This is a genomic window from Streptomyces sp. NPDC001816 (assembly GCF_042892235.1).
Taxonomy (GTDB): domain Bacteria; phylum Actinomycetota; class Actinomycetes; order Streptomycetales; family Streptomycetaceae; genus Streptomyces.
On record NZ_JBIATY010000002.1, the window covers coordinates 169,953 to 227,623 of the forward strand.

At 69.9% G+C, this 57,671-nt stretch carries 46 protein-coding genes and 3 pseudogenes (2 of these 49 cut by a window edge); 36 read left to right on the forward strand and 13 right to left on the reverse strand.

The annotated features are described in order from the left end of the window. The 3 genes from pflB to ACFYZZ_RS06455 all read left to right on the forward strand — a co-directional run. A protein-coding gene (gene pflB / locus ACFYZZ_RS06445; protein WP_389172313.1) for a formate C-acetyltransferase crosses the window boundary here: on the forward strand, window positions 1-1,476 show its 3' portion. Its footprint begins 786 nt before the window's first position; the window shows 1,476 of its 2,262 coding nt (coding positions 787-2,262); the start codon falls outside the window, past its left edge; it ends in the stop codon at window positions 1,474-1,476. 8 nt (window positions 1,477-1,484) lie between these two features. Further along, window positions 1,485-2,222: a pyruvate formate-lyase-activating protein gene (pflA, locus tag ACFYZZ_RS06450; protein WP_389172315.1), complete on the forward strand. Its 738-nt coding sequence runs from the start codon at window positions 1,485-1,487 to the stop codon at window positions 2,220-2,222. Between the two features lie 64 nt (window positions 2,223-2,286). Next, complete coding sequence (locus ACFYZZ_RS06455; RefSeq protein ID WP_389172317.1) at window positions 2,287-3,138, forward strand: universal stress protein; 852 nt, start codon at window positions 2,287-2,289, stop codon at window positions 3,136-3,138. Window positions 3,139-3,223: 85 nt separating this feature from the next. Here the strand turns inward: ACFYZZ_RS06455 and ACFYZZ_RS06460 are convergent, their stop codons facing one another. The 3 genes from ACFYZZ_RS06460 to ACFYZZ_RS06470 all read right to left on the reverse strand — a co-directional run bounded on the left by ACFYZZ_RS06460 (window position 3,224) and on the right by ACFYZZ_RS06470 (window position 7,189). Beyond that, a complete protein-coding gene (locus ACFYZZ_RS06460; RefSeq protein ID WP_389173644.1) occupies window positions 3,224-3,709 on the reverse strand; it encodes a pyridoxamine 5'-phosphate oxidase family protein in 486 nt (161 codons plus the stop codon). 190 nt (window positions 3,710-3,899) lie between these two features. Next, a complete protein-coding gene (adhE, locus tag ACFYZZ_RS06465) occupies window positions 3,900-6,545 on the reverse strand; it encodes a bifunctional acetaldehyde-CoA/alcohol dehydrogenase (protein WP_389172319.1) in 2,646 nt (881 codons plus the stop codon). A gap of 245 nt (window positions 6,546-6,790) precedes the next feature. Continuing rightward, on the reverse strand, window positions 6,791-7,189 hold the full coding sequence (locus ACFYZZ_RS06470) for a hypothetical protein (RefSeq protein WP_389172321.1): 399 nt from the start codon (window positions 7,187-7,189) through the stop codon (window positions 6,791-6,793). 285 nt (window positions 7,190-7,474) lie between these two features. Between ACFYZZ_RS06470 and ACFYZZ_RS06475 the strand changes: the two genes are divergently transcribed. The 21 genes from ACFYZZ_RS06475 to ACFYZZ_RS06575 all read left to right on the forward strand — a co-directional run bounded on the left by ACFYZZ_RS06475 (window position 7,475) and on the right by ACFYZZ_RS06575 (window position 33,877). Continuing rightward, window positions 7,475-8,167 carry a response regulator gene (locus tag ACFYZZ_RS06475; RefSeq protein ID WP_389172323.1) on the forward strand — a complete coding sequence of 231 codons (693 nt, stop codon included), beginning with the start codon at window positions 7,475-7,477 and terminating at the stop codon, window positions 8,165-8,167. Window positions 8,168-8,420: 253 nt separating this feature from the next. Then, on the forward strand, window positions 8,421-9,911 hold the full coding sequence (locus ACFYZZ_RS06480) for an APC family permease (protein WP_389172325.1): 1,491 nt from the start codon (window positions 8,421-8,423) through the stop codon (window positions 9,909-9,911). A gap of 29 nt (window positions 9,912-9,940) precedes the next feature. Continuing rightward, window positions 9,941-11,155 carry an arginine deiminase gene (locus ACFYZZ_RS06485; RefSeq protein ID WP_389172327.1) on the forward strand — a complete coding sequence of 405 codons (1,215 nt, stop codon included), beginning with the start codon at window positions 9,941-9,943 and terminating at the stop codon, window positions 11,153-11,155. Between the two features lie 18 nt (window positions 11,156-11,173). Next, window positions 11,174-12,175, forward strand: a complete 1,002-nt coding sequence (gene argF, locus ACFYZZ_RS06490; protein WP_389172329.1) for an ornithine carbamoyltransferase — start codon at window positions 11,174-11,176, stop codon at window positions 12,173-12,175. Between the two features lie 3 nt (window positions 12,176-12,178). Then, window positions 12,179-13,102 carry a carbamate kinase gene (locus ACFYZZ_RS06495; RefSeq protein ID WP_389172331.1) on the forward strand — a complete coding sequence of 308 codons (924 nt, stop codon included), beginning with the start codon at window positions 12,179-12,181 and terminating at the stop codon, window positions 13,100-13,102. 181 nt (window positions 13,103-13,283) lie between these two features. After that, window positions 13,284-13,904: a hypothetical protein gene (locus tag ACFYZZ_RS06500; protein WP_389172333.1), complete on the forward strand. Its 621-nt coding sequence runs from the start codon at window positions 13,284-13,286 to the stop codon at window positions 13,902-13,904. Window positions 13,905-13,984: 80 nt separating this feature from the next. Next, on the forward strand, window positions 13,985-14,890 hold the full coding sequence (locus ACFYZZ_RS06505) for a universal stress protein (protein ID WP_389172335.1): 906 nt from the start codon (window positions 13,985-13,987) through the stop codon (window positions 14,888-14,890). A 30-nt stretch (window positions 14,891-14,920) separates the two neighbouring features. Further along, on the forward strand, window positions 14,921-15,943 hold the full coding sequence (locus ACFYZZ_RS06510; protein ID WP_389172336.1) for a zinc-dependent alcohol dehydrogenase: 1,023 nt from the start codon (window positions 14,921-14,923) through the stop codon (window positions 15,941-15,943). 5 nt (window positions 15,944-15,948) lie between these two features. Beyond that, window positions 15,949-16,821, forward strand: a complete 873-nt coding sequence (locus tag ACFYZZ_RS06515; protein ID WP_389172338.1) for a universal stress protein — start codon at window positions 15,949-15,951, stop codon at window positions 16,819-16,821. Between the two features lie 69 nt (window positions 16,822-16,890). Further along, window positions 16,891-17,904 (forward strand): type I glyceraldehyde-3-phosphate dehydrogenase, encoded by a 1,014-nt coding sequence (gene gap / locus ACFYZZ_RS06520; protein ID WP_389172340.1) that lies wholly within the window; start codon window positions 16,891-16,893, stop codon window positions 17,902-17,904. Window positions 17,905-17,939: 35 nt separating this feature from the next. After that, window positions 17,940-20,645 carry a GNAT family N-acetyltransferase gene (locus tag ACFYZZ_RS06525; protein ID WP_389172342.1) on the forward strand — a complete coding sequence of 902 codons (2,706 nt, stop codon included), beginning with the start codon at window positions 17,940-17,942 and terminating at the stop codon, window positions 20,643-20,645. A 14-nt stretch (window positions 20,646-20,659) separates the two neighbouring features. Then, window positions 20,660-21,391, forward strand: coding sequence for a CBS domain-containing protein (locus ACFYZZ_RS06530; protein WP_389172344.1), 732 nt, complete (start codon window positions 20,660-20,662; stop codon window positions 21,389-21,391). Between the two features lie 16 nt (window positions 21,392-21,407). Continuing rightward, window positions 21,408-21,905, forward strand: coding sequence for a flavodoxin domain-containing protein (locus ACFYZZ_RS06535; RefSeq protein ID WP_389172346.1), 498 nt, complete (start codon window positions 21,408-21,410; stop codon window positions 21,903-21,905). A 182-nt stretch (window positions 21,906-22,087) separates the two neighbouring features. Continuing rightward, on the forward strand, window positions 22,088-22,990 hold the full coding sequence (locus tag ACFYZZ_RS06540; RefSeq protein WP_389172348.1) for a universal stress protein: 903 nt from the start codon (window positions 22,088-22,090) through the stop codon (window positions 22,988-22,990). A gap of 15 nt (window positions 22,991-23,005) precedes the next feature. Next, a complete protein-coding gene (gene ppdK / locus ACFYZZ_RS06545; protein ID WP_389172350.1) occupies window positions 23,006-25,690 on the forward strand; it encodes a pyruvate, phosphate dikinase in 2,685 nt (894 codons plus the stop codon). Window positions 25,691-25,994: 304 nt separating this feature from the next. Beyond that, window positions 25,995-27,584, forward strand: a complete 1,590-nt coding sequence (locus ACFYZZ_RS06550) for an oleate hydratase (protein ID WP_389172352.1) — start codon at window positions 25,995-25,997, stop codon at window positions 27,582-27,584. 263 nt (window positions 27,585-27,847) lie between these two features. Next, window positions 27,848-28,621: a polyphosphate--glucose phosphotransferase gene (gene ppgK, locus ACFYZZ_RS06555; RefSeq protein WP_389172354.1), complete on the forward strand. Its 774-nt coding sequence runs from the start codon at window positions 27,848-27,850 to the stop codon at window positions 28,619-28,621. Window positions 28,622-28,671: 50 nt separating this feature from the next. Continuing rightward, a complete protein-coding gene (tkt, locus tag ACFYZZ_RS06560) occupies window positions 28,672-30,738 on the forward strand; it encodes a transketolase (protein ID WP_389172356.1) in 2,067 nt (688 codons plus the stop codon). A gap of 15 nt (window positions 30,739-30,753) precedes the next feature. Next, window positions 30,754-31,785, forward strand: a complete 1,032-nt coding sequence (gnd, locus tag ACFYZZ_RS06565; RefSeq protein ID WP_389172358.1) for a phosphogluconate dehydrogenase (NAD(+)-dependent, decarboxylating) — start codon at window positions 30,754-30,756, stop codon at window positions 31,783-31,785. A gap of 69 nt (window positions 31,786-31,854) precedes the next feature. After that, entirely contained in the window at window positions 31,855-33,264 is a 1,410-nt protein-coding gene (zwf, locus tag ACFYZZ_RS06570; protein ID WP_389172360.1) for a glucose-6-phosphate dehydrogenase, read from the forward strand. Window positions 33,265-33,457: 193 nt separating this feature from the next. Continuing rightward, a complete protein-coding gene (locus ACFYZZ_RS06575; RefSeq protein WP_389172361.1) occupies window positions 33,458-33,877 on the forward strand; it encodes a hypothetical protein in 420 nt (139 codons plus the stop codon). A 335-nt stretch (window positions 33,878-34,212) separates the two neighbouring features. Here ACFYZZ_RS06575 and grpE read toward each other — a convergent pair whose 3' ends face one another. From grpE to ACFYZZ_RS06590, 3 genes are read right to left on the reverse strand one after another with little or no spacing between them, the layout of a single operon-like run. Next, window positions 34,213-34,806 (reverse strand): nucleotide exchange factor GrpE, encoded by a 594-nt coding sequence (gene grpE, locus ACFYZZ_RS06580; RefSeq protein WP_389172363.1) that lies wholly within the window; start codon window positions 34,804-34,806, stop codon window positions 34,213-34,215. A gap of 2 nt (window positions 34,807-34,808) precedes the next feature. Beyond that, complete coding sequence (dnaK, locus tag ACFYZZ_RS06585; protein ID WP_389172365.1) at window positions 34,809-36,674, reverse strand: molecular chaperone DnaK; 1,866 nt, start codon at window positions 36,672-36,674, stop codon at window positions 34,809-34,811. A gap of 52 nt (window positions 36,675-36,726) precedes the next feature. Then, window positions 36,727-37,083 (reverse strand): J domain-containing protein, encoded by a 357-nt coding sequence (locus tag ACFYZZ_RS06590; RefSeq protein WP_389172367.1) that lies wholly within the window; start codon window positions 37,081-37,083, stop codon window positions 36,727-36,729. A 195-nt stretch (window positions 37,084-37,278) separates the two neighbouring features. Here ACFYZZ_RS06590 and ACFYZZ_RS06595 point away from each other — a divergent pair, with 195 nt between their 5' ends. From ACFYZZ_RS06595 to ACFYZZ_RS06615, 5 genes are all read left to right on the forward strand, one after another. Further along, window positions 37,279-37,707: an Hsp20/alpha crystallin family protein gene (locus ACFYZZ_RS06595; protein WP_389172369.1), complete on the forward strand. Its 429-nt coding sequence runs from the start codon at window positions 37,279-37,281 to the stop codon at window positions 37,705-37,707. A gap of 140 nt (window positions 37,708-37,847) precedes the next feature. Continuing rightward, window positions 37,848-38,228: an STAS domain-containing protein gene (locus ACFYZZ_RS06600; protein WP_389172371.1), complete on the forward strand. Its 381-nt coding sequence runs from the start codon at window positions 37,848-37,850 to the stop codon at window positions 38,226-38,228. Next, on the forward strand, window positions 38,225-38,605 hold the full coding sequence (locus tag ACFYZZ_RS06605) for a hypothetical protein (RefSeq protein WP_389172373.1): 381 nt from the start codon (window positions 38,225-38,227) through the stop codon (window positions 38,603-38,605). Before ACFYZZ_RS06600 ends, ACFYZZ_RS06605 begins: the two co-directional genes overlap by 4 nt. Before the next feature lie 483 nt (window positions 38,606-39,088). Further along, the gene (locus tag ACFYZZ_RS06610; RefSeq protein WP_389172374.1) at window positions 39,089-39,358 is read left to right on the forward strand and encodes a DUF1876 domain-containing protein; all 270 of its coding nucleotides are present in this window, start codon (window positions 39,089-39,091) and stop codon (window positions 39,356-39,358) included. A gap of 211 nt (window positions 39,359-39,569) precedes the next feature. Continuing rightward, on the forward strand, window positions 39,570-40,982 hold the full coding sequence (locus tag ACFYZZ_RS06615) for an RtcB family protein (RefSeq protein WP_389172376.1): 1,413 nt from the start codon (window positions 39,570-39,572) through the stop codon (window positions 40,980-40,982). 39 nt (window positions 40,983-41,021) lie between these two features. Here ACFYZZ_RS06615 and ACFYZZ_RS06620 read toward each other — a convergent pair whose 3' ends face one another. Together ACFYZZ_RS06620 and ACFYZZ_RS06625 are read right to left on the reverse strand one after the other, a co-directional pair. Beyond that, the gene (locus ACFYZZ_RS06620; RefSeq protein ID WP_389172377.1) at window positions 41,022-41,477 is read right to left on the reverse strand and encodes an archease; all 456 of its coding nucleotides are present in this window, start codon (window positions 41,475-41,477) and stop codon (window positions 41,022-41,024) included. A gap of 634 nt (window positions 41,478-42,111) precedes the next feature. Next, window positions 42,112-42,270, reverse strand: a pseudogene (locus ACFYZZ_RS06625) (pirin family protein); the annotation flags it as partial. A gap of 150 nt (window positions 42,271-42,420) precedes the next feature. Between ACFYZZ_RS06625 and ACFYZZ_RS06630 the strand changes: the two are divergent. Next, window positions 42,421-42,621, forward strand: a pseudogene (locus ACFYZZ_RS06630) (hypothetical protein); the annotation flags it as partial. A 65-nt stretch (window positions 42,622-42,686) separates the two neighbouring features. Here the strand turns inward: ACFYZZ_RS06630 and ACFYZZ_RS06635 are convergent. Then, a complete protein-coding gene (locus ACFYZZ_RS06635; protein ID WP_389172379.1) occupies window positions 42,687-44,708 on the reverse strand; it encodes a non-reducing end alpha-L-arabinofuranosidase family hydrolase in 2,022 nt (673 codons plus the stop codon). Window positions 44,709-45,337: 629 nt separating this feature from the next. Here ACFYZZ_RS06635 and ACFYZZ_RS06640 point away from each other — a divergent pair. Then, window positions 45,338-46,984, forward strand: coding sequence for a glycoside hydrolase family 27 protein (locus ACFYZZ_RS06640; protein ID WP_389172380.1), 1,647 nt, complete (start codon window positions 45,338-45,340; stop codon window positions 46,982-46,984). Window positions 46,985-47,035: 51 nt separating this feature from the next. Beyond that, window positions 47,036-47,245: a hypothetical protein gene (locus ACFYZZ_RS06645; protein WP_389172382.1), complete on the forward strand. Its 210-nt coding sequence runs from the start codon at window positions 47,036-47,038 to the stop codon at window positions 47,243-47,245. A 162-nt stretch (window positions 47,246-47,407) separates the two neighbouring features. On the opposite strand, the pseudogene ACFYZZ_RS06650 reads toward ACFYZZ_RS06645, so the two are convergent. From ACFYZZ_RS06650 to ACFYZZ_RS06665, 4 genes and pseudogenes are all read right to left on the reverse strand, one after another. Next, a pseudogene (locus ACFYZZ_RS06650) lies at window positions 47,408-48,130 on the reverse strand (X2-like carbohydrate binding domain-containing protein); the annotation flags it as partial. A gap of 114 nt (window positions 48,131-48,244) precedes the next feature. Further along, window positions 48,245-49,210 carry an expansin EXLX1 family cellulose-binding protein gene (locus ACFYZZ_RS06655; protein ID WP_389172384.1) on the reverse strand — a complete coding sequence of 322 codons (966 nt, stop codon included), beginning with the start codon at window positions 49,208-49,210 and terminating at the stop codon, window positions 48,245-48,247. A 100-nt stretch (window positions 49,211-49,310) separates the two neighbouring features. Then, complete coding sequence (locus ACFYZZ_RS06660; protein WP_389173646.1) at window positions 49,311-49,748, reverse strand: RICIN domain-containing protein; 438 nt, start codon at window positions 49,746-49,748, stop codon at window positions 49,311-49,313. Window positions 49,749-49,935: 187 nt separating this feature from the next. Then, window positions 49,936-52,170 carry an alpha-L-fucosidase gene (locus ACFYZZ_RS06665; protein ID WP_389172385.1) on the reverse strand — a complete coding sequence of 745 codons (2,235 nt, stop codon included), beginning with the start codon at window positions 52,168-52,170 and terminating at the stop codon, window positions 49,936-49,938. A 379-nt stretch (window positions 52,171-52,549) separates the two neighbouring features. On the opposite strand from ACFYZZ_RS06665, the gene ACFYZZ_RS06670 reads away from it, so the two are divergent. The 4 genes from ACFYZZ_RS06670 to ACFYZZ_RS06685 all read left to right on the forward strand — a co-directional run. Further along, a complete protein-coding gene (locus ACFYZZ_RS06670) occupies window positions 52,550-53,614 on the forward strand; it encodes a sugar ABC transporter substrate-binding protein (RefSeq protein ID WP_389172387.1) in 1,065 nt (354 codons plus the stop codon). 43 nt (window positions 53,615-53,657) lie between these two features. Then, window positions 53,658-55,220: a sugar ABC transporter ATP-binding protein gene (locus ACFYZZ_RS06675; RefSeq protein ID WP_389172388.1), complete on the forward strand. Its 1,563-nt coding sequence runs from the start codon at window positions 53,658-53,660 to the stop codon at window positions 55,218-55,220. 4 nt (window positions 55,221-55,224) lie between these two features. Further along, a complete protein-coding gene (locus ACFYZZ_RS06680; RefSeq protein ID WP_389173648.1) occupies window positions 55,225-56,268 on the forward strand; it encodes an ABC transporter permease in 1,044 nt (347 codons plus the stop codon). A gap of 95 nt (window positions 56,269-56,363) precedes the next feature. Continuing rightward, window positions 56,364-57,671: the 5' portion of an L-fuconate dehydratase gene (locus tag ACFYZZ_RS06685; RefSeq protein WP_389172390.1), read on the forward strand. It continues 27 nt past the right edge of the window; only the first 1,308 of its 1,335 coding nucleotides appear in the window; it begins with the start codon at window positions 56,364-56,366; its stop codon lies beyond the right edge, outside the window.

The window sequence follows — 57,671 nt, forward strand, 5'->3', positions numbered from 1 at the left end:
CTGGCCGCCGTGAAGGAGCAGAACGGCGCCGCGATGTCGCTGGGCCGCACCTCGACCTTCCTGGACGTCTACCTCCAGCGGGACCTGGACGAGGGCCGCATCGACGAGGTCCGGGCCCAGGAGCTGATCGACGACTTCGTGATCAAGCTGCGGATCGTCAGGTTCCTGCGCACCCCCGAGTACGACGCCCTCTTCTCCGGCGACCCCACCTGGGTGACGGAGTCCATCGGCGGCATCGGCGCCGACGGCCGACCGCTGGTGACCCGCACCTCCTTCCGCTTCCTGCAGACCCTCTACAACCTCGGGCCCGCACCGGAGCCGAACCTGACCGTGCTGTGGTCGCCGCGACTGCCCGAAGGGTTCAAGCGGTTCTGCGCCCAGGTCTCCACCGACACCAGCTCCATCCAGTACGAGTCCGACGACCTGATGCGCCCCCGCACCGGCGACGACACCGCCATCGCCTGCTGCGTGTCCGCCATGGCGGTGGGCAGGCAGATGCAGTTCTTCGGCGCCCGGGTCAACCTCGCCAAGGCCCTGCTGTACGCCGTCAACGGCGGCCGGGACGAGCTGACCGGCGAGCAGATCGCATCCGAGATGTCCCCGCTCACCGGCGAGTACCTCGACTACGACGAGCTGTCGGCGGCGTACGACCGGATGCTGGACTGGCTGGCCGAGACGTATGTCGACGCGCTCAACGTCATCCACTACATGCACGACAAGTACGCCTACGAGCGCATCGAGATGGCGCTGCACGACCACCCGGTCCACCGCTTCATGGCCTGCGGCATCGCCGGCCTGTCGGTCGCCGTGGACAGCCTGTCCGCCGTCAAGTACGGCCGGGTGAAGGTGATCCGGGACGAGACCGGGCTCGCCGTGGACTACGAGACCGAGGGCGAGTTCCCCGCGTACGGCAACAACGACGACCGCGTCGACGCGCTCGCCGTCGACCTGGTCGAGTCGTTCATGGCGAAGGTGCGCAAGCACCCCACCTACCGGGGCGCCGAACACACCCAGTCCGTGCTGACCATCACCTCCAACGTGGTCTACGGCAAGCACACCGGCAACACCCCCGACGGCCGGCGCGCCGGTCAGCCCTTCGCGCCCGGCGCCAACCCGATGAACGGCCGGGACCGTCACGGCGTCGTCGCCTCGGCGCTGTCGGTGGCGAAACTGCCGTACGAGCAGGCCCGGGACGGGATCTCCCTGACCACGACGATCACGCCCGAGGGGCTCGGCCACGACCCCGCGGAACGCGCGGGCAATCTGGCCGGCATCCTCGACGGCTACATGGCCGCGGGCGGCTTCCACATGAACGTCAACGTGCTGGACCGGGCCACCCTGGAAGACGCCATGGAACACCCGGAGAAGTACCGGGATCTGACCATCCGGGTCTCCGGATACGCCGTCAACTTCGTCCGCCTGACCCGTGAGCAGCAGCTCGACGTGATCAGCCGCACCTTCCACGGGTCGCTGTGAAGGGTACGATGGCGCCGGCGGTGACCGGTCGGATCCACTCCTGGGACCTGTCCACCGGCGTGGACGGTCCCGGGACCCGGTTCGTGCTGTTCGTCAGCGGCTGCCCGTTGCGCTGCCTGTACTGCGCCAACCCCGACACCTGGCACATGCGGGACGGCCGGGAGACGTCAGTCGACCAGGTCATGGCCGAGATCGAGAAGTACCGGAGCTTCGTGACCACCGCCGGGGGAGGGGTGACGATCACCGGCGGGGAGCCGCTGCTCCAGCCCGCGTTCACCGGCTCCGTCCTGCACCGCTGCAAGAAGGCCGGACTGCACACCGCGCTGGACACCTCCGGCTTCCTGGGCGAGCGGGCCTCCGACCGACTCCTCGCCGACACGGACCTGGTGCTGCTGGACATCAAGTCGTTCGACGTCCCCACCTACCGCAAGCTCACCGGTGGCCGGCTGGCCCCGACGCTCACCTTCGCCACCCGCCTGGACCGGCTCGGCGTCCCCGTGCACATCCGCTACGTCCTCGTCCCCGGCTGGACCGACGACCCGTCCGCGGTGGACGGCCTCGGTGCCTTCCTGGCCGGGCTCGGCAACGTGGACCGGGTGGACGTCCTGCCGTTCCACAAACTCGGTGCCCACAAGTACGACGCCCTCGGCATCGACTTCCCGTTGCGCGACGCGCCTGTGCCCGACCTGAATCTGGTGGAACGGGTGCGGGAGCAGTTCAGGGATCACGGCCTGCGGGCGCTGTGAGCCGAGCGGTGGGTGACACCGATGCCGTTCACCCAGTGAGTTCACATTCGAGAAGGAGATCAGCATGCCCCGCACCATCATCGTCGGCGTGGACGGTTCGCCCGGCTCCCTCGCCGCCGCCGACTGGGCCGCCCGGGAGGCCCGGCGCCGCGACGTTCCGCTGCGTCTGGTCCATGCCGTACGGCAGTCTCCCGACGCGGACCGGTCGCTGAGGGAAGCCGAGGCGAAGATCGCGCGCCGCCACCCGGACCTGCGGATCGAAGGTGACCGCGTTGCCGCCGAGCCGGCCTCCGCGCTGCTCACGGCGGCTGAGGGTGCCGACCTGGTGGTACTCGGCTCACCCGGTCCGGCGGGCGGGGTCGCAGGTCTTCTGGCCGGGTCCGTCGCCCTCGCCGTCGTCGCGCGCAGCCAGCGGCCCGTCGTCCTGGTACCGGGCGGACCCCGCCAGGACGAGCACCGGACCGGCGCCCACGACACCGTGCCGCAGGCCACCGCCGTCCCCGACGTGGTCCTCGGCCTCGATCTGTCGGCTCCGCACGACGCGGTGCTCGAGTTCTCGTTCGACGCGGCCTCGCGGCGCGCGGCGAGGCTGCGCGTCGTCCACGGCTGGAGCGCGGAGCCGTACGCCCACGACGAGGTCGGTGCCGCCGAGGCCGGACAGCCCGGGGCGGCAAGCGGGCGCACCCTGTCCGACGTGCTGGAAGCCTGGCGGGAGAAGTTCCCGGGCGTCGAGGTGACCGAGCAGGCCGTGATCGGCACGGCCGGGACGCACCTGGCCGAGGCCTCCGGCGACGCATCCCTGGTCGTGGTCGGCCGCGCCGAGCGCCGGATGCCTGTCGGTCCCGCGATCGGGCCGGTCACCCAGGCTGTGCTGCAGCACGCTTCGGCACCGGTGGCGGTGGTCCCGCACGCCTGATCCCGTCAGCGAACCGCCCGTCGGCCGGTGGGCCGGCGGGCGGTTGCACGCATGGCCGACGCTGCCGGTGGCAGGTGAACTGCGGTCAGGAGTCGCCAGTGGGGCTGTCTGCTTCGGCCACGCGCTCGGCGGCCGTCAGGCGGATACCGGTGATCAGTTCGGGGCGGATGCGTACCGCGTAGTCCATGGTCTGCTGCATCCAGGGCACCAGCAGACCCTGGTAGCGAACCAGTTCATCCGGGTCGGTCACCAGATGCGCGTAACCGGTGACCACCACACTCCAGCCGAGGTGGGTGTCCGGGTCGATGACGTCGGCCTCATAGGCGACGACGACGCCGGATCCGTCGGCCTCCTGTGCATGTGAGGTGAGGGCCGCGGTTTCGTGGGTGCGGATGACGATGCAGCCGTCGTCCAGGACGTGGTTCACCGGGCGCACGGTCGGCAGTGCGTGCCGGGTGAAGACGATCCGGCCCAAGGAGACGCTGCCCAGCAGCCGCAGCGCCTCGTCGCGGGCCAGCTCGATGCTCTGGCGCGGCTCGGCGGGAAGGGCCTGGGTGCGGTCGACGGTCATGGCGGACTTCCGTGCGGTCTCGTTGCTCACTGCCGTGTGTCTCTGCTCGACGTGCCGGGAGGTGAACGCACGCGCGTCCGCGGCGCAACGCCGAAGCGCACGCCGCGGACAGACGCATCAGATCATTGAAACCGCGCCGGGACTCGCCACACCAGGGCCGTTCGGCCCTGGTGTGCGTCCGCTCGGCCCTTTACACCGCCCAGTAGTAGGCGGTGCGCATGATCTTCTGCATGTCGTCGAGCATGGGCATCCGCGGGTTGGCGGGCGCGCACTGGTCCTCGTAGGCGTTCAGCGCCTGCTGGGGCAGTGCGTCGAGGAAGGACCGCTCGTCGACGCCCAGTTCCCGGAACGACCGCTCGATGCCGACGGTGTCGCGCAGCTGCTCGACCGCACGGGCGAGGGACTCCACGCCCTCGTCCGCGGTGGCGGCCGGCAGGCCGAGGGCGCGGGCTATCTCCTGGAAGCGTTCCGGCGCCCGGTAGTTCTCGTACTTCGGCCAGCCGGTCAGCTTCGTCGGCACGGTGCCGTTGTAGCGGATGACGTGCGGCAGCAGGACCGCGTTGGTACGGCCGTGTGCGATGTGGAAGGTGGCACCGAGCGTGTGGGACATGGCGTGCACGATGCCGAGGAAGGCGTTGCCGAAAGCCATGCCGGCGATGGTGGCCGCGTTGTGCATCTTCTCCCGCGCGTCAGGGCGGCCGGTGCGGTCGTTGACCGCCGCTTCGATGTTGTCGAAGATCAGCCGGATCGCGTGCAGGGCGAGGCCGTCGGTGAAGTCGTTGGCGTACACGGACACATACGCCTCGATGGCGTGGGTGAGCGCGTCGAAGCCGCTGTCTGCGGCCAGCGCCGGGGGCAGGTCGGCGGTGAGCAACGGGTCGACGATGGCCACGCTGGGGGTGAGCGCGTAGTCGGCGAGCGGGTACTTCTTGCCGGCCTCCGGGTCGGAGATGACCGCGAAGGGGGTGACCTCGGCTCCGGTGCCGGAGGTGGTGGGAATGCAGACCAGGCGTGCGCGGACGCCGAGCGGCGGGAAGCGGAAGGCGCGCTTGCGGATGTCGGAGAACTTCTGCCGCATGTCGGCGAAGTCGATGTCCGGGTGCTCGTAGAGCAGCCACATCACCTTGGCCGCGTCCATCGGGGAGCCGCCGCCGAGCGCGATAATGGTGTCCGGGCGGAAGTCCCGCATGAGCTGGGCGCCGCGCTGAACGGAGTCGATGCTCGGCTCCGGTTCCACGTTGTCGATGATCTGCACGGTCACGGGCTCGTGGCGCCGCTGCAGGACGCGGCTGACCCGGTCGACGAAGCCGAGGCGGGTCATGGTCGCGTCGGTGACGACCGTGACGCGGTGGACGTCCGGCATGGAGGTCAGGTAGCGGATGGACTGCGGCTCGAAGTAGATCTTCGGCGGTACCTTGAACCACTGCAGGTTGTTGCGGCGGTTGGAGACCCGCTTGATGTTCAGCAGCTGGGCGGCGGAGACGTTGTTGGACACCGAGGTGCTGCCCCAGGAGCCGCAGCCGAGGGTCAGGGACGGGAGCAGGCTGTTGTAGATGCCGCCGATCGCCCCCTGCGAGGACGGGGAGTTGACGATGACCCGGACGGTCTTCATGCGCCTGCCGTACTCCTCCGCCAGCGCCGGGTCCTCGGTGTGGACGACGGCGGTGTGTCCCTGGCCGTGGAAGGCGACCATGTCGGCGGCCAGGTCGAAGCCCTGCTGCTCGGACCCGGCCCGCAGCACGGCGAGCACGGGGCAGAGCTTTTCCCGGGTCAAGGGCTCGTCCGGACCGACCCGTTCGACCTCGACGAGGATCAGCGAGGTGTCGTCGGGCACGGTGAAACCGGCCCGCTCGGCGATCCACGCAGGGCTCTGGCCGACGGCCGCGGCGTTCACCTTGGGCTCGCAGCCCGAGTTCGCGCGGCCGTCCGGGAACAGGAACGCCTCCAGCCTCGCCTTCTCCTCGGCGGTCGCCAGATGGGCGTGCAGCGTGTGGAACTCGGCGAGAGCCGCGTCGTAGATCTCGGCGTCCAGGATGACGGCCTGTTCGGAGGCGCAGATCATGCCGTTGTCGAAGGACTTGGACAGCACGAGGTCGTTGACGGCGCGGCGCAGCTTGGCGCTCTTGTGCACATACGCCGGCACATTGCCCGCGCCGACCCCGAGGGCGGGCTTGCCCGCCGAGTAGGCGGCCCTGACCATGGCGTTGCCTCCGGTGGCGAGGATCAGCGAGACGCCGGGGTGGCGCATCAGGAGGCCGGTCGCCTCGACGGAGGGTGTCTCGATCCACTGCACGCAGTGCTCCGGCGCGCCGGCGGCGACGGCCGCGTCCCGGACGATCCGGGCCACCTCCGCGCTGCACCGCTGGGCGGAGGGATGGAAGGCGAACACGACGGGGTTGCGCGTCTTCAGCGCCATCAGGGCCTTGAAGACGGTGGTGGAGGTCGGGTTGGTGACGGGCGTGACGGCGCAGACGACACCGACCGGTTCGGCGACCTCGACCATGTCCTCGATGTCGTCCCGGGCGATGACGCCGACGGTCTTCATCCGGCCCATGCTGTGCGTGACGTGCTCACACGCGAACATGTTCTTGGCCGCCTTGTCCTCGAAGACCCCGCGCCCTGTTTCCTCGACGGCCAGCCGGGCCAGCGCGGTGTGGTGGTCCAGGGCGGCGACCGAGGCCTTCTTGACGATGTGGTCGACCTGCTCCTGGGTGAGGGCGTCGTAGTCGGCGAGCGCCTTGAGTCCGTTGGTGACCAGCCGGTCCACCGCGACGGCGATGTCGGAGGGTGCGCCGGCGCTGGTGGCTGCCTCGGTTCCGGCGTCGTGACGGGACATGGGGATGGGCCTCCCTTTGACGGAGCCGCCGGGTGTGGCCGACGGCGGGCGGGTGTGACCGGCACCTCGGGGAACGCCGCCGCTCACACCTCGACTCTCCTGCGGTGCGCCCTTCGCTCCCAGGTACCGATGGTCCCTGCCGGCGGGCCTGACCGGCACGGCTGCGGGTGGGACGTGCGGCGGTACGGGGTCCGGCGGCGGCCGGCCGAGGCCGTCGGCGGCGGAGTGGCCGCCGCCGACCGGCCCTAACCGCGTCGGTCGACGGCCGGGCCGCCGCGCCACGGAGGCGGAGTGGCCGACTTCCGGGGCGCCTCGCGGCGGTGCAGCACCTTGGTCAGCTGACCGCGCAGCCGGTCCTGCAGCCGGTCCGCCAGCTCGTGTGCCGTCGACTCCTGGGCGTGCACGACCACGTGTACGTCCCCCACGACCAACTCCGCCCCGGCCGACCAGGGTTGCTCCGTGTGACGCGCAGCTGCCCTGGCGATCCGCACCTCGCCGCTGACGGCAGGCATCCCCGGCCGACCGAGGACCGCGTCGATCTTCGTCCTGACGTACGCCAGTGCCTCCTCGTCCACATCCCCTTCGCTCCGCACGGGTACGGCGACGGCGGTGCCGGCGTGCGTCACGGTGTCCTTGGCAGTCATGCGATCCGCTCCTTCTTGATCGTCGGTGACGGCTCCAGACTTCTGCGCGGTGCGTCCCGTGCCCAGGGCTGCCAGGTCCCCGCGAGCGGACCGAAGGTCCCTCCGCCCGGCTCCTCCCCTCGCGCCACGTGACCGTCGTGACCGCTCCAGGCAGGGAAGACTGGCTGGGAACACTGGGCCGTCCGGCCCTGGTCCTTCCGCCGGGAGGGGAGCAAGATCTCGACGTGGACCGATACCGTCCACGAACGGACCTCGGTGAAGTACGCCCGGAACAGGGAGCGATTGATGGCAGACGGCGAGCAGCACGGCCCCGACAACCCGATCCGGGTCTTCCTGATGGACGACCACGAGGTGGTACGGCGTGGCGTGCGCGACCTGCTGAACGACGAGCCGGACATCGAGGTGATCGGCGAGGCCGGTTCGGCGGAGCAGGCCCTGGTACGCGTCCCCGCGCTGCGCCCGCAGGTTGCGGTGCTGGACGTCCGTCTGCCCGACGGCGACGGAGTGAGCGTCTGCCGGGAGCTGCGCTCGCGCATGCCGGAGCTGTCCTGTCTGATGCTGACCTCCTTCGACGACGAGGAAGCACTGCTGGACGCGATCATGGCGGGTGCCTCCGGGTACGTCCTGAAGCAGATCCAGGGCTCCGATCTGGTCTCGGCCGTGCGCACCGTGGCCGCCGGGCAGTCGCTCCTCGACGCGAGCGCCACCACCAAGCTGATGGCCCGGCTGCGCGGCGGCCGGCAGCAGGAGGAGGAGCCGGACGTGCTGCCCGGCCTGACCGACCGGGAGCGGGAGATCCTGGCCCTGATCGGCGAGGGCCTCACCAACCGGCAGATCGGTCAGCGCCTGTATCTGGCCGAGAAGACCGTGAAGAACCACATCTCCCGTCTGCTCGCCAAGCTCGGGGTGGAACGCCGCGTCCAGGCGGCCGTGATCGCTGCGCAGGTCCAGGACCGGCAGAAGCAGGACGGCCACTGACCGTAGAGCCGTACTCGGCGTCGTGTCCCCGCTGCGCCCTACGCCCTTCGCCGTGATGCGTGAAAAGCGTGCCCGGCCGGTCGCACCGGCCGGGCACGCTCGCGTCGCGTGGGCGTGCTGGGCTGGGCGGGCCTCGGGGGCGGGACCATCGGGCCGGGAGCGGGGGCCTTGCGGCCACTGACCTTGTGCGGCGGGGCGCAGAAAGATCGTCAGCAGATCGACTCACCCTGACGAACTGCGCAAGGAGTACGCCATGTCCGGACCCAGACGAGACGGAAAGGGGACGGCGCCGACGGCGGCACTCGGCCTTCCCGCCGCATCCGCGCTCGTGATCGGCAGCATCATCGGCACCGGAGTCTTCGCGCTCCCCTCCGCCCTCGCCCCCTACGGACCGATCTCCCTCGTCGCGTTCGCCGTCGTCACCCTCGGCGCGCTCGCGCTGGCGCTGACCTTCGGTGCGCTGTCCAAGCGGGTTCCGGCCAGCGGCGGCCCGTACGTCTACGCCCGTGAGGCGTTCGGCGAGTTCGCCGGGTTCCTCAACGCCTGGTCGTACTGGATCACCGCTTGGGCCGGCAACGCGGCCATCGTCGTGGCCTGGGTCGGCTACGTCGAGGTCTTCGTCAACACCGGTCACAGCAAGTGGATTTCGGTGCTCCTCGCGCTCGTCGGACTGTGGATCCCCGCCGCGATCAACCTCACCGGTGTGCGCAACACGGGCGCCTTCCAGGTCATCACGACCGTGCTGAAGTTCGTCCCGCTCGTCTTCATGGCCACCGTCGGGCTGCTCTTCGTCGACTCCCACAACTTCGGCCCGTTCAACGCCAGCGGGCAGTCGGCCCTCGGCGCCGTCTCGGCAGCCGGCGCCATCGCCCTGTTCAGCTACCTCGGTCTGGAGGCGGCCGCGGTGGTCGCCGGGCGGGTCCGGGAGCCGGGACGCAACGTTCCGCGCGCTACGGTCTACGGCACCCTCCTGTGCGCAGTCATCTACATCCTGGGCACGCTCGCCGTCTTCGGCACCGTCTCCCACGGCAAGCTCGGTGGCTCGACCGCGCCGTTCACGGACGCCGCGAACAACATCTTCGGCGGCACCTGGGCCGGTGACATCGTCGCCGTCGCCGCGATCATCTCCGGCATCGGAGCCCTCAACGGCTGGACCATGCTGTGCGCCGAGATGCCGTACGCCGCAGCCCGCGACGGCCTGTTCCCGCGCGCCTTCGCCCGGCTGCGCGGCGAGAACGACGTGCCGGCCTTCGGCATCGTCGCCTCCACCGTGCTGGCCTCGCTCATCACGGTGTTCAGCTACACGCGCTTCGACGACGTCTTCACCAAGATCGTCCTGCTGAGCGTGCTGACCGCGGTGATCCCCTATCTGTTCTCCGCCGCCGCCCAGCTGTACTGGCTCCTCGTGCGCGACGGGGAGAAGCCTAACCCCCGGCGATTCGCCCGTGACGTCACGGTGGCCGCACTCGCCCTCGCCTTCTCGTACTGGTCGATCCAGGGCAGCGGCTACCAGACCGTCTACTACGGCCTGTTCGTGCTGCTGCTGGGTGTGCCGGTGTACGTCTGGCTCAAGCGCGGTCAGGCCGTCGGCGACCGGACGGCCGACGCCCGGGACGCGGCGATCCCGTCCCAGCGGGAGCGGGCGCCCGAGACGCCAGCGCCGGCCCGGCGGCTCTCCCGGGGTCTGCGCACCGGCCGCATCGGCGGGTTCCGCAGGCTGGGCGACCTCCGCCACCACGACTGACCACCCACCCGCTCGAAGGAACTGCCGCGATGAACACCTTTCACGTCGACTCCGAGGTCGGCCGCCTGCGCCAGGTGATCCTGCACCGCCCCGGCCTCGAACTCTCCCGCCTCACCCCGCGCAACGTCGACGCCCTGCTCTTCGACGACATCCTGTGGGCCAAGCGCGCCCGCGAGGAGCACGACGCCTTCGCCCAGGTTCTGCGCGACCACGGCGCCCGCGTCCACCACTTCGCCGACCTGCTCGCCCAGACCCTCGACGTCCCCGAGGCCCGCGACTGGCTCCTCGACCGGGTCATCACCCCGGCCGTCGTCGGGCCGGCCCTCATCGACCCGGTGCGCGCTCTGTGCGCCGAGCTGGACGGCGAGACGCTCGCCGGCTACCTCATCGGCGGGCTGCTCAAGAGCGACCTGCCGCTGGCCGCCCCGCACAGCCTGGTGTGGAGCGCGCTCGACGCCGACGACTTCGCCCTCACCCCGCTGCCCAACCACCTCTTCCCGCGCGACAACTCGTGCTGGATGTACGACAAGCTCTCCGTGAACCCGATGGCCAAGCCGGCCCGGCGCCGCGAGAGCCTGCACGCGGAGGCGATCTACCGCTTCCACCCGAGGTTCGTGGGCGTCGCGCCCCAGCCACTGCTCGACGGTGCCGTGGGCACGCTGGAGGGCGGCGACGTACACGTCCTCGGCAACGGCGCCGTCATGGTCGGCATGGGCGAGCGCACCACCGCCCAGGCCGTGGAGAACCTGGCCGCCCGCCTGTTCGCGAGCGGCACGGCGAGTCGGCTGATCGCGGTCCAACTGCCCGCCACCCGCGCCTACATGCACCTCGACACCGTACTGACCATGCTCGACCGCGACGCCTTCGCCGTCTACCCGGGCCTGGCCGACTCCCTGCGCTCCTGGACCCTGCGCCCCAGCGACGCCCGCGAGACGGGCTTCGACGTGACCGCGAACTCCGATCTGGCCACCGCGCTCGCCGAGGCTCTGGACCTGGACAAGGTCCGCATGCTCTCCGCGCCGCAGGACATCCGGGGCGCCGAGCGCGAACAGTGGGACGACGGAAGCAACTTCCTCGCCCTCGCCCCCGGCGTCGTCGTCGGCTACGAGCGCAACGTCACCACCAACACCTACCTGCGCAAGCAGGGCATCGAGGTCGTCACCATCGCCGGCGCCGAACTCGGCCGCGGCCGGGGCGGCCCGCGCTGCATGAGCTGCCCCATCGAACGCGACCCGGCCGCCTGACCCCGTAAGGACACCACCATGACCATCGACCTGCGAGGCCGCTCCTACCTGAGCGAACTCGACTTCACCGCCAGGGAGATCCAGCACCTCCTCGGCCTCGCCGCCGACCTGAAGGCGGCCCGTCGCGCCGGCACCGAACAACCCCGGCTCACCGGCAAGCACGTCGCCCTGATCTTCGAGAAGACCTCCACCCGCACCCGCTGCGCCTTCGAGGTCGCCGCCGCCGACCAGGGCGCCGCCACCACCTACCTCGGCCCCGGCGACACCCACGTCGGCCACAAGGAGTCCGTCGCCGACACCGCACGCGTCCTCGGCCGCATGTTCGACGGCATCGAGTACCGGGGCTCCGCCCAGTCGATCGTCACCGAACTCGCCGCCCACGCCGGCGTCCCCGTCTACAACGGGCTGACCGACACGGCCCACCCCACGCAGAGCCTGTGCGACATGCTCACCATGCGCGAGCACAGCACCAAGCCACTCACCGACATCAGCTACTGCTACCTCGGCGACGCCCGCAACAACATGGGCAACTCCCTGCTCTCCATGGGGGCGCTGCTGGGCATGGACGTGCGCATCGCCGCTCCTCGCGCGCTGTGGCCGGACAGCGGTCTGGTCGCCACCTGCCAGGTGCTCGCCGGGCGAAGCGGAGCCCGCATCACCCTCACCGAGGACGTCGAGACCGCCGTACGCGGCGCCGACTTCCTGCACACCGACGTCTGGGTCTCCATGGGGGAGCCCGCCGACACCTGGCGTGAACGGATCGACCTGCTCCTGCCGTACCAGGTCAACGGCAAGACGCTCGCGGCGACCGAGAACCCCGACGTCAAGTTCATGCACTGCCTGCCGTCCCTGCACGACGAGGGCACCAGGCTCGGCCGGGAACTGCTCGCCACCTACGGCCTGACCGGGCTGGAAGTCACCGACGAGGTCTTCTCCTCGCCCGCCTCCCTCGTCTTCGACCAGGCCGAGAACCGCCTGCACACCATCAAGGCCGTCCTCGTCGCCACCCTGGAGGACTGAACCATGCGCATCGTCGTCGCCCTCGGCGGCAACGCCCTGCTGCACCGTGGCGAACGCCCCGACGCGGCCGTCCAGCAGGCCAACATCGATGCCGTCGCCGGCGCCCTGGCCGCCCTCGCCCAGGAGCACGAGCTGGTCATCACGCACGGCAACGGCCCGCAGATCGGCCTGCTCGCCCTGGAGAGCGAGGCCGACCCCGTGCTCAGCGCCCCGTACCCGCTCGACCTGCTCGGCGCGCAGACCCAGGGCATGATCGGCTCCCTGCTGGCCCGCGCCCTGCACGACACCCTGCCCGGGCACCGGATCGCCGCCCTCGTCACGCACACCCTCGTACGGGCCGACGATCCCGCGTTCGCCCGGCCCACGAAGTTCGTCGGCCAGGTCTACTCCCGCGCCACGGCCGAGAAGCTGGCCCGGGGGCGCGGCTGGCACATCGCCCGGGACACCACCGGCTGGCGCCGTGTCGTCCCCTCCCCGTCGCCCGAACGGATCCTGGAGACCGACACCATCCACGAACTGCTCGGTTCCGGCGCCCTGGTGATCTGCGCCGGCGGGGGAGGCGTCCCCGTCACCGCCGACGACGACTCGGGCGCCCTGACCGGCGTGGAGGCCGTCATCGACAAGGACCTCACCGCCGCCCTGCTCGCCGAGGACCTGAAGGCCGACTTCCTCCTCATCCTCACCGACGTGCCGTGCGTCTACGAGCAGTACGGCACACCGGATCAGCGGCCCGTCCCCGACGCCACACCCACCGACCTGCGCCACGGCGGCTTCCCGGACGGCTCCATGGGACCCAAGACCGAGGCCGCCGCCCGCTTCGTGGAACGCACCGGAGGACTGGCCGCGATCGGCGCGCTGGACGCCGCGTACGACATCGTCCACGGCCGTTCCGGCACCCTGGTCCGCCCCGATCTCACGGTCGGCTGAACGGCCCGGTCCCGGCGTCCCACGCCGCCCTCCGCTCACCGCGAACCGGCCCTGAGCGCAGGGACGTTGGGCCCCACCGCCGGAGCCCTTCGGCATCCGGCGCCGGGCGGGGCACGCCACGAGAGTAAGGGGCGTCAAGGAAACCAGGACCTGAACTGCCCGACCAGAAGGGACCACCATCATGGCCGCGCACGAGCACTCCCACCGCAGCCCCGGCTTCCGTCTGACGTTCCGCAGCAACCGGACCGGCTCCGCGCTCGCCGTGTCGGCGGGCATCGAAGCGCACACCGCCCAGGCCCGCGCCCTCGCGTCCCTGCGCATCCTGACCGGGTTCGTCTTCCTGTGGGCGTTCCTGGACAAGACCTTCGGCCTCGGCTACGCCACGGCGTCCGGCAAGGGCTGGATCGACGGCGGGTCCCCGACGAAAGGCTTCCTCAGCTCCGTCGCCGCCGGACCCATGCGGTCCACGTTCCACGCGTGGGCCGGTGACACCTGGGCCGACTGGCTGTTCATGCTCGGCCTGCTGGGCATCGGAGTGGCCGTCATGGCCGGTGTGGCGCTGCGGCCGGCCGCGGTCGCGGGCACCGCGATGATGGCGCTGATGTGGATGGCCGAGTGGCCGCCGGCCAGACACCTGGCCAACGGCTCGCCGAGCATGTCGACGAACCCGTTCGCCGACTACCACCTGATCTACGCGGTGGCGCTGATCGCCGTCGCGGCCGTCGGCGCCGGCACCACATGGGGTCTGGGCCGGTGGTGGGCGGGACTGCCTGTCGTCCGCGACCACGCCTGGCTGCGCTGACCCCGCCACGCGGCACCTGCCGCGAAGAACCCCCAACACGACGCTGGAATCGGGAGTCCCCGATTCAGGAGGTGGAGATCATGCCCCGCACCATCACCGTCGGCCTCGACGGTTCCGCCGAGAGCCGGGCCGCCGCCGAGTGGGCGGCCCGCGAGGCGGAGACACGCGGACTGCCCGTCCGGCTCGTCCACGTCTGGGAGCCGGTACCGGAACCCATGGCACAGGCCCCGCTCCTCGGCGCCGAGACGCACCAGCACTGGACCGAGCGTATTCCGCGGAAGTCCGCAGAGGACCTGCGGCTGCGCCACCCCGGCATCGAGGTGACCGGCGAACAGCTCACCGGCCGGCCCGCCGAAGTCCTCGTCCGCGCCGCCCAGGACGCCGAACTGCTCGTCCTCGGCTCCCGCGGCCTCAGCGGGATCGGCGGCTTCCTGGTCGGCTCGGTCGGCCTCGCGGTCGTCGCGTCCACGGAACGGCCCGTCGTGCTGGTCCGCGCCGGCGAACAGGCCGCCGACGAGCAGGAGAAGGACCGCACGGGCAGTCCTGCCACGGCCGCACCGTCCGGCCCCGTCGTGCTCGGACTGGACACCCGCAACCCGGACGCGGCACCGATCGAGTTCGCGTTCGAGGCCGCCGCGCGCCAGGGCGTGCCACTACGGGTGCTGCACGGCTGGAACGAGCCCTACTACTACCCCTACGGCATGGCCCCCGACCCCCAGGTCACCCAGATGGTGGCGCAGAGCGACGCCGCCGCCCTGACCGAGGCGGTCAAGCCCTGGCGACAGAAGTACCCCGACGTGGAGGTCGTCACGGAGTCCGGTTCCGGCAGCCCCTCGGTCCTGCTGATCGACGCCTCCCACCAGGCCTCCCTGGTCGTCGTCGGCCGGCGCGTCCGCCGCTCCGCCCTCGGGGCCCACATCGGCCCGGTCGCCCACGCCGTCCTCCACCACGCCACCGCACCCGTCGCCGTCGTCGCCCACGACTGAACGCACCGACACCCGAGGAGAGAACACATCATGAAGGCAGCGGTCGTACGAGCCCTCGGCGATCCCCTGGTCATCGAGGAGCGCCCGGACCCCGAGCCCGGCCCCGGCCAGATCCGCATCCGCCTGGAAGCCTCCGGGCTCTGCCACACCGACATCCACGCCGCCCACGGCGACTGGCCGGTCCAGCCCAACCCGCCGTTCGTCCCCGGCCACGAGGGCGTCGGCCTGGTCGAGAAGCTGGGCGAGGGCGTCACCCATCCGGCCGTCGGACAGCGGGTCGCCGTGCCGTGGCTGGGCAGGGCGTGCGGGCGGTGCGAGCACTGCCTGTCCGGCTGGGAGACGCTGTGCGAGCAGCAGATCAACACCGGCTACGGCTGCGACGGCGGGTACGCCGAGAAGATGCTGGCCTGGGCCGACTTCGCCCAGCCGGTGCCCGAGGGGATCTCCGCCTTCGAGGCCGCCCCGCTGACCTGCGCGGGCGTCACCACGTACAAGGCCCTCAAGGTGGCAGACGTCCGGCCGGCCCAACTGGTGGCGGTCTCCGGGGTCGGCGGCCTCGGCCACCTCGCCGTGCAGTACGCGAAGATCGCCGGTGCGACGGTGGCCGCGATCGACGTCACCGACGACAAGCTCGAACTCGCCGCCGAACTCGGCGCCGACATCGTCATCGACGCCCGCAAGCAGGACGTCGGGGCGGAGCTGAAGAAGCACGGCGGCGCCCATGCGGCGATCGCCCTGGCGGTGAACCCGGCCGCGTTCGAGGCCGTCAACTCGGGCCTGCGGCGCGGCGGAAAGCTCGTCATGGTGGCGCTGCCCGCCCACGGCGCGATCCAGGTCCCGATCTTCGACACCGTCCTCAACGGCACTTCGGTGATCGGCTCCATCGTCGGCACGCGGCAGGACCTGGCCGAAGTGTTCCAGTTGCACGCCGCCGGCCGCACGAAGGTCATCTACGAGACGCGTCCGCTCAGCGCGGTCAACGAGTGCATCGACGAGGTGCTGCGCGGTGACGTGAAGGCCCGGATCGTCTTCGACCTGGGCTCGGGACGGTGAGGACGATGGAACTGCCCCTGGTCGTGGGCGTCGACGGTTCGGAGCCGAGCCTCGGCGCCGTCGACTGGGCGGCCGACGAGGCCGCCCTGCGCGGGGTGCCGCTGCGCGTCGTGTACGCATCCCTGTGGGAGCGCTACGAAGGCATCGCGCCCGCGCAGGCCCCGAACAAGCCGTCCGACCAGGTGATGGCGGAGGACATCGTCGCCGGCGCGGCCCGGCGCGCACAGGGCCGGCACGCCGACCTGAAGGTCGTCACGGACGTGCTGCCGGAAGAGCCGGAGTACGCCCTCGTCCGGGAGAGCCGCACCGCCTGCGCCCTGGTCGTGGGCACCCGGGGCCGCGGCGGCATCGTCGACATGCTGCTCGGCTCGGTCAGCCTGACCCTGGCGGCCCACGCCGACTGCCCGGTGATCGTGCTGCGCGGCAGCCACGACAACCAGGCCGCCCCGGACACCCACGGTCGCATCATCGTCGGGGTCGGCGAGCACCCGGAGCACTCCGCAGCCGTGCGCTTCGCCCTGGAGGAGGCACAACGGCGCCGCGTTCCGCTGGAGGCCGTACGTGCCTGGCGGCGCACCGCTCCGGCTACCACCGATCAGGCCTTGCCGACCGCCGAGTCGGCCCGGCAGCCCGAGCGGCAGGCGGCCGAGGAACTGGACGAGGCGCTCGGCGACGCCCCCGTCGACGTCGAGATTCACCCGCGCACAGCCGAGGGCCACGCCCGCAAGGTGCTCCTCGACGCCTCCCACGGCGCGGACCTGCTGGTCATCGGCGCCCATCGCCGCGGGGACCGCTTCGGCCTCCAGCTCGGCCGGGTCGCCCACACGGTCCTGCACCACTCCGCCTGCCCGGTGGCGGTCGTCCCCCAGCGGTGGTGAGTGACGCGACCGGACGGCTGCCGACAGGCCCGACCACTGCAGCGCTTCAACGAGAAGGAGTTCACCACCATGACCGTACGTGTCGGCATCAACGGCTTCGGCCGCATCGGCCGCACCTTTCTCCGCGCGGCCCTCGACCGCGCGGAGGCGGGCACCCAGGACGTCCACGTCGTCGCGATCAACGACATCGCGCCGCCCGCCACCCTCGCCCATCTCCTGGAGTACGACTCGACGTTCGGGCACATCGGACGCGAGGTCACGCACGACGACAGCTCCCTCACCGTCGACGGCCGGCGCATCGCCGTCACCGCCGAACGCGACCCGTCGGCCCTGCACTGGTCCGACTGCGGAGCCGACATCGTCATCGAGTCCACCGGCCGCTTCCGCGACCGCGACTCGGCCGCGCTGCACCTGAAGGCAGGCGCGCACACCGTGCTGCTGTCGGCACCGGGCAAGGGCGTCGACGCCACCATCGTGATGGGCGTCAACGACGACACCTACGACAGACACCGCGACCGCATCATCTCGGCCGCCTCCTGCACCACCAACTGCCTCGCGCCGATGGTCAAGGTGCTCGACGAAGCCTTCGGCATCGACCGCGGACTGCTGACCACGGTCCACGGGTACACCAACGACCAGTCGCTGCTCGACGGCCCGCACAAGGACCTGCGGCGCGCCCGCTCCGCGGCACTGAGCATCATCCCGACCAGCACCGGTGCCGCCCGGGCCGTAGGCCTGGTGGTACCCGAACTGGCCGGCGCTCTCGACGGCATCGCCGTCCGGGTCCCCGTGGAGGACGGCTCGCTCACCGATCTGACGGTGCTGCTGGAGAACGAGGCCACCGCCGACGAGATCAACGCCGCTTTCGTGGCAGCCGCCGACGGCCCGCTGAACGGCATCCTGCGCGTCTCGACGGCACCCATCGTCTCCCGCGACGTCATCGGCGACCCCGCGTCCTGCGTCTTCGACGCCGCCCTGACCCAGACCAACGGCCCCTTGGCCAAGGTCTTCGGCTGGTACGACAACGAGTGGGGCTACACCAACCGGCTGCTGGACCTCACCGCACTGGTCGCCGACGACTGACGACCACCCACCGAGAGTCCTGAAGGAGCTCTGTGATGTCGGACGACGTGCTCAACCGCCCTCCGGTCCGCCCTCCCGTCCACGCCCTGCTGGCGGACGGCACCACCGTGTGCATCCGTCCCGTGGCCCCGGCCGACCACGACCAACTGCAAGGACTCTACGAGGAGATGTCCCCGGAGAACCTGCGGCTCCGTTTCTTCTCCGCGAGCCCGTTCTCCGCCGGACGGGCCGCCGACCGGGCCTGTGCCCCGGCCCACCCGGGCCACCGGGCCCTGCTGGCGGAGCGCCACGGGCAGGTGATCGGTCTCGCCGAGTACCACACCGGGGACACCGGCGACGGGGCCGACATGTCCATCGCCGTCTGCGACGGCCTGCACCACCGCGGGGTCGGCACCCTGCTCGTCGAGCACCTGGTCTCCGCGGCCCGGGCCGAGGGCATCACCGCCTTCACCGCCGACGCACTCTGCGAGAACCACGAGGTTCTGCGGCTCTTCGTCGATCTAGGCCTGCGCATCACCCGTCGGTTCGACGGCCCGGAGGTGCGCTGCACGATTCGGCTGGACCAGGACGACACCTACCTGTCGGCCGTGGAAGCCCGGGGCCGCGCCGCCGATGTGGCCAGCCTGGAGCCGCTGCTCCGTCCGCAGACCGTCGCCGTCGTCGGCGCCGGACGCAAGCCCGGATCCGTGGGCCGGGCGATCCTGCACCACCTCAAGACGGGCGGCTACAGCCACCGCCTGTTCGCCGTGAACCCGGGCGCCGACCACATCCTCGGCGTACCCGCCCACCCGTCCGTCAGTGCCCTGCCCAGGACGCCCGACCTGGTGGTCGTGGCGGTGCCCGCCGCCGCGGTCCCGGCGACCGCCGAGGAATGCGGCAAAGCGGGAGCCCGGGCGCTGCTCGTCGTCACCGCCGGCCTCGACCCCGACCAGGCACATGCCCTGCTGGCCACGTGCCGCACCCACGGCATGCGCCTCGTCGGACCCAACTGCCTCGGCATCTCCAACACCGAACCCGGCGTGAGCCTGGACGCCACGTTCGCCGCCGATCACCCGCGACCCGGCACCGCGGGCGTCGCCGTACAGTCCGGTGGGGTCGGCATAGCCCTGCTCGACGGCCTGTCCCGGCTCGGCATCGGTGTCTCGTCCTTCGCGTCCCTCGGCGACAAGTACGACGTCAGCGGCAACGACATGCTCCAGTGGTGGGAAGGCGACGGCCGCACCGAACTGGCGCTGCTGCACCTGGAGTCCTTCGGCAGCCCCCGGGCGTTCTCCCGCACGGCCCGCCGCGTCACCCGCCGGATGCCGATCCTGACCGTGGACGCGGGCCGCACCGACGCCGGCCGGCGCGCCGCCGCCTCCCACACCGCGGCCGCCGCCACCCGCACCATGACCCGGCAGGCCCTGTTCACCCAGGCGGGCATCACCGCGACCCGCTCGATCGGCGAACTCCTGGAAACCGCCGCTCTGCTGCACTCCCAGCCGCTCCCCGCCGACGACCGCGTCGCGATCGTCACCAACGCGGGCGGCGCCGGGGTCCTGGCGGCCGACGCCTGCGCGGAGGCCGGACTCACCCTGCCGCCGCTCACCCCGCAGCTGATCGACGACCTGCTCGCCGTGCTGCCCGAAGGCGCCGCGGCCGGCAACCCCGTCGACGCCACCGCCGCCGTCACCGAGGCACAGCTCGCGGACGTCGTGGACCGACTGCTGCGCCACCCTGGCGTCGATGCCGTCCTGGTGGCCCTGGTCCCCACCGCGGTCGCCGCCGCGACCGGGGACGACCTCGTCCGGGCGGTGACCCAGGCCCCGACGCACCGGGGCAAACCCGTCGCCGTCGTACGGCTCCAACAGGAACTGCCGGTCAAGCTGCTGCCGGCGGCCGAGGGCGGCACGATCCCGTCGTACGCCGAACCGCAGGCGGCGGCCCGTGCGCTGGCCCACGCCGCCCGCCGCGCGGCCTGGCTCGCCCGGCCCGCCGGCACGGTCCCGGACCTCGAAGGCGCCGACACGACCCGCGCCCGTGAACTCACCGAGACCTTCCTGGCCGGGCACGAGGACGGCGGCTGGCTCGACCCGCACACCTGCGCCGACCTGCTGGCCTGCTACGACATCCCGCAGCTGCCGTGGGCCTGGGCCCAGACCGAGGAGGACGCGGTCATCGCCGCCCGGCGGTTGCGCGGTCCGGACGGCCGGGTGGTGATGAAGGCGCACTGGCCGGGACTGCTGCACAAGAGCCGGCAGCGCGCTGTCCACCTGGACCTGGAGGGCGACTCCCAAGTACGGGCTGCCTTCCGGGACTTCGAGACCCGCTTCGCCGGACTGCTGACGGGCGTGGTGATCCAGCCGCTCGCCGCACGCGGCACCGAACTGTTCGCCGGGGTCGTCCAGGACGAGGTCTTCGGCCCGCTCGTGCTGTTCGGGCTCGGCGGGACCGCGACCGAAGTGCTCGGCGACCACGCCGCCCGGCTGGCCCCGCTCACGGACCACGACGTCCACGACCTGATCACGGCCCCGCGCTGCGCGCCGCTGCTGTTCGGCGCCGGCGGCGCCGGGCCGGTCGACCTCGCCGACCTCGAACAGCTGCTGTTGCGGCTGTCCCGGATGGCAGCCGACCTGCCGCAGCTGGCGGAGGTCGACTTCAACCCCGTACTGGCGGCGCCGGGCGGCATCACCGTGCTCGACGCGCGCGTGCGCCTGCTGCCCCGCAGGCCCCAGGACCCGTATCTGCGCCGACTGCGCTGAGGGAGGCACACACCATGAGACACGACAAGGTCGGTTCCGTGATGACCACGGAGGTCGTCCGAGCCGGATACGGCACCCCGTTCAAGGAAGTGGCACGGCTGCTCGCCGAGCACCGGATCAGCGGACTGCCGGTCGTCGACGAGGACGAGAGGGTCATCGGCGTCCTGTCCGAGACAGACCTGATCTCCCGTCAGGCGCAAGCCCCCGACCCCTACCGGACGCCGCGCCGCATCCCCGACGTGGCCCTGACGAAGGCCGCAAGGCGCCGCGCCGCCAAGATCCGGGCCCGCACCGCCGGCCAGCTCATGACCGAGCCGCCCGTCACCGTGCACGCCGAGGAGACCGTCGCTGCGGCCGCCCGGACCATGGCCGAACGGGGCGTGGAACGGCTGCCCGTCGTGGACGAGGAGGACCGGCTCGTCGGCATCGTCACCCGCCGCGACCTGCTCCAGGTCTTCCTGCGGCCCGACCCGGAGATCCGCGACGAGGTGCTCGAAGAGGTGCTGGAACGCACCCTGTGGCTGGCCCCCCGGAGCATCGACGTCTGCGTGGTGCAGGGCGTCGTGACCCTCACCGGTCAGCTGGAACGCAAGAGCGACACGGAGATCGCCGTCTCGATGGCCAGTCGGATCGACGGCGTGGTGGCCGTCGTGGACCAACTCACCTACCGGCTGGACGACTCCCACCTGCAGCCCGCGCGACAAGGGCCGCACGGCGTCACCGAGGAGTGGCTGCGCAGTCTGTGAAAGGAGGTGGACGGCGATGTCCACCAGGGTGTTGGTCGCCTACGGCACGACGAACGGCTCGACCGCACAGATCGCCGAGACCGTGGCCGAGGCTCTGCTCAAGGAAGGGCTGACGGCGCAGGCGCGGCCCGCCCGGTCCGTCACGAGCGTCGCCCCGTACGACGCGGTGGTCGTCGGAGGCGCCCTGTACGCCGGGCGCTGGCACCGCGACGCACGCCGCTTCCTGCGCCGTCACCGCCGGGAACTGGCAGAGCGCCCACTCTGGCTCTTCAGCAGCGGGCCGCTCGACGCCTCCGCCTCCGAGCGGGACATCCCGCCCGTGCTTGGCGTACGGCGCGCCATGGACCGTCTGACGGCCATCGAACACGCCACCTTCGGCGGCTGCCTGCAAGAGGGGGCGAAGGGCAGGATCGCAGGCATGCTCCTGCGCGACGGCAAGGGCGGTGACTTCCGCGACGTCCCCGCGATCGAGGAGTGGGCGAGACACATCGCAGCCGGACTGCCTCCCGGTTGAGCGGACGGCCTGGTGCGGCGGTCCGGCGCGGCCCCCCCGCCGCACCGCCGCAGCGCCGTGCGCACCGGCCTCGGCACGCAGGGCCGAACGGGCCCGGAGGAGACCGTGCGGCCCCTGCCCCCAGGGTTGCGGCCGCACGATCCTGGCACCAACCAGCTGACCCCACACAGGAGGTGGGCACCATGCCCGCACCCGTCATCGCCGGAGTCGACGGATCATCCGAAAGCCTCGCCGCCGCCGAATGGGCGGCTCGCGAGGCGGAGCGCCGCGACCGGCCACTGCGACTGATCCACGTCTGGGACTGGCACCCGCGCCCGCACGACGGCGAGCCGGCGAACGCCGCACAGCGCTACCTGGCGTTGCGGGCCCTGCGCCAGGCGGAGGACCGGATCCGCGGCGCGGTTCCCGGCGCGCGCCTCACCGACGAGCAGATCGAGGGCCCGGCGACCGCCGCTTTGCTGAAGGCCGCCGAACAAGCGGACCTGCTCGTCCTCGGCTCGCGCGGCCTGACCGGCCTCGCCGGGTTCCTGGTGGGCTCCGTCGCCCAGGGCGTGGTCGCACAGGCCACCGGCCCCGTCGTCCTGGTCAGGGCGGAGGAGACGGCCGAGGACGAGCACCTCCCGGCCGCCGACGGCAGCGCCTCCGCGCGAACCGGCTACCGGGACGTCGTGCTCGGTCTCGACGTCAACGACCCGTGCGACGAGGTGATCGAGTTCGCCTTCGAGGCGGCCATGCTGCGGCGGGCCCGGCTGCGCGTGGTGCACGCCTGGCAGCCGCCGTCCGCCTTCGGTTTGGGCCCCGGCGACATCGCCCTGGTCGACGACCCCTACCGGGCTGAGGAGTGGCGGGGCTTCGTGTCCGCCGTGCTCCGGGTCTGGCAGGACAAGTACCCCGGCGTCGAGGTCCTGGAGACGGTCGTACGCGAGAAGGCCACAACCGCACTGGTGCGGGCCGCCTCCGGTGCGAGCCTGCTCGTTGTGGGCCGGCACGTCACCGACCGGCCGACGCTCGCGCGCACCGGCCCCGTCACCCACTCCGTGCTCCGCCACGTCGGCTGCCCCGTGGCTGTCGTCCCCCACCACTGAGAGGAGCCGGCGAAGATGAGCACGCCGACGAAGTACGTGTACGCGTTCGCCGAGGGCGGCCGGGAGATGGCCGACGTGCTCGGCGGCAAGGGAGCCGGGCTGGCCGAGATGACCCGGCTCGGTCTGCCCGTACCGCCGGGCTTCACGGTCACGACCGAGGCATGCAGGAGCTACCTGACCACAGGTCAGGAACCGCCCGGACTCGGCGCCGAGGAGGCCCGTGCCCTGGCCGCCCTGGAGCAGACCGTGGGCCGCACGCTCGGCGCGCCGGACGACCCGCTGCTGGTGTCCGTACGGTCGGGGGCCCGGTTCTCGATGCCCGGCATGATGGAGACCATCCTCGACATCGGCCTGAACGACCAGTCGGTCAGCGGCCTGGCCAAGGCGTCCGGGCAGGAGCGGTTCGCGTGGGACTCCTACCGGCGGCTCGTGCAGATGTTCGGCCGCACGGTGCTGGGCGTGGACGGCGACCTGTTCGAACAGGCCATCGCCACGCACAAGGCGCAGCGCGGCACGCGCGACGACCACGACCTCGATGTCGGCGAACTCGCCGTCCTCACCGAGGAGTTCAAGGCGATCATCCGCCGGGAGACGGGTGCGGACTTCCCCCAGGACCCAGCCGAGCAGCTGCGTCGTGCCGTCCGCGCGGTCTTCGACTCCTGGAACGGCGAACGCGCCCGCGTCTACCGGCGCCGCGAGCACATCCCCGACGACCTCGGCACCGCCGTCAACGTGCAGGCGATGGTCTTCGGCAACCTCGGTTCCGACTCCGGGACCGGAGTCGCCTTCACCCGCGACCCGGCCACCGGCGCCCGTGGCGTGTACGGCGACTACCTGCCCGACGCCCAGGGCGAGGACGTCGTCTCCGGGGTCCGCGACGCCGTACCCCTGGACGAGCTGAAGAACCTCGACCCGCGCGCCTACGTCGAACTCGGCGACCACCTGCGCACCCTGGAGAGCCATTACCGGGACCTGTGCGACGTCGAGTTCACCATCGAGCGCGGCCGGCTGTGGATCCTGCAGACCCGGGTCGGCAAGCGCACCGCCGAGGCCGCCTTCCGCATCGCCCACGACCTGCGCGAGGAGGGGACGATCACGCCGGACGAGGCACTGGCCCGCGTGGACGGCGCCGAGCTGACCCGGCTGATGTTCCCCCGCTTCGACACCACCCCCGCCGACGTGCCCCTGGCCCGCGGCGTGCCCGCCTCGCCCGGCGCGGCGGTCGGCGTGGTCGTCTTCGACTCCGCCGGGGCGCGCCGCCGGGCCGCCGACGGTCGGCACACCATCCTCGTCCGCCGCGAAACGACCCCCGACGACCTGCCCGGGATGATCGCCGCGCAGGCCGTCCTCACCAGCCGGGGCGGCAAGACCAGCCATGCCGCCGTCGTCGCGCGCGGCATGGGCAAGGTGTGCGTGTGCGGTGCCGAGTCGCTCACCGTCGACCCGGCCGCCCGCCGGTTCACCACGGACACGGGCGTCGTCGTACGCGAGGGCGACACCGTCTCCGTGGATGGAACGGCGGGCACCGTGCACCTCGGTGCGCTCCCGCTCACCGCGTCCGACGTCGGCCGCGCGTTGGAAACCGGCGAGAGCGCCGGCTCGCTGACCGAGGCTGTTCTCACCGCTCTCGCCCACGCGGACTCCGAGCGCCGCCTGGAGGTGCGGGCCAACGCCGACACTCCCGAGGACGCGGCACGCGCCCGTGCGCTCGGCGCCCAGGGCATCGGCCTGTGCCGCACCGAGCACATGTTCCTCGGCGAGCGCAGGCAACTGGTCGAGGCGATGATCCTGGCCCGTGACGACACCGCACGGGAGCAGTCCCTGGCGGCGTTGCTGCCGCTCCAGCGAGCGGACTTCACCGGCATCCTCAAGGCGATGGACGGGCTGCCGGTGACCATCCGGCTCATCGACCCGCCGCTGCACGAGTTCCTGCCCGACCGCACCGGGCTGGCCGTCCGGCTCGCGGGCATTGCCGACCCGGATGTCCACGACCGCGAGCTGCTGGACGCAGTCGAGCGCCTGCACGAGCAGAACCCGATGCTGGGCCTGCGCGGCGTCCGGCTCGGCCTCGCGGTCCCCGGTCTCATGGCCATGCAGGTCCGGGCGATCGCCGAGGCCGTCACCGACCGCCTGGACGCGGGCGGCCGGCCCAGGGCCGAGATCATGATCCCGCTCGTCGCCACCGTCGAGGAACTGCGGCAGGCCAGGGCGGAGGCGGAGCGCGTGCTCACCCAGGTCGCGGCCGAGACCGGCCGGCCCCTGGACCTCCCCATCGGCACGATGATCGAACTGCCCCGCGCGGCCCTGACCGCCGGACGTATCGCCGAGGCCGCCGACTTCTTCTCCTTCGGCACCAACGACCTGACCCAGACCACCTGGGGCCTGTCCCGCGACGACGCCGAGGCGTCCTTCTTCCCGCTCTACCTGGAGAAGGGGATCTTCGGCGTCTCGCCCTTCGAGACGATCGACCCGGAGGGCGTCGGCCGGCTCGTGGAGCTGGCCGTCGAGGCGGGCCGCGCGGTCAGGCCCGCCCTGCAGACAGGGGTGTGCGGCGAGCACGGCGGCGATCCGGAATCCATTCACTTCTTCCACCGGGCCGGTCTCGACTACGTTTCCTGCTCGCCCTTCCGCGTCCCGGCCGCCCGCCTGGAAGCCGGGCGAGCGGCTCTCTGCGGCACCGAGACCAGCGACAGCAGGTGAAGGACGGGGCGAAGGGCGGGGGCGAAGGGTGGCGCCGGAATCGGGCCGATGGGGCACCTCCCGGTCCGGCCGCGCTCCAAGGGCAGCTCGGCACAGGGCCCGTCCGGCGCCCGCCCAGGGACATCCGGCCCTGCCCACACCGCCTCCCCAACGAGTTGACTGACGACTACAGGCACCTGGTCCGGACAGAGACCACCGGCGCCCTGCCGTGCGCACGCCCCGGCCGCAGAGTGGCCGATGCCCCGCCGCACGGAACCTGATCACTGTCGGCAGCCCTGAGGGGCGGCCGGAACGGAGGGACGTCATGACCGATGCTGTGCAGCAGTCCCGTGCCTACCTCGTCGGCGGCGGAATCGCCTCGTTGGCAGCCGCCGTCTTCCTGATCCGTGACGGGGGATTCGCCGGAGCGGACATTCACGTCCTTGAGGAGCTACCCCTCGCCGGTGGCTCCATGGACGGCCGCGGCGAGCCCGCCGGATATGTCTCGCGCGGCGGACGCATGCTGGAGGACGAGGCCTACACCTGCCTGTGGAACCTCCTGGAGACCATCCCCACCCTCACCGACGAGACGGTGTCGGTACGTGAGGAGATCCGCGCCTTCAGCGCCCAGTGGCCCACCGACGCCAAGGCCAGGCTGATCGGCAAGGGCACCGAGATCCTGGACGCGTCCGACTACGGCCTCGACGCCCGGGACCGCCTGGAGCTGACCCGGCTGCTCGTGCTCCCGGAGCCGGTCATCGGGGCCCGCCGGATCGAGGACTTCTTCTCCCCGCACTTCTTCACGACCAACTTCTGGGCGATGTGGCGCACCACATTCGCCTTCCAGAACTGGCACAGCGCCATCGAACTCAGGCGCTACTTCCTGCGCTTCATGCAGGAGTTTCCGCGCATGCACACCCTGGCGGGCGTGCGCCGCACCCGGCTCAACCAGTACGACTCGATCATCCGCCCCGTGCGGGCCTGGCTGGAGGAGCGCGGCGTACGTTTCGAGCACGGAGTGCGGGTCACCGACGTCGACTTCACCACCGAGGACGACGGCACCCGCCGGGTACGGCGCCTGCACCTCGACCGCGCCGGACAGCCGGACACCTGCGAACTCACCGACATCGACTACGCCTTCCTCACCCTCGGCTCGATGACCGCCGACGCCGCCTACGGCAGTGACGACCGCGCACCCGAGCTGATCCGCGACAAGCGGGACGGCGCCTGGAGGCTGTGGGAGACCATCGCGGCCAAGGCCGACGACTTCGGTCGGCCGGCCGCCTTCTACGGGAACGTCGACGAGGCCAAGTGGGAGTCCTTCACCCTCACCATGCGCAGCCCGCTGCTGCTGCACCGCATCGAGGAACTGTCCGGCAACCTCCCCGGCACCGGCGCCCTCATGACCTTCAAGGACTCCAACTGGCTGATGTCCGTTGTGGTTCCCCACGCCCCGCACTTCGAGGGCCAGCCCGAGGACGTCTACACCCTGTGGGGCTACGGCCTCTTCGTCGACAACGAGGGCGACTTCGTCGGCAAGCCGATGGCCGGCGCCACCGGCCGCGAGATCCTCACCGAACTCCTCGGCCACCTCGGCCTGTCCGACATCGAGGAACAGATCGCGGCCACCACGACCGTCATCCCGGTGATGATGCCGTACATCACCAGCCAGTTCGCCCCTCGTACCACCCATGACCGGCCTCTCGTCATCCCGCGCGGCTCGGTGAACTTCGCGTTCCTCGGTCAGTTCACGGAGATCCCTGAGGACGTGGTGTTCACCGTCGAGTACTCCGTCCGCGGCGCCATGCGCGCCGTCTACGGCCTCCTCGGCCTCGACCGTGAGATCCCCGGCATCTATCACGCCCTGGCCGACCCGAAGACGGCGTTCGGCGCACTCAAGGCCGCTCTGGGCTGATCGTTCCGACTGGCATGAGCGTGAGGCCGTGAGCAGCTCGATCGGGAAGTCGCGTTCCTCTCGAAAAGCGGGAAGGTCAATACCCTTGAGGGGGCGCAAAGCTTGGATATACCCCTTAGGCTTAGATATAACCAAATAAGAGTGATGTAGCGAATATAAGGGATATATGCTATTGTTGAGGATTGTGCAGTGAAATCCTTGCGGGGTTTGACGTCCAAAATTCACGCAACACACTTTGGGCCAGCCCCTGAGGGGAGCGGGCAGTGGTGCAGGAAAGTCCGGACAAGACGGCCCACGTGCTGGGGGTCGACATCGGCGGGACCGGTATCAAGGGAGCGCCGGTCGACCTCGAGCTCGGCAGCCTCATCGGTGAGCGGGTCCGGATCCCGACCCCGCATCCGGCGACCCCGGAGGCAGTCGCGGACGTGGTCGTGCAGGTGCTCTCCCAGCTCGGCGTCCCAGGACCGGTCGGGCTGACGCTACCGGCCGTCATCCAGGGCGGCAAAGTCCGGACGACGGCCAATATCGATCCGGCCTGGATGGAGACGGACGCCGCCCAGCTCTTCGCACGAGCGACCGGCCGCGACGTGCGGGTGGTGAACGACGCCGACGCGGCCGGGATCGCCGAGATGCGCTTCGGCGCCGGCAAGGGACGCAAGGGCGTCGTCGTGATGGTGACGCTCGGCACCGGTATCGGGAGCGCCGTCTTCTCCGACGGGTTCCTGGTGCCCAACAGCGAGCTGGGGCACCTGCCGCTGCACCACGGGGATGCCGAGGACTGGGCCGCGGAGTCGGTGCGCGAGCACGACGACCTGTCCTGGAAGAAATGGGCGCACCGTCTGGAGACGTATCTCCAGCTCGTCCAGCGGCTGCTGTGGCCCGACCTGATTGTCATCGGCGGCGGTGTCAGCAAGAAGGCCGACAAGTTCCTGCCGCACATCGAGCTGAGGACCGAGATCGTGCCGGCGCAGCTGTTGAACGATGCGGGCATTGTGGGCGCGGCACTCTTCGCCCCGGCCGGAAAAGCTCAACCCTAGTCTGCCGCACTCGACATGAGCGCAGGGGAGCACCTTCAGGGAGGCTCGCGTTGAGCAACAACGACCTGGAAACCCTTTCCGTCAACACGATCCGCACTCTGTGCATGGACGCCATCCAGGCGGCCGACTCCGGCCATCCGGGGACACCGATGGGAATGGCCCCGGTCGCGTACACGCTCTGGCAACGCTTCCTGCGCTTCGACCCGGCCGACCCGATCTGGCCCAACCGCGACCGCTTCGTGCTGTCGGAAGGACACGCCTCCGCGCTGCTCTGGTCGCTGTTCCACCTCACCGGCATGCAGGCTGTCGACCCCGACTACGAGGTCCTCGGCCGACCCGCCGTGACCCTCGACGACCTCAGGACGTTCCGACAGCTCGGCTCGCACTGCCCCGGGCACCCGGAGTACCGGTGGACCAGCGGCGTGGAGACCACGACCGGCCCGCTCGGCCAGGGCGTTGCGACCTCGGTCGGGATGGCGATCGCCGGACAGTGGCTCGCCGCCCGGTACAACCGCGACGACTTCACCGTCTTCGACTTCGACGTGTACGCGATGGCCGGCGACGGCTGCATGATGGAGGGGATCTCCTCGGAGGCCGCCTCGCTCGCGGCCCACCAGCGGCTGTCGAACCTGTGCTGGATCTACGACTCCAACCGGGTGACGATCGAGGGCCACACCGACATCGCGTTCACCGAGGATGTGGCGGCCCGCTTCATCGGCTACGGCTGGAACGTCACCACCGTGGCCGACGCCAACGACCTCGACGCCGTGGCCCGCGCGCTGCACACCTTCAAGTCCGAGAACGAGCGCCCGACGCTCATCGTGGTGCACAGTCACATCGGCTACGGGTCACCGGTCGAGGACACCCCGAAGGCGCACGGCGCGCCGTTCGGCGTGGAGGGTGTCAAGTCGACCAAGCGATTCCTGGGGATGCCGGAAGACAAGGACTTCTTCGTTCCCGACGGCGTCTACGAGCACTTCGCCGCAGGAATCGGCGCGCGCGGCCGCGAAGCCCGGACGAGCTGGGAGGCTCGAATAGAGGCCTACCGAACCACCCATCCCGCGCTCGCCGACGAGTTGGAGCGCATCCAGCGGCGTGAGCTGCCGGAGGGCTGGGAGTCGGCGCTTCCGACCTTCCCGCCCGACCCCAAAGGCATGGCCGGCCGTGACTCCAGCGGCCAGGTGCTCAACGCCCTTGCCCAAGCCGTGCCGTGGCTGCTCGGCGGATCGGCGGACCTTGCGCCGTCGACCAAGACCAACCTCATGTTCTCCGGCGCCGGCGACTTCCAGGCCGATGACCGCTCGGGACGCAACCTCCACTTCGGGATCCGCGAGCACGCCGCCACCGCGATCACGAACGGGATGGCGCTGACCAAGCTGCGCCCGTACTGGTCGGGGTTCCTGATCTTCTCTGACTACGCACGCGGCGCGATCCGGCTTTCGGCGCTGATGGAGATCCCGGTCGTGCACATCTTCACCCACGACTCGATCGGGGTCGGCGAGGACGGTCCCACCCACCAGCCGGTCGAGCAACTCGCGTCGCTGCGCGCGATGCCGGGGCTGCTGGTGTTCCGTCCGGCCGACGCGAACGAGGTCGTCGAGACCTGGCGGGTCGTCGCCGCGCTCAGGCACGAGCCGGCGGTGCTGGTCCTGTCCCGTCAGGCACTGCCGACCCTCGACCGCGCCGAGACGGGGGCCGCATCCGGGGTGGCCAGGGGAGCCTACGTTCTGGTCGACGCGGCGGACGGCAAGCCCGACGTCATCCTGCTCGCCACCGGGTCGGAGGTACAACTCGCGCTCGCGGCCCGTGACGAGCTCGCCGCCGAGGGCCTCGCGGCTCGCGTGGTCAGCATGCCCTGCTGGGAACTGTTCGACCGCCAGCCCAAGGAGTACCGCGACTCGGTCATCCCGCCCGGGATCAGGGCCCGGGTCGCCATCGAGCAGGCGGCGACTCTCGGCTGGGACCGCTACGTAGGCGACGGCGGCGCGGTCGTCGGCATGCACACCTTCGGGGCATCGGCACCGCTCAAGATGCTCCTGACCAAATTCGGCTTCACTCCCGAGAAGGTCACCCAGGTTGCCCGCGAGTGCGTGGCCGCCGGCAGGGAGCAGGCGTGAACTAGGAGGCACCACATGGCGACAGACAAGCCCATGCAGCTCGGGATGATCGGGCTCGGCCGGATGGGGGCGAACCTGGTGCGTCGGCTGATGCGAGACGGCCACCCTTGCGTCGTGTCCGACGTCAACGCGGACGCCGTCGCCGAACTGGTCGGCGAGGGTGCGACGGGAGCAGAGTCACTCCAGGATCTCGTTGCGAAACTGGACAAGCCACGGGCTGTATGGCTCATGGTTCCGGCTGCGATCGTCGATGCCATCCTCGACCAGCTCGAGCCGTTGCTGGAGCCCGGCGACATCCTCATCGACGGCGGCAATTCCTACTACCGCGACGACATCACGCGCGCCAAGCGTCTTGCCGACAAATCGCTGCACTACGTCGACTGCGGGACCAGTGGTGGGGTCTGGGGGCTGGAGCGCGGCTACTGCCTGATGATCGGCGGCGAGGACGACGTCGTGGCCCATCTCGACCCGATCTTCAAGACGATCGCTCCCGGCGAGGGCAGCGCCGAGCCCACGCCGAGCCGGACCCGGACCAACGGCACCGCCCCGCTCGGGTACCTGCACTGCGGGCCGAACGGCGCCGGGCACTTCGTGAAGATGGTCCACAACGGGGTCGAGTACGGGATGATGGCCGCGATCGCCGAGGGCCTCGCCATCATCAAGCGCGCGGACGCCGGCAAGAGCCGGCAGGAGGTCGACGCGGAGACGACGCCGCTGCGCGATCCGTGGGCCTACCGGTACGACATCGACGTCGGTGAGGTGGCCGAGGTCTGGCGGCGCGGCTCGGTCGTCGGCTCATGGCTGGTCGACCTGATCGCCGACGCCTTCGCCAGGTCGCCCTCCCTCGACGACTTCGCCGGGAGGGTCTCCGACTCCGGGGAAGGCCGCTGGACCGTCCTCGCTGCGGTGGACGAAGGCGTCCCGGTACCGGTCATCACCACCTCGCTCTACGAGCGCTTCGAGTCCAGGCAGGCCGGGGAGTTCACCGACAAGATCCTCTCGGCGATGCGCTCCGAGTTCGGCGGGCACGCCGAAAAGAAGGGCTGACCGCCGGGGCCGCCACCAGGACCATGATGCCCGACCCCATTGCCGTGTCGGCTCCGTAAGGAGGATGAGGTGGCTTCGAACTCGTCGAACGTTCCCGCAGACGTGCTGGTCATTTTCGGGATCAGTGGCGACCTCGCTCGCAAGATGACGTTCCGCTCGCTCTATCGGCTTGAGCGGCGCGAGCTGCTGACCTGCCCGATCGTCGGAGTGGCGCGCGACGGCTGGTCCGACGACGCGCTGCGTGACCATGCCCGCGAGGCGATCAAGGCAGCGGGCGAGCCGCTGGACGAAAGCGTCCTGGCCCGGTTCACCGCCCGACTCAGCTATGTGCAGGGCGATTACGCCGACCCGGAGACGTTCCATCGCCTCGCCCGGGCGGTCAACGGCAAGCGGAACCCGGTCTTCTATCTGGAGATCCCGCCGTCGCTGTTCGCCCGGGTGGTCGAGGGCCTGGCAGGCGTCGGGCTGACCAAGGGCGCCCGGGTTGTCGTGGAGAAACCATTCGGGCACGACCTCGCGTCGGCGCGCGCCCTCAATGCCGAGCTGCGTCAGCTCCTCGATGAGGATCAGCTGCTGAGGATCGACCACTTCCTCGGCAAGGAGCCGGCGATGGACATCCAGTTCCTGCGGTTCGCCAACTCCGTGTTCGAGCCGGTGTGGAACCGCGACCACATCTCCTGTGTGCAGATCACCATGGCCGAGGACTTCGGGGTCGAGGACCGCGGCCATTTCTACGACCCGGTCGGCGCGCTCCGCGACGTCGTGCAGAACCATCTGCTGCAGCTGCTCGCCCTGGTGGCGTCCGAGCCGCCATCAGCCGCCGATGCAGACGCGCTCCGGGACCGCCGGGTCGATGTGTTCCGGGCGATCCCCGACGCCGACCCGGCCCACTACGTCCGCGGGCAGTATGAGGGGTACCTACAGGTCCCTGGCGTGCAGCCGCACTCGCGCACCGAGACCTTCGTCGGGCTGCGGCTGGAGGTCGAGAACTGGCGCTGGTCCGGCGTGCCGTTCTTCATCCGCGCCGGCAAGGCGCTGCCCGAGCGAGTGACCGAGATCCGGATCGTGTTCAAGCGCCCGCCGCGGCTGGCGTTCGCGGAGCGGTTCGCGCCCGAGCCCGGCCAGTGGATCCTGCGGATCGATCCGAGCCCTGGCGTGAACTTCCGCATCCAGGCCAAGCAGCCGGGCAAGCAGGACACGCAGCTGGTGGACCTTGACCTCCTCTTCGAGGCCGCGCTCGGTGAGGCACCCGAGCCGTACGAACGCCTGCTCAGTGATGCAATGCAAGGCAACGCGAGCCTGTTCACCCGGGAGGACTCGGTGGAGGAGACCTGGCGAATCGTCCAGCCACTGCTGGAGGCGCCCGGCGACCCCGAGCGCTACCGCCAGGGAACTTGGGGACCGGCGGGAGCCGCCAAGCTCGTCTCCGGATGTTCGCAATGGCACGAACCATGGATGCCGGCGAGGTCTCCCGACTGACACAGCCGCGCCCCGGACCCGCTGAACCGCCGGTTGCGGCAGCTCAGCGCACGGCCCAGGCCGACGAAGACCTCAATGATCACGAGGGAGTCCAGGTCGAGGCTGTACGGGCCGGAGCTTCCCTGTTCCGGGGGCGGCCGGGTCGGCGCACCCGACTGCTCCCGGAGCGAGGATGGAGGGGAGGTGCTGAACGATGGCGCACATAGTCACCAAGGATGATCAAGTGGTCGTACGCCTGGCGTGGTGGGAAAAGGCAGCCGCCCGCCGAGGCGACGTACGCGTGCCGCTGGCGGCCGTACGCCGGGTGACCGTCGAGCCCGACTGGTGGCGCGGCCTGCGCGGAACGCACCACAGCGGCATCTGCATCCCCGGCGCCTTGTGCATCGGAACCCGCCGTCACCAGGCCGGGATGGACTTCGCGACCGTACGACCTCGCAGACCCGTGGTCTGCATCGAACTCTGGCCCTCTGTTCCTTTCCGTCTTCTCACCGTCTCCGTACGGGACAACGGGGAAGCCGAGGCCGCAGCGGGGCTGCTCCGCCGGGCCGCACCAAATATCGACACCTCCACGCCGTGGCGACAGCCCTTGCCCGTGCCCGAGGAACCGGAATGAGCACAGCCCGGAGAGGGAGAATGTGCTGCCCGCCAGTCCCTTTCTTGTGCAGGTACCGCGCGGGGCTGCGCAGCGGCGGACGGGAAAGCGGTGAGGCCGAGCATGTGCAGTGGACGGCACCGCTTCAGCTGGGCGACGGTCCCTCGGCGGGCGTCCGCGACCCTGGTCGTCGCGGAGGTGCCACCACGCCACCACGCCGCCGCCCGGAGTGACACCCGAGCGCCAAGCGGCTGCCGTCCAGCCGTCCAGTCGACCGGTCGATGTCGAAGACACAGCCCGGCTCCGAGTTGCGAACAGACACTGAGCATGGCCACCTTCGGGCGACGGCAGCCCGGTCAGATCAAGGGCCGGGGAGGAGCACGCCAGGACGCCGGAGCCGCCGCGGGCCGGACTGGCGGGCTGGGCCCTTCGTCGTCTCGTTCCGCGTCGTCGTGGGGTTCTTCGGCATGTCCCGCGAGCAGGTTCCTCGCGGACGGGGGCGGCCCGGTGACCTCCACGTGGGCCGGACGCAGCAGTTGGTCACCGAGCCGGTAGCCGGGTCGCAGTATCTCCGTGCAGATCAGTTCGTCGGCGTCCGGGGAGAGGTGATGGACCACGGCCTCGTGGCAGGCGGGGTCGAAGGGGTCGCCCTCCTTGCCGAACGCCTCGAGATCAAGGGACCCCAGCTGGGTCCGGAGGGTGTCCGTGATGTCCTTCAGCCCTGGGGTCATGGGCTCGTGGGCAGATGTGCGGTCGACGGCGTCCAGGACCGGCAGGAGGACGCGCAGGACGTTGGCCACAGCGATCTGACGTACGGCCATGCGGTCCCGGCGCACCCGCTTGCGGTAGTTGTCGTACTCGGCCTTCACCCGCTGCAGGTCCTCCGTACGCTCACGGAGCAGACGCTGCAGCTCGGTGGGGTCCGTGTTCTGCAGCCGGCCGTTGTCCATCGTCAGCCCGCCTCCCCTTTCTCGTCGTCGACGATCTCGGCGTCCACCACGTCGTCGTCCGATCCCGAGGCGCCCGGAGCCTGCCCGCCCGTGGGCTGCTCGGTGCGCGACTGCTCGTACAGTGCCGTGCCGATCTTCTGCGCCGCCTGTGCCGCCCGGTCCATGGCCTGGCGGATCGCCGCTGTGTCGTCACCTTCGGCGGACTCGCCCTTGAGCTTCTCCTTCAGGTCGGCCAGCGCCGCCTCGGTCTCGGTCTTGGCGTCGGCCGGGATCTTGTCGGGGTTGTCCCTGATGAGCTTTTCCGTCGAGTAGACGAGCTGCTCGGCCTGGTTGCGGGTCTCCGTCGCCTCCCGGCGCCTGCGGTCCTCCTCCGCGTGCTGCTCCGCCTCCCGCACCATGCGGTCGATGTCGTCCTTCGGGAGCGCCGAGCCGCCGGTGACGGTCATCTTCTGCTCCTTGCCGGTGCCCAGGTCCTTCGCCGAGACGTGCATGATGCCGTTCGCGTCGATGTCGAAGGCCACCTCGATCTGCGGCACACCGCGCGGCGCGGGCGGCAGACCGGTCAGCTCGAACATGCCGAGCTTCTTGTTGTAGGCGGCGATGTCGCGCTCGCCTTGGTAGACCTGCACGGTGACCGACGGCTGGTTGTCCTCGGCCGTGGTGAAGATCTCCGAACGCTTGGTCGGGATCGTCGTGTTGCGCTCGATCAGCTTGGTCATGATGCCGCCCTTGGTCTCGATGCCCAGGGACAGCGGGGTGACGTCGAGCAGCAGGACGTCCTTGACCTCGCCCTTGAGCACACCGGCCTGCAGGCTGGCGCCCACGGCGACGACCTCGTCCGGGTTGACGCCCTTGTGCGGGTCCTTGCCGGTCAGCTCCCTGACCAGCTCGGTCACGGCCGGCATCCGCGTCGAACCGCCCACGAGGATCACGTGGTTGATGTCGGACACCTTGATCCCGGCATCCTTGATCGCGTTGTGGAACGGCCCCTTGCAACGCTCCAGCAGGTCGGACGTGAGCTGCTGGAACTGGGCGCGCGTGAGCTTCTCGTCCAGGTGCAGCGGGCCTTCGGCGGAGGCGGTGATGTAGGGCAGGTTGATGTTGGTCTCCGAGGAGCTGGACAGCTCGATCTTGGCCTTCTCCGCCGCCTCGCGCAGCCGCTGCACGGCCATCTTGTCCTTGGACAGGTCGACGCCGTAGTTGTTCTTGAACTGCTTGGCCAGGTGGTCGACGATCCGCTGGTCCCAGTCGTCACCGCCGAGGTGGGTGTCCCCGTTGGTGGCCTTCACCTCGATCACGCCCTCGCCCATCTCCAGCAACGAAACGTCGAAGGTGCCGCCGCCCAGGTCGAAGACGAGGACGGTCTGGTCGTTCTCCTTGTCCAGCCCGTAGGCCAGTGCCGCCGCCGTCGGCTCGTTGATGATCCGCAGGACGTTCAGGCCGGCGATCTCACCGGCCTCCTTCGTCGCCTGCCGCTGGGCGTCGTCGAAGTAGGCGGGGACGGTGACCACGGCATCGGTGACGTCCTCACCGAGGTAGGCCTCTGCGTCTCGCTTCAGTTTCTGCAGCACCCGCGCGGAGACCTCCTGCGCGGTGTACCGCTTGCCGTCGATGTCACCGTGATCCGGGAACCGCCAGGAGTGGTCCCCCATGTGCCGCTTGACCGAGCGGGCGGTGCGTTCCACGTTGGTCACCGCCTGCCGCTTGGCGACCTCGCCGACCAGCACCTCACCGTTCTTGGCGAACGCCACGACCGACGGCGTGGTCCGTGCTCCCTCCGTGTTGGTGATGACGGTGGGCTCGCCGCCCTCCAGGACCGAGACCACCGAGTTCGTCGTACCGAGGTCAATACCGACCGGACGCGCCATCTGGAATCTCCCTCCTCGTCCATGTCCATGCCCTGCCTGCCAGGGCCCTCGTTCACCTGTAGGGCTCCCATCGGACCGGCCCCGCACGCAGCGGCGGTTCGGGGGCTGCGGTGCCGAGTACGACGACGAACCTGCGGGGCGGCCGCGGTGGTACTGGTACCGGAGCCCGAGGAGACTCGGCCGGGCTGCGGTACGTCCGCTCGTACGTCTGGTCATAGGCCGCGCGCCGAATGGGATCGCGCAGCGTCTCGTACGCCGAGCGCAGCTGCCCGAACCGTTCCGCCGTGCGGGCATCCACCCGGGTGTCGGGGCGCAGCTCCCGCACCTGACGCCGGAAGGCGGAGACGATCACCTCGACCGTGGCCGAGGGCTCCACCCCCAGCAACGCATACAGGTCCGGCACCTCCATCCAGGCCACCTCCTCGACCGCTGTGAGCTGCGGGTTCGGACTAACCTGCCTATAAGCTTGGATAAAACTTGAGTGGCCTCTTGTCAAGTCTGGCTGGGCGAGGTATACGGATTGGTGAAGGCACTCCGGGCTCCCGGAGCCCGGACCGGCGAACCGCCAACGAAACGGTTCCTACCAGGCGAAAGGAGCTGAACGATGGTGCTCATCCGAACGGACCCCTTCCGGGACCTCGACCGGCTCACCCAGCAGATGTTCGGCACCCTCGCCCGGCCGGCCGCCATGCCGATGGACGCCTACCAGAGCGGGGACGCCTTCGTCGTCCACTTCGACCTGCCCGGCGTCGACCCGGACACCGTCGATCTCAACGTGGAACGCAACGTCCTGACCGTACAGGCGGAGCGGCCCGGCCCGGACGCCAAGGAAGCCGACCTGCTCGTGGCCGAGCGACCGCACGGCGTCTTCAGCCGCCAGCTCTTCCTGGGCGAATCGCTCGACCTGGAGAAGATCAGCGCGAGCTACGACGCCGGCGTGCTCACGCTGCACATCCCGGTGACGGAGAAGGCCAAGCCGCGCCGCATCGAGATCAGCCGGGGAGACGGAGAGGCCAAGCAGATCACGAGCTGACCGCCGCTGAGTGATGAGCGGCAGAGAGGAGGGACAGACCGAACAGCACGAGGATACGCGGGGAGGCCGCCGCACCTGCGGCAGCGCCGTCCGTGCGGCGGCCCACGACGGGCAACCAGCGGCGGGAAACGGAGAGGACCATGGCTCTCTTCCTGGCGTCGCACTGGGAGGACGGCTGGACCGTGATGGAGATCAACGGGGAACTCGACACCACGACCGCCCACCAGCTGCGTGACTTCGTGGCAGAGGTGACCGGGCAGCACAAGCACCTCAACCTGATCGCGGACCTGTCCGAGCTGACCTACGCCGATGTCGAGGGACTGAGCACCCTCATGTCCATCCGCACCCTGCTGCACGAGGACCAAGGGGAGCTGCGACTGGTCTGTCCCGAAGGGCGGGTCGCGCGGATCCTCCGGACCAGCAAAATCACCCGGGCCATGCCCTTCTACCCCACACTCGCCGCAGCCCTCGCCGCGCCACGATCCGTCCCCGCCGACCGGACAGGAGGTGCTGTGCCGTGATCACCGAACTTGCCGTCGAACGTATCGAATTCACCTGCGGCGCGTGCTGGCACCGATGGAGCGTCGACTACGACGTTCAACGCTACCGGGACGCTCTCGACGACGAATGGGAGTACTTCTACCGGGACAACACGGCGGTCCCCTCCCCCTATACCCCGGCCGGTGCCCCGCCCTGTGAACACTGCGGCCGGCGCTGGGTCGGCCGCCTGGTGGCCCGCCGCCCCATTCCCCTGCCCGGCAACGCGGAAACCCTCCGCAGCCGCGTCCCCGCCGAGGGAGCCCACCGCCCCGAACGCCACACAGCGCCGCTGCTGCAGGCGACCGGTCATCCCCAGCCAGAGCCCGACGCACGAGCGGCTCGTCCGTCGGAGGCGTGACTGTGATCCACGGGGCCGCGAATCTCGCCATGTGGGCGACTCTGTCCCATTCAGCAGCTCGCTCCATAGCATTCCGTCGATCAGAGGAGTTGCTATGGGTGAGCACGTTCATGTCCGCATGTGGGACGGCCTGAGTGTGAGCGATGGCGGTGAATTGATCGAGCTGTCTCGTTGCCGCTGCGGTGCCACGTGGACCAGGACGTACCAGGCGGACGGAGGAGTCCCGGAGGAGTGAGCAGGGACACCGGGGGTGACTGGCCTGTCACGAACTGCGGTCCACGGGTCGTGGCGACGGCGGTAGCCGAGATGTCGTGCCACTCCAGGTGGCATCAGCGAGCCGCTGGTGGCGTGGTCTGCCCTGTCAGCCATGCCCGCGGTGCCAGCCGTGGCATGGATGATCAGGATGCGGCCTTGGCCAGAGCAGAGTCGGCGCCTCCGCCCGTCGCGCGCGACAATGGAGACCTACGGAAGAAAGTGTTCGCCATGCAGACACACCTTTCCTGGCACATTGATCTGAGCATCGACGAAACCGGCTCCGAGGCCGGAGCGGTCGCTCGGTTGAGGCTGCCCGACGCCACCGAAATGTCGGCCCGCGGGCATTCCAATCGCCACCCGGACGACCCCGTGCAGACGCTGGTGGGCGAGGAGCTCGCCACGGCCCGGGCCCTCAATGATCTTGCCCATCAGCTGCTGCGCAAGGCCGCCCACGAGATCGAGGAGAAGACGCACGCCCCGGCGCACCCGCACCTGTGACTCTGTCTCCACTCCATGGTCGTGCGTGGCACTTCCGTGTCGAACGAGCACCACTCGCCGGTTGCGCCAGGCGCCCGAGCGGCCTTGTCGGCGCCGATGCGCTCACCGGCTGCGCCCCACCTGTCGATGGTGAGTACGGCAAGGTACTCCACGCAGCACGGGACGCCGACCGGCACGACACCAGTCTTTGACGGCACGCGGGGAGGCCGCGATGGAACTGGTCGAGGACCACCCCTATCGCTACCGGATCGAGCGGCACGGCTCCATGCGGGTACCCGGCGTCGTCTTCGCCTCCCGGGATCTGCTCGCCGACGCCGAGCAGTCCCTGGCGCAGGTGGTCAACGTGGCCACCCTGCCCGGCATCGTCACCGCCTCGTACGCCATGCCGGACATCCACTGGGGCTACGGCTTTCCCATCGGCGGCGTCGCGGCGACCGATGTCGACGCCGGCGGGGTCGTCTCGCCGGGTGGAGTCGGCTTCGACATCTCCTGCGGTGTGCGGCTGCTGGCGGCGGACTGCGACCGGGGGGAGCTTGAACCCGCTCTGCCGGCCGTGATGGACGGTCTGGACCGGGCCATCCCGCGTGGCGCCGGACCCGGCGGGGTGTGGCGGCCGACCGGCCCCGGAGAGCTGGAGCACATCCTTGAGGGCGGCTCCCGCTACGCCGTCGAGCAGGGCTACGGCGAGGAACGCGACCTGGTGCGCTGTGAGGACCGCGGCGCGGTCGCCGACGCCGACGTCGCCCAGGTCGGAGTGCGGGCCCGGCAGCGGGGGCTCGGGCAGGTCGGCAGCCTGGGCTCCGCCAATCACTTCCTGGAGGTGCAACAGGTCGCCGAGGTGTACGACGAACAGGCCGCAGCTGCCTTCGGATTCGCCGTCGGCCAGGTGTGCGTGATGATCCACTGCGGTTCGCGCGGGCTCGGACATCAGATCTGCACCGATCACGTCAAGGCGATGGACCAGGCCATGGCCCGCTACGGCATCACGGTGCCCGACCGCCAGCTGGCCTGCACGCCCGTGGACTCGCCCGAGGGTCGGGACTATCTGGGCGCGATGGCCGCAGCAGCCAACTACGGCCGCGCCAACCGCCAGTTGCTCACCGACGCGGCCCGACGGGTCTTCCAACGCGCCGCCGGCATCCGGCTGTCCCTGGTCTACGACGTGTCCCACAACCTCGCCAAAATCGAGACCCACACAGTGGATGGGACACGGCGTCGGCTGTGCGTGCACCGCAAGGGTGCCACCCGTGCCTTCCCGCCCGGGCACCCGGATCTGCCGAAGGACCTGCAGGAGGCCGGGCAGCCGGTGCTGATCCCCGGCACCATGGGCACGGCGTCGTACGTGCTGGCCGGGGTGCCCGGCGGGGATGCGTTCAGCTCCACCTGCCACGGTGCGGGCCGCACGATGAGCCGCCACCAGGCCGCCCGCACGATCACCGGCAGGGAACTGGGTGCACGTCTGGAGCGGGACGGCATCAGGGTGCGCCCGCGGTCGTGGCGCGGGCTGTCCGAGGAGACACCGGAGGCCTACAAGGACGTGGGCGCGGTGGTCGCGGCGAGCGAGGGCGCGGGGCTGTGCCGCACGGTGGCCCGCCTGGTCCCGCTCGGGGTGGTCAAGGGCTGAGGCCAGCGCGGCGGCCCATGCTGTCCACGCCTTACGACGTCACGCGTCGATCGTCACCGCACACGACCAGCCGTACGGATCCGGCCCGATCCGCAGCTCGTGCCACGTGACGCCCTTCGGTGCGGCCCCGGTGATCTCCACGTCCGCCAGTTCGGCGAGCGCCAGCCGTACCTCCAGGCAGGCGTGGGAGGAGTAGGTCTCCACGTCCACGGGCACGCGGCTCTGCACCTCCAGCCGGAAGATGACCTCTTCGAGGAGCGCCGCCAGCAGATACTCGTCGGGGCGCTCGGTCAGCCGGAGCCGCTCCATGGTGGTCGCCCGAACGCCGGACACGTCGGCGAAGCACTCCACCATCCCCAGCGCTGCCTCCGCCAAGCAGTCCTCCCGGGTCGCGCCCCACGCCTCGATGCGCATGTCGGCGGTGTGCGGCACGCCACGATGCCCGCTCGCACCCTGCCGCCGCGCCCGTAGGTCGTCGCCGGTGTCACCGACCATGCCCAACCGTGTGCCCGCACGCGCCACATCTACACGTGCCGCCGGGGAAGCAGCCGGAAGCAGCCGGGAAGTCGCCGCGCGCCTGCTGTCCACCCGCTCCGCGCTCCCGGACCGGCTACGTCGCCGGTCCGGCCAGAACTTCAGGGGCATGCCACCGCTCCCCGGCGGGCACGCCTCGCCGACGTCAATCAGCCGATCGAGGCTGACGGCCGGCCAGTGACCTTCTGGCAGGAACTTCCTCCGCACGAGCACGGTAGCCACACCGACGTTGCGCACCTGCTTCGGCGCCTCCACGCTCTGCCCACTCCCACCTTCGAACTCGGGCACCTGGACCCCTTCGTTCGCGTCAGCGAGCGCCTGCACGGCGACGCATGGCCCGGCAATTTGATCCGCACTGCCGAGGGTCCACTGATGATCGACCTAGCACGCTTTTCATTGGGCCCGCCGGAATTGGGCCCTGGTTTCAACCGCTGTACGTGCGCCTACCACGGGCGCCGTCAGCGCGGCGTGCGGACAGTCTCGGAGTAGTCCGTGTGGCAGCATCCAAGGGCCTGCGCCACCAGGGGGCCTCGTGGCCGGGCAGGCGGAGAAACAGTCCCGAACTCCCTGGACGAGAGAATCGGGTTTTCCCAGGTCAGCGCACCCTTCCGCGTGGCTTCAACGGCACCGGCGGCAGCTCAGGCGCCGGCAGCGGGGCCCCGTCGTAGCCCTTCACCTCAGCGAAACGTGCCCCCTTCATCCAGTCCTCGCGAGCCTGCTCGATCTCCTCCTGGGAGCGGGCGACGAAGTTCCATCACATATCGCATAACGCCGCTGTTTCCGCAGGTCAACGGCCTGCGCGACTGCTCCTGGTCAGCGGCAGTGCGAGCATCCCCGGTCTCGGTGGTCGAAGTGCCCCCACCCCTGCAAGATCCGGTACCGGTCGACGGCCGGCAAGCAAGTGGAGGAGTCGGGGTTCCTCCGGACGTCCAACTCCAACTCCGGCACCGTGGACGTCAAGCGGGTCCTCAACTGGATCGCCTACACCAAGGGCTGGATGCCCGGCAGCGAAGTCATCGGCGACGTGCAGTTCGGCTATGAGATCACCTCGTCGTCCGGCGGACTCAACTTCAACACCAACAACCTGACCGTCAGCGTTGGCTGACCTGGCATCGGGGCCGAGGCCGGTCCGCCTCCTTCCTCAGGAGCGGTCGACCTCGGCCCACATGGTCAGCAGGTCGAACTGGTCTGGGTGAGGAGGCCGAGCCGCCACGGGAGGAGGTTGTAGTCGCCGCCCGCGTTGGGGTTCATGCCCTGGTAGAGGTACTGGAGCCGGCAGGAGGGGATGGTGAGGGTCTGGTCGTAGCCGGCCCGGATCATCTCACCGTGGCTGATGTCCCTGGTCCACGCCCCCGAAGGGAAGCTGACGTTGTTGGCGCGGGCGAACGGACTGCTCTCGGACGCGGCCAGGGGCGTCCAGGAGCCGGCGAGGCTGCCGGCCGTCCAGGAGCGGAAGTAGCGTCGGCCGTCCGATCCGATCGCCTCGACGAGCAGCAGATACTGGTTGCTGCCCTGCACCTTGTACACGTTGCTCGCTTCGAACAGGGCGTACTTGTTGGAGTCCTGGGCCGCGATGACGGTGTTGGTGAAGCCGCTCGGGAACTGGCCGACGGTCGTCTGCGAGCGGTACAGGTGTCCGTTGTCGTCGGAGGAGAAGAGGTAGCAGTTGGCGCTGTCGCAGATCACCCACATGTCGACCCAGTAGCCGTTGCCGATGTTCTGCCGGATGATTTCCGGCATCGACGCGTAGAAGTTGCGGGGCGCGCTCCACCCGTTCGGGTTGCTGATGTCGGGGTTGGTGGAGTACGAGGCGTTGCCGGTCTGGTAGACGAGGTACCACAGGCGCTGCGGCGCGTAGTAGAAGACCTGCGGCGCGGCCCGGTAGCCGGCGCCGATGGCGGTGCGGTCCAGATAGTGGTGTGTGGCCGAGCCGGCCTGGGACCAGTCACTGAAGTTCAGGTACACCAGGTTGTAGCCGGAGGAACTGGCGACGCTGGCGAACACGTGGTACTTGCCGTTGTAGTAGACGACCGTCGGATCCTTGATTCCGGCGATGTTGTGAGTGGCGTCCGGTTTCGGTGCGATCAGCGGGCCGCTGGAACTCCAGGAGAAGCGGGAGGGCAGCGCGGCGGCGGACCGGGTCGACAGGGCTGTTGCCGTCTGTGTCGCGGCCGAGCCGCCCAGCGCCGACAGCGTCGCGTTGTACGCCGGCTTCTTGTTGCCGCCCCGGTCGAACAGCAGCGGGTTCTCCCCACTGCGCCAGGAGTCGCTGTCGCGGATGCCCCAGACGGTGATGCCCTTGCAGCGCGGCACGTTCATGCAGGCCCTCACCGTGTTCGCGTACGCGGTCGGCGGCGCCTGGGCGATGTCCAGCTCGGTGATCTGGACGTCCACGCCGAGGGCGGCGAAGTTCGACAGCGTGGTCTGGAAACTGGCAGGTGGGCCGCCGGTGCCGAAGTGGGACTGGAAGCCGACGCAGTCGATGGGCACGCCGCGCGCCTTGAAGTCGCGCACCATGCGGTAGACACCCTGGGTCTTCGCGTCGCTCCAGTTCTCGATGTTGTAGTCGTTGTAGCAGAGCTTGGCGGCAGGGTCGGCGGCCCGCGCGGTGCGGAAGGCCTGCTCGATGAAGCCGTCGCCCAGCAGGTTCTGGAACACCGAGGAGCGGTGCTGGCCGCTGCCGCCGTCGGCGAAGGCCTCGTTGACGACGTCCCAGGCGAAGACCTTGCCCTTGTAGTGGTTCATGACGCTGGTGATGTGGTTGTTCATCACGCTGCGCAGGGTGTTCGCGTCCCTGATGGAGCTGACCCAGCCGGGCAGCTGGGAGTGCCAGACCAGGGTGTGGCCGCGCATGCGCTGCCCGTGTGCCGTGGCGTGGTTCACGATCTGGTCCGCGGGGCCGAAGTTGAACGAGCCGCGGGAGGGCTCGGTCGTGTCCCACTTCATCTCGTTCTCGGGAGTGATCGCGTTGAACTCGCGGTCCAGGATCGAGCTGTACGTGCCGTCGCCGAGCCGTCCGGCGGCCACGGCGGTTCCGAAGTACCGTCCGGACTGGGCTGCCTGGGCGCCCAGAGTGGTGGCCTTGACGGCATCGGGTGCGCCGGTCGCGGTCCCGGGCGTGACCAGGATGGCCGCGGCCAGGAGGGCCAACAGCGACGCTCGGCGACGGCCGAGGTGTTTCAGCGGGTTCATGGTTCTCCTCGTACGGCTGGGTGGGGGGTTGGGTGTGCGATCCTCCGATCGTTCAGGGCGTGGACAGCTCGAACCGCGTGACGCGGACCGCGGGCCGGGGCGGGTGAAGGTGGTGCCGTTGGTGCTGGAGGAGAAGGCGCCGGGGGTGTCAATTCCGGCCGCCGGGGACGCGTCGCTGACGCGGATGACGGTGGCATGTATTGATGAGGGCATGACATATCCAAGCGTCGTACTCCTTGGGCGGCCCGGCCTTTGCGGCTTGGCTTTAGGTGGGAGTGCCCTGCTTCGTTCGTGCGGTGCGGAGCGGCCGGATCGATCCGCAGGTTCGTGATGTCGAACATGGATCGGGTTGTCGGGCCTTTTGGATGATAGGAGGTGGAGGGACGCCGTCAATACCTCTCGCATGATTCGCAAGATAGATCGAAACATTCGGAGCACCAGGGTAGCCGGATTACAGTAGGTCAATTGTCCGGATCTTGCAGATCGGCGGAGCCTTGTTCGGCCATATGAGGTCGCGCGTCGATTCCGTATATCGGATGGTGTTGACATGTTCAGAGGCCTCTCTAGGATGCGTCACGCTTCGAACTTTCCGAATTGCATTCGAAATTTCGACCCAAAGAGGAGCCTCGGTGCCCAGACGATCAGGCAGGCGACTGCTCCACCTCCTCGCGGCCGTCGCGATGACGGTCACCGCCACGGTCACGGCCTCTGCCCACTCCACCGCTTCCGCCGCGCCCGGCAGCCCGGCGCTCACTCCACCGTTGGGATGGAACAGTTGGAACAGCTTCGGGTGCGGGGTCACCGAGGCTCAGGTGCGCCAGGCCGCCGACGCGATGGTGTCTTCGGGCATGCGCGACGCCGGCTACCGGTACGTGGTGGTCGACGACTGCTGGTTCGACCCGCAGCGCGACGCGGCAGGCAACCTGCGGGCCAACCCCACCAAGTTTCCCAACGGGATGAAGGCGCTCGGGGACTACATCCACGGCAGGGGCCTGAAGTTCGGCATCTACCAGGTGCCGGGTGAACGCACCTGCGCGCAGACCAGCGGCGCCTATCCCGGGTCGACGGGCAGCAGGGGACACGAAGCCCAGGACGCTGCCGCGTTCGCCTCGTGGGGCGTCGACTACCTCAAGTACGACTGGTGCTCCTCCAGCGGCACCCGCGACGAGCAGGTCGCGCGATTCACGCTGATGCGCGACGCCCTGCGTGCCACCGGGCGGCCGATCGTCTACAGCATCAACCCCAACAGCTTCCACGCCATCACCGGCGCCACGTACAACTGGGGCGAGGTCGCCGACCTGTGGCGGACGACCGAGGACCTCCTCGACATCTGGCAGAACGGCAACACCAACAGCTATCCGATGGGCGTCGGCAACGTCCTGGACGTCACCGCGCCGCTGGCCGCACAGTCGGGTCCCGGACACTGGAACGACCCGGACATGCTGGTCGTCGGCCGTCCCGGCCTGTCACTGACCGAGTCCCGCTCCCACTTCGCCCTGTGGGCGCTGCTGGGTGCCCCGCTCATGGCCGGCAACGACATCCGAACCATGTCCGCCGACGTGAGCGCCGTCCTGCGCAACCCGCGTCTGCTGGCGGTGAACCAGGACTCGCTGGGCGCGGGCGGGCGCAGGGTGCGCGACGACGGCGGCACCGAGGTGTTCGCCAAGCCCCTGTCGGACGGCTCGGTCGCGGTGGGCCTGTTCAACCGCGGAGAGGGCACGGCGACGATCACCACGACGGCCGCGCAAGTCGGCCTGTCCGGCGGCTCGTTCACTCTCACCGATCTGTGGACCGGCGGCACGTCCAGCACGTCCGGGCAGATCTCGGCGAGCGTCCCCGCGCACGGCGTCGCCGTGTTCCGGGTGACCGGGGGAAGCCCGGTGGCCGCCACCACCTCGCGGCTACGGGGCAGCGCCTCCGGCCGCTGCGTGGACGTGGACAACGCCTCCACCGCCGCCGGGGCCACCGTACTGATCTGGGACTGCCACACGGCCGCCAACCAGCTGTGGACCACGTGGGCCGGCGGCGAGATCCGAGTCTTCGGCGACAAGTGCCTGGACGCCTACAAAAAGGGGACTGCCGACGGTACCCGGGTCATCACCTGGCCCTGCAACGGCCAGGACAACCAGAAGTGGACCGTCGGCGCCGACGGGTCCATCCGCAACGTCCACGCCGGGCTGTGCCTCGACGTCAACGGGTCCGGAACCGCGGGCGGCACCCCGCTGGTCCTGTGGACCTGCAACGGCCAGGCCGGCCAGAAGTGGACCCGCGCGTGACACCTCACCCTGCACACGGATGTACCCACAGGAAAGGGAGTCACAGCGCCGGTGGCTGCCGCAGCCGTCGCCACCGCTACCGTGAGCCCCGGCTGCGGCAACGCCCCCACCCTGACGAGTGGTACGTACACGGCCCCCAGCGGCGGCAAGAACCGCAGCCTCATCCTGCGACTCCCGGACGGCTACGACCGCAACCGCGCCTACCGGCTGGTCGTCGATGCACGCCTCAGAACCCGCCGGAGCCGGCACCGGGCCGCCTGACGCACCGGGTCACCACCGACTCGGGCTGCACGGCCGGGCATCCGATCGCCTGGGCCGCGCTCGACGAAGGACACATCGCCGCTCCACTGTGACGCGACCGCGCGCCAAAAGGGCGGTGCCCTGGTTGCCGGGAGGGGCAACCAGGGCGAGGAGACCGGTCGGTCAGGATGTCGTGCCGGTGACCGAGCCTTGGGACTTGGTGACGTGGTAGGTGACGGTGGCGCCGCTGTGGAAGTGGAAGGTCAGCGTCACATGGTCGCCAGTACGTCACTCCGGTACTGGGTGGGAATGGTGAACGAGCCGGTCGTACCCGTGGCGTTCGACAGCACCGGAGTGTCGGATGTGATCACGTCGATCGTCCGGGGCAGCCCGCGGGAGAACCGGGCCTGGAGCGTCGTGTTGACCCCCGTACCGGCGATCGCCGGTCAGCCGGGTCAGTGCGCGCGCCGTGAGGGTGAGTTGGTTGTCGGTGACGGTGTAGTCCAGTTTCGGAGTGAGTGGGGTGCTGCCCTGCCACAGGCCGCGGAACTTGGTGCCGTTGGGGTTCAGCGTGAGCGTCTTGGCCGTGATCGGGCTGGACTTGGGCACGAAGACCTTGTCGACGGACGCGGTTCCCGAGCGGGTGGTCCAGCTCGACTTGATCCAGGCGTACAGGGCGGGGTCGGTCCACTTCAGCGTCTCGCGGTTCAGGTAGGCGAAGGTTCCGGGGTCCCACAGGGCGGGGGTGACACCGGCGCCGCGCGCCGCGTAGTTGAGGTGCTCGAAGTACTTCAGCGCCTCACCGCGCTCCACGCGGTCGGGGTGGTTGTGGTCCGGCCAGGCGAGCAGACCGTACTCGCCGAGGTAGACCGGGATGTTCTTGGCGACGAACGTTTCGTGCATTCGGCGTAGTAGGCCACAAGCCCTGCTGGTTCACCTACTCCTGAACCAGCAGGGCTTCGGTATGGCCGGACGAGGGCGTGTGCCCCGGTGCCCGGTTGGCGCGGGTCGGCCGCGCGATCAGTGCCGGGCGAACTGGACCCGGGTCGGTTGTACGACGTTCGGCCGCAGGGCGATCCCGCTGACGGTCAGTTGTTCCCCGTAGATGTCAGTGATTCTGATCGTGCTGCCGCACCCACTGCCGTCGGCGGATATGAAGTAGTTGTAAGAGGTGCGGGCCAACTGCCGCCAGCCGCTCGCGGTGTGGACCTCCAGCCTCGCCACCGGATTGCGATGGCTGATCGCCTGGATGCCGCACCAGTAGGGGCTGGACCCGGTCTTGTACCTGATGGACACCGTCTGGGACGTGCTCGGGCTGACCAGGCTCCAGGTGATCGGTATCCGGCCGACCTTGAGGTCGGCGAGTTTAGCGAAGGCCTGTTGGCTGAGGTCGAGTTGCCCGGGTGCGCAGGGCAGGGGGCACTCGTTGGTGATCCGTACCGTGATGGAGGCGCCGTTCGCCGCGCGGACGCGGACGTACGCGCCGCACGCCCTGGACGTCTCGTAGTCGGTGGTGTTCATCGCCGCGATCATCATGTCGTCGCTCGGCCCGAACCCACAGGCGCCGTCTCCGTCGCCGGCTTCGTAGGCGGTGGCGACCCCTGTGTAGGTGGTCCCGGGCCGTATCCGCCCTGCCGACGATGCCGCGGTCGACTTCGTTCGCGCGGCTCGCGGGGTGGACGCGGCCGACGGTCGTTTCGACCGGGTGTTCGCGGAAACCTTCGGTGTCGGCGAGCCCGTCGCGGTCGGCGTGCCTGTCGCGGTCGGGGTGCTGGTGGGACTCGGGGTGCCTGTCGGGGGCGTGGCCCTCGCCGGGGTGCCGGCGGCGGGTGCGACCGCGGCCGAAGCCCCATCGGTCTCGCGGTCGGGGAGCAACGCCATGACCAGGGCAGCGACGACCCCCGCGGCGGCCAGCGCCACCGTGGTGCCCACCATCAGCCTGTGTCTGCGCCTGCGCTGCCGCGCGGCCTGCCTTGCTGTCTTCATGCCTGTCCGTTCGGATGGTCGAGTCGACGGTGCACTGTTCAGTGGCCACAGGAAGCGCAAAGGTTGCCGACGTTTTTTTCGGCTTGTCGACGAGGAGCGGTCAGAGGGCGACCAGCCGCCACTGCTGGTTGGTTCCGTCACCGACAGGCCACTGGATCACCTTGGCGCCGTTGTCCGCCGATCCGCCCTCCACGTCCGCGCACAGGCCGTTGCGGACGTTGACGAGCCGGACATGTCCACCGCCTGCGTCGACCACCTTCCAGTGCTGGTTGTCGTTGTTGCCGTCCGGCCACTGGATGAGCTGGGCACCCTGTCCGGAGCCCCCGGGGCTGTCGACGACCTTGCCGCTGTGGCGGGAGACGAGTCGGAAGGAGCCGTCGGCGTCGGGCTGGAGCCGCCACTGCTGGTTCTGACTGCCGGACCAGCCCCACTGGATCAGGCCGGCGCCGTCGGCGGTACTGCCGCCGGTGACGTCGAGCACCTTGCCGCTGCGCCGGTTTTCGAGCCGGAAGAAGCCGCTGAGCAGGGAGACGGTGATGTCGGTGCGGCTGCGGTGACGAACCGTCTGCGGTCGATGGAGCTGGCCGTCAAGGGGACTCCTTTGTCCGGTCGGCGGTGCGTGGTGCTGGGGGAGTGGAGCGGTGCCCCACCGTCGTGGTGACCCACCGCCGCCCGGTCGACTTGGAGCGGAATCCGGGCGGCGGCGGGGGTCCGGGGAAAAGGGATCAGACGGCCGTGAAGGACCACAGCAGGTTGGTGCTGCTGCCGTACGTCCACTGCTTGGTGACGGAGCCGGAGGCGACGTTGCCGCCGCCGTCGAGGACCAGGCCGGTGGTGCGGTTGGCGATCGAATACTGGTCGGCGCCCCGGAGGGTGATCTTCCACTGCTGGTTGGTGCCCCCGTTCCAGGGAGCCTGCCGGGCGGGGGAGCCGTCGGCGGTGGCACCCCAGCCGTCCGCGACCATGCCGTTGGTGCGGTTGACCAGCTTGTAGTAGCCGCCGCCGACCGCCACCGCCTGCCACTGCAGGTTGGTGCTGCCGCCCGAGGTCCATTGCTTGAGGTTGGAGCCGGAGGCGACGTTGCCGCCGCTGTCAAGGGCGAGTCCGTTGGTGACGTTGGTCATCCGGAAGTACGTGGCCGGGTTGAACTGGACCCTCAGCGAGGTGATCTGGTCGTTGTTGCCGGTGACCCGCAGGTCGGGGTTCTCGTCGGTGAAGGTCCAGGAGGTGCCGGTGAAGTTGTCTCCGGAGTAGCCGATCACCTGGTAGCCGGGAGCCGGTCGGAGGGAGGAGAGGGTGCGCGCGCCGAGTCCGGCCGCGGTCAGGTCGGCCGCGGTGTAGTCGCCGACGGTGAACACGCCTGCGTTGCCGGTGTAGTTGACGTCCGTGAAGGCGACGGCGCCGGCGAGCGGCCGCAGGCCCGGAATCGTGCCGGAGAAAGCGAGCTTCAGGACGTAGGCGTTGGCGTTGTACGGGGCCGAGGACGGCAGGTTTACCGTGAGGCCGGACGAGTTCTGGGCCGGCGTGGGCAGGTCGATGTAGGTGCCGGCGGTGGTGCCGAGGAGCTTCACCGAGGTCAGCGACGAGAGGTTGATCCGGTCCGAGCCGAGGGTCTTGATCGTCAGCGAACTGCCGGGCCAGCCCAGGACGGTGGCGTACAGGACGTTGTCGGCCTTGTTGCGGGTGAAGCGGATGTCCTGCGGCGTGCCGGCGTGCGGGGTGGTGAACGCACCGCCGCCCATCTTCGTCGGGCCCTCGCCGTACGCCGTCCAGGCGCGGGTCGAGTACAGCGACTCGCCGAAGCGCTTCAGGTGGTCCCCGATACCGAGCAGGAGGTCCTTCTGTGCCTGGGGGATGGTGCCGTCGGCCATCGGCGCGATGTTCAGCAGCATGTTGCCGTTCTTGCTGACCCGGTCGATGAACGAGTGCAGCATCTGCTGGATGGTGTAGTAGCCGATGCCCTGGGTGTAGCACCAGCTGCTGCTGGAGATGCTGTCGTCGGTCAGCCAGTACGGAGAGGTCAGATCCCCCGGACCGCCGCGCTCGTAGTCGAAGACCTCGCCCTTGCCGTTCATGCCGTCCTTGTAGGTGGCGACGACCTCACGGCCCCAGCTGTTGGCCTGGTTGTAGTAGTACGAAAGGAAGTTCAGGCGCTGTGTCTCGTCGACGGCGTCCATCCTGAAGTCCTGCCACAGGATGTCGGGTTGGGCACGGTCGATGACCTCCTTGAGCTTGTCGTACCAGAGCCGGTTCTCCGCGGCCGAGCCCAGCTGCCCGTAGAGTTTCTTGAGACTGGGGTCCGTCTGGGCGGGGACGAACTCGTAGAAGCCGTTGAAGTGGTACGCGTGATGCATGGCCACCAGCAGCTTGAGACCCTTGGCACGGATGGCCGTGGAGAAGAGCCGCAGGAGATCCAGCCCCGGGCCCTTGTTCACCGAGTTCCACTCGTTGACCTGGCTGTCCCACATCGAGAAGCCGTCATGGTGCTCGGCGACCGGGCCGGCGAACCTGGCGCCGGCGTCGACGAACAGCTGCACCCACTCGTCGGGGTCGAACTTCCCGCCCGCCGACTTCAGCTTCGGCGCGAACTTCACGAAGTTGCCCGCCAGGTCCTGTGCCCCGTTGATGAAGTTGTGGTACGGCCATGCCGACGGCTGGCCGTAGGTCGCGATGTGGTGCTGGTTGGCGTTGCTGCCCGCCTGGTACATGTTGCGCGGGTACCACTCGTTGTCGTAGGCGGGGACGCTGAAGACACCCCAGTGGAAGTAGATCCCGAACTTCGCGTCCTGGAACCACTCCGGGGCCGGCGGATGCTGGTCGACCGAGTTCCAGTCGGGCGTGTACGTGCTGGGCGCCGCCGCCTGGGCGATGCCGGCACCGAACACACCTCCGGCAACGGCCGCCGCTGCGACGCACGTGGCACCGGCCAGGAAGTGGCGTCTGTTGATCGAACTCGACATGGAGACATCCCTGATGCAGAAGGAGACAGGGGAGGACAGGGCGCCGCTTGTTACGCATGAAGGTCCGCCATGTCTCCCTGGGATGTCAACCGGTGTGCAGGGATGAAAAGCGCCGAATGGCCGGGTAGTTAGCCGTACTTGATGTGCTTTCGTGGCGATTTGAGACCGCCCAAACATGGCATGTCTGTCAGCGCTCCATGGCCGATTTGGATCATCCAGGTGCAAGGATTGATGGGATGGATCTCGCCTTCTTGGTGTCAGCTGCTAGACAGGAAGCCAGCGGCACGCCTATAAACATCCCATCTCTACCGCACGGCGATACGCAGATGTCGTCGAGGCGAAACATCTCCCGCTACGGGACCGGCGCGAGGAAGCACCGATGAGAGTCAGAACCGCCCTCTGTTCAGCCGTCTCCGCCCTGTCCGCACTGGTGTTGCTCAGCGCCTGCAGCAGCGGCTCCACCAGCGGTACGTCGTCGAGCGACACGCCGCTGGTCGGCGTCGACTACCCGCGCTCCGACACCGACTTCTGGAACTCCTACATCAAGTACACGCCCCAGTACGGCAAGCAGCTGGGCCTGGACCTGAAGACGACCAACTCGCAGAACGACGTCGCCAAACTCACCGCCAACGCACAGACGTTCATCAGTCAGGGCGTCAAGGGCATCGCCATGGCCCCGCAGGACACCGCCGCCATCGCGCCGACGCTGGCGCAGCTGGAGGCGAAGAAGATCCCGGTCGTCACCGTCGACACCCGCCCCGACAGCGGCAAGGTGTTCATGGTCGTGCGCGCCGACAACCGCGCCTACGGCGAGAAGGCCTGTCAGTACCTGGGCACCAAGCTCGGCGGCAAGGGCAAGGTCGTGATGCTCGAGGGTGGCCTGGACTCCATCAACGGCCGTGACCGCACCGAGGCGTTCAACGACTGCATGAAGAAGAACTACCCGGACATCAAGGTGTTCGGCGAGGCCACCAACTGGGACGGTGCCGTCGCCGCCCAGAAGCTGCAGACCGATCTGACGGCCCACCCGGACATCAAGGGTGTCTACATGGAGGCCAGCTTCGCGCTGTCCGGCACGCTCCAAGTCCTCAAGCAGAAGGGCCTGTTGGTCGGACCGAAGGACAAGAAGCACGTGTTCGTCGTGTCCAACGACGGAATCCCCGAGGAGCTCAAGTCCATCGCCGCGGGCAAGATCGACGCCACGGTCTCGCAGCCGGCCGACCTCTACGCCAAGTACGCCCTGTACTACGTCAAGGCCGCGATCGACGGGAAGACGTTCAAGCCCGGCAAGACCGACCACGACAGCACCATCATCCAGGTCCGCGACGGCGTGCTCGAGGACCAGCTCTCCGCCCCGCTCGTCACCGCCGACGGCGGCACCTACGGCGGCGTGCCCAGCGTCAAGAGCGACGACAAGTCGCTGTGGGGCAACAACCTCGGCTGATTCGTCTTCCGGAACAACGGCCCACGAGAACAAGGCGGTTGAGATGAGCGACGGGGAGCGAGCAGTCACCCCCGCGCCCGCCCCGGCGGACGGCGGGCGGGCACCCTCGGACCCGCCCGTCGTCGAGGCGACGGGCATAGTCAAACGATTCGGCCCCACGGTGGCCCTGAACGGCGCCCGGATCACCATCCGGCCCGGCGAGACCCACGCACTCGTCGGCCGCAACGGAGCCGGCAAGTCGACCCTGGTGTCGGTCCTCACCGGCCTTCAGGCCCCCGACGAGGGAACGGTGACCTTCGGCGGCGAGCCGGCCCCGCGGCTCAGCGACCGTGACGCCTGGCGGCAACGCGTGGCCTGCGTCTACCAGAAGTCGACGATCATCCCCACACTGACCGTCGCCGAGAACCTCTTCCTGAACCGGCACGACCACGGACAGAGCCGGCTCATCAGCTGGCAGGCCACCCGTCGCCGCGCACAGGACCTGCTGTCCACCTGGTCGGTGGACGTCGACCCGCAGACCCCGGCCGGTGATCTGAGCGTCGAGCAGCGGCAGTTCGTCGAGATCGCCCGCGCGCTGTCCTTCGGGGCCCGGTTCATCATTCTCGACGAACCGACCGCCCAACTCGACGGAGCGGCCATCAACCGCCTCTTCGACCGCATCCGCGACCTGCAACGCCAGGGCGTGACCTTCCTGTTCATCAGCCACCACCTCCAGGAGATCTACGAGATCTGCGACATGGTGACGGTGTTCCGCGACGCCCGGCACATCGTGACCGCACCGGTCGCGGAACTGCCTCGCGCCGACCTCGTCGCCGCCATGACCGGCGAGGCGGCGGCCGACCGGCGCGAGCAACGCACGAGCGTCCACGACCCCGGTGCCACGGCGGCACTGAGCGTTCGCGCTCTGCGGGGCGACGCGTACGACGACGTCAGCTTCCAGATCGGGGCCGGCGAGATCGTCGGCCTCGCGGGGGCGGCCGGCAGCGGTCGTACCGAGGTCGCCGAGACCGTCGTAGGACTTCGGGCGGCAGCGGAGGGCGAGGTGGAGATCGCCGGGAGGCGGCCCCGGCCGGGCAGCGTGCCCGCGGCGCTCGCCGCAGGCGCCGGGTTCGTCCCTCAGGACCGGCACCACCAGGGCTTCGTTCCCGGCATGTCGATCGCGGACAACGCCACCCTGTCCGTTCCCCGCAGGCTCGGCCAGGGCGGGTTCCTCAGCCGCAGCCGCCGGGACCGGCTCGCCGAGGGCATGATCGAGCACCTCGCGATCAAGACTCCCGGTCCCGAACTGCCCGTCTCCGCCCTGTCCGGAGGCAACCAGCAGAAGGTCGTCATGGCCCGCGCCCTCGCCGACGACCCCCGGCTGCTGGTCCTGATCAACCCGACCGCGGGCGTGGACGTGCGCTCCAAGGAGTTCCTCCTCGGCAAGGTCGAGGAGACCGCGGCCACCGGCACCGGAGTGCTCATCGCCTCCGACGAACTCGACGACCTGCGCATGTGCGACCGGGTCCTGGTGATGTTCCAGGGCCGTGTGACCTCAGAGATCGCCCGCGGCTGGCACGACCACGACCTCGTGGCCGCGATGGAAGGAGTGGACCTGCATGCCTGAACTGATGCCTGAAGCCGTCCTCGCGGACACCGCCGCTGCCAAGGGCACGGAGCCGGCGCCCAAGCGGACCGTGCTGCTCGGCGGCCGGATACCCCTGGCCCGGCTGCGCGACCTCGCGCTCGTCCCGGCCATCGTGGTCATCGCCATCGTCGGACAGATCGTCAACCCGGTCTTCCTCCAGGCCGACAACCTCATCAACGTCCTGCAGACCATGTCCGAGATGGCCCTGCTGGTCCTCGCCCAGACGATGATCCTGATCGTCAAGAAGATGGACCTGTCGCTCGAGTCCACCATGGGCCTCGCGCCCGGCGTCGCGGCCTGGCTGGTCGTGCCGGTCGGCGCGGGCCACGGACTCGGACTGCTCCCCGGCGCGTGGTCCGTTCCCGTCACCCTGGCCGTGGGCGCGCTCGTCGGCGTGATCAACGCCCTGCTGATCATCCGCTTCGGCCTCAACGGCTTCATCGTCACCCTCGGCATGCTGATCGTCCTGCGCGGCGTCCTCACCGGCATCTCCGGCGGCCAGACCTTCTTCCAGCTGCCGGAGTCGATGCTCTACCTCGGCACCGCCGAATGGTTCGGGATGCCCGCGTCCATCTGGATCTGCCTGGTGCTGTTCGCCGTCGCGATCGTGGTGCTCGGCTGGACCAGCTTCGGCCGCTCGCTGTACGCCATCGGCGGCAACGTGGACGCGGCGAAGGCGGCCGGCATCCGCACCGACCGGGTGCTGTGGATCGTCATCGTCACCGGCAGCGTGCTCGCCGCCCTCGCCGGACTGATGCTCTCCGGACGCCTGGCCTCCGTCGCCTCGGCGCAGGGCAACGGCTACATCTTCACCGTCTTCGCCGCCGCTGTCATCGGCGGGATCAGCCTCAACGGCGGCAAGGGCACCATGTTCGGCGCGTTCAGCGGGATCCTGCTGCTCTTCATGATCCAGAACGTGCTCACGCTCGCGGGTGTCCCCGCGCAGTGGATCGGCGCCCTCAACGGCCTGATCATCCTGGTCGCACTGACCATCTCGCGCATCACGGGCGGCAAGGTCCAGGAGTGAACCCGGCGGCCGTCCCGGCCGCCCGACACCCTTCGCCGCCCCGTCTCTCGTCGCAGGGGGCCGTATCACCCCTGCACCTCACAGGAGTTGCCGCCATGTCATCCGCCCTGTCCGCTTCACCGGCCTCTGCCCGTATCACCGCCCTGGACGTGCTGGACGTGCGTTTCCCGACGTCCGAGCACCTGGACGGGTCGGACGCGATGAACCCCGAACCCGACTACTCCGCCGCCTACGTCGTCCTGCGCACCGACGCCGGAGACGGCCTGGAGGGCCACGCCCTGGCCTTCACCACCGGCCGCGGCAACGACGTGCAGGCCGCAGCCATCGCCGCCCTCGCCCCGCACGTGGTGGGGCTCTCGGTCGAAGAAGTCTGCGCCGACCTCGGCAGGTTCTCCCGCTCCCTCGTGCACGACCCCCAACTACGCTGGCTCGGCCCGGAGAAGGGCGCCATCCACATGGCCACCGGCGCGGTCGTCAACGCCGCCTGGGACCTGGCCGCCAAGCGGGCCGGCAAGCCCGTATGGCGCTTTCTCGGCGAGATGTCATCCGAGGACCTGGTCGCGCAGGTCGACTTCCGCTGGCTGTCCGACGCCCTCACCCCAGAGGAGGCCCTGGAGATCCTGCGCCGCGCCGAGCCCGGCCGCGAACAGCGCATCGGCCGCCTGCTCGACCAGGGCTACCCCGCCTACACCACCACCCCCGGCTGGCTCGGCTACTCCGACGAGAAGCTGGCCCGCCTCGCCCGCGAGGCCGTCGCCGACGGCTTCACCCAGATCAAGCTGAAGGTCGGCGCGGACCTGGCGGACGACATACGGCGCATGCGCACCGCGCGCGAGACGGTCGGCGACTCCATCCGCATCGCCGTCGACGCCAACCAGAGATGGGACGTACAGGCCGCGATCGACTGGATGCGCGCATTGGCACCGTACGACCCGTACTGGATCGAGGAGCCCACCTCCCCCGACGACATCCTCGGCCACGCCGCCGTGCGCCAGGCCGTCAGCCCCATCAAGGTCGCCACCGGCGAGCACATCGCCAACCGGGTCGTCTTCAAGCAGCTCCTCCAGGCCGGCGCGGTGGACATCGTGCAGATCGACTCCGCGCGGGTAGGCGGCGTCAACGAGAACATCGCGATCCTGCTGCTAGCCGCCAAGTTCGGCGTCCCGGTCTGCCCGCACGCCGGCGGCGTGGGCCTGTGCGAGATGGTGCAGCACCTGTCGATGTTCGACTACGTGGCCGTCTCCGGCACGGTCGAGGACCGCGTCATCGAGTATGTCGACCACCTGCACGAGCACTTCGTCGACCCCGTCCGCATCGTCGACGGCCACTACCTCGCGCCGACCCTGCCCGGACTGAGCGCGCAGATGCACCCCGAGGCCCTCAAGGAGTACGCCTACCCCGAC

What these genes read in the sequence shown, in the direction of transcription:
- ACFYZZ_RS06670 (WP_389172387.1), top strand. Translation starts at nt 52,550, where the DNA reads ATGAGAGTCAGAACCGCCCTCTGTTCAGCCGTCTCCGCCCTGTCCGCA.
- gnd (WP_389172358.1), top strand. Translation starts at nt 30,754, where the DNA reads ATGGCGACAGACAAGCCCATGCAGCTCGGGATGATCGGGCTCGGCCGG.
- ACFYZZ_RS06510 (WP_389172336.1), top strand. Translation starts at nt 14,921, where the DNA reads ATGAAGGCAGCGGTCGTACGAGCCCTCGGCGATCCCCTGGTCATCGAG.
- ACFYZZ_RS06635 (WP_389172379.1), bottom strand. Translation starts at nt 44,708, where the DNA reads ATGAACCCGCTGAAACACCTCGGCCGTCGCCGAGCGTCGCTGTTGGCC.
- ACFYZZ_RS06550 (WP_389172352.1), top strand. Translation starts at nt 25,995, where the DNA reads ATGACCGATGCTGTGCAGCAGTCCCGTGCCTACCTCGTCGGCGGCGGA.
- ACFYZZ_RS06600 (WP_389172371.1), top strand. Translation starts at nt 37,848, where the DNA reads ATGGCTCTCTTCCTGGCGTCGCACTGGGAGGACGGCTGGACCGTGATG.
- ACFYZZ_RS06470 (WP_389172321.1), bottom strand. Translation starts at nt 7,189, where the DNA reads ATGACTGCCAAGGACACCGTGACGCACGCCGGCACCGCCGTCGCCGTA.
- ACFYZZ_RS06455 (WP_389172317.1), top strand. Translation starts at nt 2,287, where the DNA reads ATGCCCCGCACCATCATCGTCGGCGTGGACGGTTCGCCCGGCTCCCTC.
- grpE (WP_389172363.1), bottom strand. Translation starts at nt 34,806, where the DNA reads ATGGACAACGGCCGGCTGCAGAACACGGACCCCACCGAGCTGCAGCGT.
- ACFYZZ_RS06480 (WP_389172325.1), top strand. Translation starts at nt 8,421, where the DNA reads ATGTCCGGACCCAGACGAGACGGAAAGGGGACGGCGCCGACGGCGGCA.
- pflA (WP_389172315.1), top strand. Translation starts at nt 1,485, where the DNA reads ATGGCGCCGGCGGTGACCGGTCGGATCCACTCCTGGGACCTGTCCACC.
- ACFYZZ_RS06665 (WP_389172385.1), bottom strand. Translation starts at nt 52,170, where the DNA reads ATGTCGAGTTCGATCAACAGACGCCACTTCCTGGCCGGTGCCACGTGC.
- ACFYZZ_RS06680 (WP_389173648.1), top strand. Translation starts at nt 55,225, where the DNA reads ATGCCTGAAGCCGTCCTCGCGGACACCGCCGCTGCCAAGGGCACGGAG.
- ACFYZZ_RS06615 (WP_389172376.1), top strand. Translation starts at nt 39,570, where the DNA reads ATGGAACTGGTCGAGGACCACCCCTATCGCTACCGGATCGAGCGGCAC.
- ACFYZZ_RS06590 (WP_389172367.1), bottom strand. Translation starts at nt 37,083, where the DNA reads ATGGAGGTGCCGGACCTGTATGCGTTGCTGGGGGTGGAGCCCTCGGCC.
- adhE (WP_389172319.1), bottom strand. Translation starts at nt 6,545, where the DNA reads ATGTCCCGTCACGACGCCGGAACCGAGGCAGCCACCAGCGCCGGCGCA.
- ACFYZZ_RS06460 (WP_389173644.1), bottom strand. Translation starts at nt 3,709, where the DNA reads ATGACCGTCGACCGCACCCAGGCCCTTCCCGCCGAGCCGCGCCAGAGC.
- dnaK (WP_389172365.1), bottom strand. Translation starts at nt 36,674, where the DNA reads ATGGCGCGTCCGGTCGGTATTGACCTCGGTACGACGAACTCGGTGGTC.
- ACFYZZ_RS06595 (WP_389172369.1), top strand. Translation starts at nt 37,279, where the DNA reads ATGGTGCTCATCCGAACGGACCCCTTCCGGGACCTCGACCGGCTCACC.
- ACFYZZ_RS06535 (WP_389172346.1), top strand. Translation starts at nt 21,408, where the DNA reads ATGTCCACCAGGGTGTTGGTCGCCTACGGCACGACGAACGGCTCGACC.
- ACFYZZ_RS06475 (WP_389172323.1), top strand. Translation starts at nt 7,475, where the DNA reads ATGGCAGACGGCGAGCAGCACGGCCCCGACAACCCGATCCGGGTCTTC.
- ACFYZZ_RS06485 (WP_389172327.1), top strand. Translation starts at nt 9,941, where the DNA reads ATGAACACCTTTCACGTCGACTCCGAGGTCGGCCGCCTGCGCCAGGTG.
- ACFYZZ_RS06575 (WP_389172361.1), top strand. Translation starts at nt 33,458, where the DNA reads ATGGCGCACATAGTCACCAAGGATGATCAAGTGGTCGTACGCCTGGCG.
- ACFYZZ_RS06515 (WP_389172338.1), top strand. Translation starts at nt 15,949, where the DNA reads ATGGAACTGCCCCTGGTCGTGGGCGTCGACGGTTCGGAGCCGAGCCTC.
- ACFYZZ_RS06675 (WP_389172388.1), top strand. Translation starts at nt 53,658, where the DNA reads ATGAGCGACGGGGAGCGAGCAGTCACCCCCGCGCCCGCCCCGGCGGAC.
- ACFYZZ_RS06505 (WP_389172335.1), top strand. Translation starts at nt 13,985, where the DNA reads ATGCCCCGCACCATCACCGTCGGCCTCGACGGTTCCGCCGAGAGCCGG.
- ACFYZZ_RS06495 (WP_389172331.1), top strand. Translation starts at nt 12,179, where the DNA reads ATGCGCATCGTCGTCGCCCTCGGCGGCAACGCCCTGCTGCACCGTGGC.
- argF (WP_389172329.1), top strand. Translation starts at nt 11,174, where the DNA reads ATGACCATCGACCTGCGAGGCCGCTCCTACCTGAGCGAACTCGACTTC.
- ACFYZZ_RS06655 (WP_389172384.1), bottom strand. Translation starts at nt 49,210, where the DNA reads ATGAAGACAGCAAGGCAGGCCGCGCGGCAGCGCAGGCGCAGACACAGG.
- ACFYZZ_RS06610 (WP_389172374.1), top strand. Translation starts at nt 39,089, where the DNA reads ATGCAGACACACCTTTCCTGGCACATTGATCTGAGCATCGACGAAACC.
- ppdK (WP_389172350.1), top strand. Translation starts at nt 23,006, where the DNA reads ATGAGCACGCCGACGAAGTACGTGTACGCGTTCGCCGAGGGCGGCCGG.
- ACFYZZ_RS06525 (WP_389172342.1), top strand. Translation starts at nt 17,940, where the DNA reads ATGTCGGACGACGTGCTCAACCGCCCTCCGGTCCGCCCTCCCGTCCAC.
- ACFYZZ_RS06530 (WP_389172344.1), top strand. Translation starts at nt 20,660, where the DNA reads ATGAGACACGACAAGGTCGGTTCCGTGATGACCACGGAGGTCGTCCGA.
- ACFYZZ_RS06620 (WP_389172377.1), bottom strand. Translation starts at nt 41,477, where the DNA reads ATGGTCGGTGACACCGGCGACGACCTACGGGCGCGGCGGCAGGGTGCG.
- ACFYZZ_RS06540 (WP_389172348.1), top strand. Translation starts at nt 22,088, where the DNA reads ATGCCCGCACCCGTCATCGCCGGAGTCGACGGATCATCCGAAAGCCTC.
- gap (WP_389172340.1), top strand. Translation starts at nt 16,891, where the DNA reads ATGACCGTACGTGTCGGCATCAACGGCTTCGGCCGCATCGGCCGCACC.
- ACFYZZ_RS06500 (WP_389172333.1), top strand. Translation starts at nt 13,284, where the DNA reads ATGGCCGCGCACGAGCACTCCCACCGCAGCCCCGGCTTCCGTCTGACG.